Genomic DNA, 57,671 nt, shown 5'->3' with positions numbered 1-57,671 from the left:
TTCCGGTATCAATCAGTTCATATTCCGGTTCTTCACGACTTCTTATTGCATTTTGTTTTATTAAATCTTCATACGGAAAAGCATTTTGAGGATATTTGTACAGCATTTTCATGTAAGAATGAGTTGGTGTGGAATCCAGATAATAAAAATATTCTTTCACATCTTCTCCATGATTTCCTTGTCCATTTGTTAAACCAAAAAATCGTTCTTTCACCATTTTATCCTTTTTATTCCAAAAGCCTACGGAAAAAACCAATCTTTGCATATCATCACATATTCCACAAATTCCTTCTTCTCCCCATCTGTATGTTTTGGCTTCGGCTGAATCATGAGTGATATAATTCCATGCATCACCATTTGCACTATAATCTTCACGTACAAGTCCCCATTCACGATTACTGACATAAGACCCCCATTTTTTCCATGAAATGTCCGGAAGTCTTTCTTTCTCTGCTGACATAATTTTTTTATTTTGAATGTAACATATCCTCCAAAAATTATCCCCCTGTCGAAAAACTCTCAAATGTAGTCATTGCTCCATCAATAAAAATACTTGCTCCTGTAATATAATCTGATGCATCACTTGCAAGAAAAACAGCAAGATTTCCAATATCCTGAGGTTGCCCAATTCTGTTATATGGAATCAATGTAAGAAGTGAATTCAAAGCTTCGGGTGTGTTCCATGCATTCTGATTAATTGGAGTCTGAATCGCTCCCGGACAAATAGAATTTACACGAATTTTATCAATACCATATTCCTGAGCAAGGGTTTGCATCAGCATTCGGATTGCGCCTTTACTTGCAGTATAATTGGCATGTCTAGCCCAAGGAATAATTTCGTGAACAGAACTTATATGAATAATTTTTCCGCAAGCGATAGAACGGGAAGTATCAATTCCTCTTCGTAAAAACTCTTTAATAGCTTCCCTTGCACAAAGAAACTGACCGGTAAGATTCACTCCAATTACAGCATTCCATTGATCGAGTGTCATTTCTGTAAATTTTGCATCTTTCTGGATTCCTGCATTATTTACCAAAATATCTACTGTTCCGAATTGTGAAACCACATCCTGAAACATTTTCACCACCTGATCTTCTTTGGAAACATCACATTGATAAACAATTCCCTTTCCTCCGGAATCTGTAATTTCCTTCAAAACAGCATTTGCCTGTTCCAAAGCTCCTTCAAAAGGATAATTAATAACCACTATTGCTCCGGAAGCTGCCATAGATTTTGCAATTCCTGCCCCAATTCCACTGGAAGCACCTGTAATAATGGCAACCTGATTATTTAATGATATCTCCATATTTTAATTTTAAATCAAATTTAAAAGAAGAGAATGGAGAATGATTAAAAAAAGAATTAAAATTTTCTTAAATTTTCATGGAAAGCAAGTGTTGAAAGCCATCTCTCCATTTCCGCGTTTTGCCATGATCTTCATATCCTGCTTTCAGATAAATATGATAGGCAAAAATATTTTTATCGTTTACAGCAAGTACAATTTCTTCAGTTTCAGGAAAATTATTTTGGCTTAGAAATTCCGGAATTTGCTTCATCGAAAGAGTTCCGATTCCTTTTCCCTGAAATTTTGGATTAATGGAAAGCGAACGAACCAAAACACTTTTCTCGTTTTCAGTAAGCTCCAATTTATCATTTCCAAAATCCAACACAAAAAAACCGACGGGTTTTTCATCTTCAAAAATTGTAATCGGAAAAGCCTGAAAATCTCCTAAATCATTTCTTTCCTTGATTTTTTCAAGAGCCAAAGCTGCGGAAGAAGTAAATTGCGCCTGAACTTCATCAAGCTGATAATTCAGTTCTTCCAAATCGGTTGGTTTATACAATTGCAGGCTAATCATTTTTTAGTATATTTTTTTTCGTTTCATTCGTTAAACCAAATCAAAACTGGGTATTCATTTTACGAAATTTTTATCCGATACACATCTGTAGAATTTCGCTTTATATCCTTTACAAAAAAACCACCCTCTTCCGGAATCACTTCTTTCAAATCAAATTTTTTGCACTCTTTTGGAAGACCCGAAAATACAAGCGTAAACCAATAATCTTTCATTGGTGAAACTTCCGTCCAATACGGAAATAAAGAAATGTTTTCTGCATGGATCAACTGACTTTTATGTCCCAAACTTTCATCAATAAGATAAGTGGATGCCCAAATTCTAATCAGACTTCCAAAAAAAGGAGAAGCCGGAAAACAGCAATGCACAATTACCTGTTTTTCTTCAAGAGTTTCAGGTTGTAGCATTTCCAGTACTTCTTCCGCAATTTTAGGCTTTACTATTGTAGTCATCTTTTCTTTTTGAAGATAAAACGATTTCAGAAATTATAGATATTGATTATTAATTCAGTATTCAAGTTCCAATTTTTCTTTCGTATAATTTCTGATTTCTTTTACAAGCTGGGGATTATTTGCCAGTTTTTGTCTATAAGTGGGAAGCATTTCTTTCAACTTATTTTTCCATTCGTTTTCCATCTTTTCAGGAAAACACTTTTCCAAAACTTCAAGCATTGCAGAAACGGCAGTAGAAGCTCCCGGAGAAGCTCCAAGCAAAGAAGCTAATGTACCTGAACGATTCACCACTACTTCTGTTCCGAATTCTAATTTTCCGCCTTCTTTTGGATCTTTTTTAATGATCTGAACACGCTGTCCCGCTACTTTCAGCTCCCAGTCTTCTTCTTTAGCATCTTTTATAAATTCCCGCAAAGCTCCCATTCTTTGAGATTTATTCATCGTAACCTGCTGAATGAGATATTTTGTTAATGGTAAATTATGCCACCAAGCTCCGAAAAGTGAACGTATATTTTTGAAATTAACACTTTCTGGTAAATCAAGGTAGCTTCCTTCTTTCAAAAATTTGGTAGAAAAACCGGCAAACGGCCCGAAAAGAAGCGCTTTTTTACCATCAATAATCCTTAAATCCAAATGCGGAACCGACATTGGTGGTGCATCTATAGATGCTTGTGTATACACTTTTGCATGATGTTTTTCTACTATTTCCTGATTAGTGGAAACCAGCCATTCTCCGGAAACAGGGAAACCTCCATAACCTTCACATTCGGAAATATCGGAACTTTCCAATAAGGGAAGTGCATAACCTCCAGCTCCGATAAATAAAAATCCGGCTTTTACTTGTTGTTTATGATTATTGATACGGTCTTTAATTTCAATTTTCCATTTTCCTTCTCCGTTGCTTTCAATATCTTTCGCTTCATGGTATAGAAAAACTTCCACATTGGAGTCTTCCGCAAGAAAACGCCCCATTTTGCGGGTAAGTGTCCCAAAATTCACATCCGTTCCCAAATCCATTTTTGTGGCTGCCATTACTTCATTTTCCTTTCTTTTGCTCATCACCAAAGGAATCCATTCTTTTAGTTTCTCATGGTTGGTAGAAAATTCCATTCCTTCAAAAAGTGTGGATTTAGTGAGAGCTTCATATCTTCTTTTTAGATAGTCTGCATCTTTTTCACCAAAAACCAAACTCATGTGTGGACAAGAATTCACAAAATCTTTCGGCTGATTAATATATCCTTTGTCAATAAGATATGCCCAGAATTGTTTTGAAATCTCGAATTGTTCAGCAATTTTTTCAGCTTTGCAAATATCAATACTTCCGTTTTGTTTTTCAGGGGTATAATTAAGCTCACAAAATGCTGAATGTCCCGTTCCTGCATTGTTCCAAGCTGCCGAACTTTCTTTGGCAAATCTTCCGAGTCTTTCAAAAATTGCAATTTCCAGTTTAGGCTCCAGCTCATGAAGCAAAGTAGCCAATGTAGTACTCATGATTCCTCCTCCAATCAAAACTACATCATAATAGGGTTTTGGTGTTCTATCCGTTAAAAATTTAGGCATGAATAATAAATTTACCTGACAAATTTCGGGAATGCAAATGGAAAAGTCTAATGATATGAGTTAATTTTTGCTGTTTAAATTCTTAAAAATTTTAAAATTTTTAAAACAAAAAGTTATGCATCAAAAAATCAAGGATTTACATATAAATAAATCGACAAAAAATGACAAACAGAACCTAAAAGAACAAAAAAGTGAAATATGGAATGATTGAGTTTTAGTTTGTTTATGCTATAAAAAACAGCTCCGACAGTATAAGCAATTCCTCCAGAAATAAGCCATACTAATCCCTCGAAATTCAAATTTTGAATAAGACTTCGAAAACTGAATATGATGATCCAGCCCATCAAAACATATAAAATGGTAGAAATAATATTAAATTTTCCTGTAAAAAATATTTTGAAAATAATACCAATCACAGCAATGCTCCAGACTATTGAAAAAATAGTCCAACCTTCCATTCCCTTCAAAGTAACCAAAACAAAAGGAGTGTAACTTCCCGCTATAAAAAGATAAATGGAAGCATGATCGAAAATATTGAGCCAATACCGTATTCTCGGTTTTTTGGAACTATGATATAATGTGGATGCAAGATATAAAACAAGCATACTGATTCCATAAACAGGGAAACTTACATAAATCCAAAAATCATCAATTTCAAACGCTTTCAGCAATAACAAAACCAAAGCAATCACACTAAAAATGATCCCTGCAAAATGAGACCAAATATTCAATTGCTCCTCAAGAAAAGAATAGGTATGAATTTGATATTTTTCCGGTTTCTCCATTTCGTTAAATTAAATAATAAACGTAGGAAACCTTCTGAAAATTATATCAAAAATTGAATTTTGCTATGCATTCAATTTAATCTTTTCAATATGCATCCAATTTAATCTTTTCAAATTCAATATTGCACAATTAATTGAGAATGGCAGTAAGTTTTTGAAATTGTTTCTCAGCATTTTTCCCTTCATAAAGAATACGATAAATGGTATCAATAATCGGGGTATTCATATTTTTTTCTTTAGAAGTATTATAGATAGAATCTGCTGCATAATAACCTTCTGCAACCATATTCATAGACTGAATAGCTGATTTTACAGTATATCCTTTTCCAATTAAATTTCCTAAACTTCTGTTTCTTGAAAACAACGAATAAGCTGTAACCAGCAAATCTCCTAAATATGCGCTTGCATTCACATCTCGCGGAGCTTTATAAATACCATCAAGGAAAGTTTCCATTTCCCGAATTGCATTACTTACAAAAACAGCGGTAAAATTATCTCCATATCCTAATCCGCTTGCAATTCCGGCTCCTATCGCATAAATATTTTTTAGGATCGCTCCATATTCATTTCCAAGAATATCCATACTACAATGTACATTGATAAAATCGGAATTGAGCAAATCCTTCATAATTTTAGAAATATTTTCTTCTCCAGCAGCGACTGTGAGGTATGAAAGACGCTCCATTGCTACTTCTTCCGCATGACAAGGACCTGCAATCACAGCCTGATTTTTAAACCCTATTTTAAATTCATCCCGTAAATAATGAGCAACCACATCGTTCACTTTCGGAACAATCCCTTTAATAGCCGAAACGAAAATTTTACCTGTATAATCGCACGTCATCTTTTCCAAAGCATCGGATAAATATATGGACGGCGTAGCTAAAACAATAACATCACACTCGGAAACCAACTCATTGATATCCGTTGTAATTTTTAATTTTTTCAGGTTAAAATGAACAGCTGTAAGATAGGTTGGATTATGGCCACGAAGTTCAATAGCTCCCTTTACAAACTCATTACGGACGCACCAATGGACGAGTTTATTATTTTCCATGAGCATTTTCACGATTGCTGTTGCAAAACTTCCGCTTCCAACAACTCCCACAGAAACAGATGGTTTTATATTCTTTTCATCCGATTTTGAAACTTTTGTTTCTGATTTTGTTTTCTTTTTGGCCATAGTTAAGGAATATTTACAAATATATTAAACAGCAAGGAAATAAGAATCCTGTTTCATTGATTGCTAAAAAATTATGAAAAGTTTAACAAAAAATTATGACAAAATACCAGGTTATAGCCGTTTTAAGAATCCATAATTAATTCTTTTTAATAAATTTGCAAACTCTTTTGAAAAAAAATATTTAAAAAATGAAGAAGTTTTTGAATAACCGAAAGAACACAACTACTTTACTTGGTGTTTTATTATTTTTAGTTGCAGGACAAGCAGTAATAATCGCCAAACTTTATGCTGAAAAAGATGAAAAAAATTACGAGGTAAATCTGGTGAAAATCAACACTCAAAAAGACAGTATTGATTATCTAAAAATGAAAAATGATCTGAACCTTGTGGATCATACAGTGAGAGACCTGAATAATTTCCTTGTTTCAAAAAACATTGTAGATGAGCATCTTCATTTTCTGGATCAGGATAGTCTTTCTGATGCTGTCTATTTAGCAAAACAAAGCAATCGTTACAGTCAGTATCTTGTAGATTTAGAAAAAAAACTTCAGCAAGTTCCTTTAGGTTTACCAACTGATGGTTATATTTCCTCCAATTTCGGTACTCGTAAAAATCCGATTCCTTTCCGAACTGTACTTATGGCTTCTTCAAAACCTTTAAAACCTGAAGCGGCAAAAGTAGACAGTTTAGGAAATCCTATTGCTGAAAAAAAAGTTGTAAAAGAGGAAAACAAAGCACCAGCCGAACAAGATCAGATGCAATTTCATAAAGGTTTGGATATTGCGGTAGCTTATGGTTCCGATGTTCGTGCAGCAGCTGCAGGAACGGTACTATTTTCCGGCGTGAAAGGTGGCTACGGAAATTGTGTAATTGTTTCTCACGGAAATGGATTAGCCACTCTCTACGGACATCTTTCTCAGCTTCTTGTAAAAGCAAATGAATCGGTAAAAGTTGGACAAGTAATTGCAAAATCCGGAAACACAGGTCGTTCAACGGGACCACATCTCCATTACGAAGTTCACAAAAATAATACTCCTGTGAATCCTAAATTATTCATGGATATTTAAAACTTTAATTACTGAAATATTATTATTGCTCATAATCAACTACCGAATTATGAGCAATTTTTTTATCAAGTTCTATTTGGTTTAATCACAATTGCATTTGCTTCTCCTTCTTCTCGCTAAATCATCATCCCAGAAAGGATAAATTTTCAAAGCAATATAGAAATCAGCTGCATGCAATTTTTTTTGCTTAAACAGCAACGGAAAGAGGTTTTCGCTACCTAAAACCAAAGGCCCAACTCTCAGATATCCACCAAATTGCAAATCTTTATACTCATACAAAGAAGTGGAAACTCCATAACCGATTCCTCTTTTCTGAACAGAATAAGATACATTGGCAATGTTGGAACGTTTTAAGCTATTCTCAAAAATGGGAGTTCTTTGTACCATATCGAAGTTAATAAACCGATTCTCCCCTACTTTTTTACTCAATCCGAAATGAAGACTTGTAGGAAGCCCTATTTTAAAACGATCTCCTACTAATGAAGCATTGGGATTTCCATAAATCTCTTGGCTGATGATTTGAAAAAAATGTTTCGGATCTTTAATTTTGCTATTCTCAATACTATTGTAATCAAAGGTTTTTCCATTCAAAAGATGTTTTTCACCATTAAAATTAATATATCCAATATCAAGAATATTAAACGTCATTTTAAAATTATAAACATCTTCTTTTGAATTTTTATCTACAAAAGCAAGTCCCAAATCAACTCCAAATCCTTTTCCTTTAGGATCCGGGCTGTATTTTCTTTTATTAAAATCATAAGAAGTAGCATAAGACGCTTCTATATTATAATTGGAAATCAGATATTTTTCGGAAGCGCCATCAATACCAGGTATTCTAAGGATTTTAGCAGCATCTATATTATTTACATTTACCGCATCAAAACCGAGTTCATATTTTAGATTAGCCCCTAAAACCCAATGATAATCAGAATTTGGAAATAATTCTGTAGCCAAATTAATACCAACTTCTCCCCAATTCATAAAATTGGTTTTAAAAGGCTTTAAACGATATAAGTCAGGAGCTATAACCCCCTGATTAGTATATTTAAAATAATTATCTAGTTTTACAACAGAACCTTGAGTTCTCAATCTTGTAAATACTCCGAAAGTGTATTTTTTTTTCCTGATATTCATAGACCACGAAACGGATGGCCCTAAAACATCAGAACTTAAATGATACGTTCCATAATCATTGTTATAAAAATCAAGAACATTAGGTGTATTGGTTCCTAAAACTCCCTCTTTAATACTGGCTGTTTGTATGTCTGCATTTTGCAATCCCAAAACACTTTGTTGCGAGATATAGGCATAGTCATTCTGTACAAAAATATCTTCTGCAAAAATATTAGCATCCCACGGATTTTCATTAAAAAAAGGCTGCGTTGGAGAAAAACCAACTCCACTTATTCCGCTAAATCGATCATTACTGAATGTAACCGGATCTTGCGCAAATAAAACACATGAAATTAATAAAAAAACAAACCGTAAATTCACCTTACAATTAACTCTTCATAGTTATACATTTTTATAACTCTTTTACACCATATTTATTGCAATAAAACAGCATATTATTACTTTTACTAAAAATAATTTATAAATAAAAAAACATTGCCTCAATATCCAAAAATATCTTTAAGCTCTATCTCCTGAAATTGCCCCATTTTTTCTACAGCTTTTTGATCGAGATTTTCCTTCTTCCCAATAATTGCAGTATTGAACGACAAAGGTTTTATTTTAGAATCATAAAACTCTGCAAGTTTTTCAAACGAAAGTCCTTTAATTTCTTCATACATATCTTTTCGTATATCGTGATGTACATTCAATTTTTTCAGATTTTGGTAATTAAAAAAAACATTAGTTCTTTTTATTCTTCCGGAAGCTATTTGCTTTAAAGCTGCATTTTTTGAATTTTCAAATTGAATTTCAACTCGTGGAAGTTCAGACATTAGTTCAGACATTGTATCTACAGCAATCATTAATTTATCCGGCTGAGTTCCTATGTAAGCCGATACATAATCCGGATGTCCGAACTTTGAATTTGCCTCATACGAAACATAAGCAGAATATGCCAAACTCTTACTTTCCCGAATTTCCTGAAAAACTATGGATGACAATCCTCTTCCAAAATATTCATTAAAAACATTTATTTTCCCGAAATCATTTACATCCACACTTTGGCTTTTTGCAACCTTGTTCATCTCCATTTGCACCATATCATAATTGATAAAATACACTTTTCCCTCCATTTCAGGTTCAGGATAGAGAGTAGATTCCGGAATTTTGAAAATTTCAGGTTTTATAAATGGTTCAGCTCCTTTCTTAAAAGCATCAAAATATCTTCCGTAAAAGAAAATTTCATAAGGATGATTAAAAATTTTGCTGATCTTATCTGTAAGTTCCAGACATTGAATTTCTTTTAGTCTTTCTTTGGAAATGACATCTGTGGTTCTGGAAAACGCTCCGAATTTGGCATAATTCACCAAAGCGTTCATTATTTTTGTTTTGTCTTTTTTTGCCGCTTCCCTACTTTCGAGAACCGTTTCTACATATTGCTCGTAGATATCCTGATCCGGTTTTGCATGATCCATCCAATGTTGCAAAAGTTCTATTCCCTTTACAATATTTTCTTCCAATCCGGAAAGAGAAATAGTAAGAGAATCCGGAGTGGTTTTAAAATCATTGGAAATTCCGATTTTATAAAATTCTTCCTTCAACTCTTCAGAAGAAAAGCGATCCGTTCCCAAATACTGAAGAACCATTGTAGAAAATGCAAGTTCCTTATCATGATCACTTCCGAAAGGAAAAATATAATGCACCTGTGCAATATCGTTGTATTGATTTTTTACGAAACTTATTTTTTTACCCGAACTGTCATCCGTTTTAATTTCACTTTGATAATTAATAAATTCCGGTAATATTTCATCGGATTTTTCAGAAATAATTTCTTTCATAAAATCCGATTGCATCTCACGATTAATCTTAATTGGTGTAATTCCAGGATTTTCTACACGGATGAGTTTATCATTTATTCCTTTTTCTTTATAGACAACAACATAATTTTCTTTGAAAAAATTCTGTGCAAAATTCACAATTTCATCTTTGGTAATTTCTTCATATTGAGGCATTTCATTAAGCTCATTTTCCCAACTTCTGCCTTTGATGTATGAATCGTAAAGTGTGGTAGCAAGACCATCTGCAGTTTCCCAACTTTTCAAACGTTGAAGTTTAAAATCATTAATAATGGCAGGAATCAGCCAGTCCGGAAATTCTCCTTTTTTGATACGATCAATTTCTTCCAGAACCATTTCAATTCCTTCATCTAAAGTCTGATTTTCTTTCGGAACGGCAACTGCCGAAATGTATCCGTAATTTTTGAAACCTACGGAAAATGCTTGCGCCCAAAGCAATTTTTGTTTTTGATTAATGTTCAAATCCAAAAGTCCGGCTTCGCCTTTGTTGCTTAAAATATTGGCAATAACATCCGCAAACATGGCTTCCTTAGTTCCGTAGCTGTCAGTTCTCCAAGCAATTTGCGCTCTTGGAATGGTTGGACTTTTTACGGTTTTTGTAATAATTTTTGAAATAGGCTTTTCTACGATTGGTGTTTTCTTTGGAAGGTCTTTATACGCAAAAGTTCCAAAATATTTGTCCACCAACTGAATGGTTTCATCAAACTGAAGATCTCCCACCAAAACCATTGCGTAATTATTCGGAACATAATATTCATCAAAATATTTGTGAATAGCAACCATTGAAGGATTTTTAAGATGTTCGGCTTTTCCGAGCGTAGTTTGCTGTCCGTTTTGATGCGTCGGAAACAAAAGTTCCATCAAGGCATAATTTGCCAAACGTGCATCATTATCCTGAGCTCTGTTGAATTCTTCATAAACCGATTCCAATTCGGTGTGAAATAACCTCAAAACCAATTCTGAAAAACGCTCTTTTTCAATTCTCAGCCATTTTTCCAACTCATTGCTCGGAATATTATTTTTATAAACGGTTTCGTCCAGCCAAGTGTGTGCATTGGTTCCTGTTGCTCCAAGAGAAGAAATCACCTTATCATATTCATTTGCAATAGCAAACTGACTGGCTTCCTGAGAAATTTCATCAATTTTTTTATAAATTTCTTTTTTCTTTTCAGGATCTTGTTCCGCCTTATGAAATTCATAAAGGTCAGAAATTTTATCCAAAAGAACTTTTTCTTTTTCCCAATCAGAAGATCCGATTTTAGAAGTTCCTTTAAACATCATGTGTTCCAAATAATGAGCTAATCCGGTGTTATCAGAAGGATCATTGTTACTTCCTGTTTTTACGGGAATATAGGTTTGGATTTTCGGTGCATCAAAGTTTTGAGCCAGAAAAACTTTCAATCCGTTTTTTAAAGTATAGGTACGAACATTATTTTCATCACTGGAAACAGTGGTGAATTCATAACCGTTCTTATCCGTATGCTGAATTGTATAATATTTGGATTTTGTTTCGTTTAAGTTATCTGAAATCATTGTCTTTCAAAATTGAAATTTCTAAGCAAATTAACATAAAAAAAAGTCCGTACCCAAAATTAATTTCGGATACGGATTTTAATTTTTTTCGGATATTATTTAGTCGGATATTTCTGAATAAGTGCCTGTAAAATAGACCATGTTTCCGCATCCAATACTCCATCATATTTTGTAGGTCGAAAATGATACTGGAACGCTTCAATCGTTTTCTTTGTCGTATCATCCAAAGTTCCGGAAGGTATTACTCCGTAACCGAATTTTTTTAAATCTGTTTGAAGTTTATAAATAAATTGAGGTTGCTGCATTTGCGCTACAAAATCCATTGTGGCAGCCTGAGTATCAAAATTTTGTTTTGATGCTTCATCATACCACATTCCGATCTGATATTCATCATACAATTTTTTCCAAGGAAATTGTGGACCCGGATCTTGTTTTCTTGTAGGAGCAATATCGGAATGCCCTAAAACATTAGTAGGCGGAATATTATAACGAGTTATAAGATCTTTCACCAAAGCTGCTACTTTTCTGACCTGATTTTCAGGATAAGAAGGGAAAGTTTTTACTCCTAAAGAATCCGCTGAATATCCCATATTTACAATTTCAATACCTATAGAAGTATCATTAATCTGAGAATCATTTCTCCATTGGCTGATTCCTGCATGATATGCTCGTTTATCTTCATCCACAAGCTGATATATTTCTTTATCATCTGTATCATTCACAAGATAATGCGCACTTACACCTTGTTGGGTAAGCACTTGTACAGATTTGTCATTATTCAATGCTGTATAATGCAAAATTACATATCGCTGTCTAAAATTTTGAGCCAATGATGGAAAATATGTTTTCACCACTTTAAATCCGGAAGGTTTTGCAGAAACAATGGAACCATAACTAATAGTATTGTTGTTTTTTGTAATATCTGCTATATTGGTACGAAAATAATCTTCATTATTTTCATGTTGAACAGAAGCTGTTGTATCTTTTTCCGGAGTTGGTTTTGGATCTGGTTTTGGCTGGATTTTATTTTTAGAAGCATTTGTGTTTATAGTTTTTTGGGAACTACACGAAACCAAAATCGCGCTTAACCCTATGATAAATAATTGTTTATGTAGAAACTTCATATTTTAGAGAAAAATTTTGTCAAAAATACAAATAATTTTTAGAGATTTTTTTTGGTAAATAGGGAAAACTATTATATATTTGCACTCGCAATTACAGAAAAGAAGTTCTTAAAAAAATTGCAAGGAGGGTTGCCGGAGTGGTTAACGGAGCAGTTTGCTAAACTGTCGGCCTATGGTCGCATGAGTTCGAATCTCATACCCTCCGCCAACTGGAATTTTCGGGGTGTAGCGTAGTCCGGTCATCGCGCCTGGTTTGGGACCAGGAGGTCGCAGGTTCGAATCCTGCCACCCCGACTTTTTTTAAAATTCCTTCGGGAATTTTTTAGTTTACAAATATTAGGGTGCGTAGCTCAGCTGGATAGAGCATCTGCCTTCTAAGCAGACGGTCACAGGTTCGAATCCTGTCGCGCTCACAATATTATCAAAGAGGCTGTCCAAAAGTTTGGACAGCCTCTTTTAAGTGATTTAATGACTTCAATTCAAGACTTCATTTTGATAATCAAAACATTAAAATCAAGAAATACATCTTTATATCGTTTTAACTGCTTTATCTGCTACCAATCAATACTTTTTTCAGGTCGCCTTTTTCTTTATAAAGCAAATATATAAGATAAGGTGCAAAAACAATAATCCCAATAATGGCAGCTGTAATTCCTAAAAAAATGGATGCAGTTGAAAATTTATTTCGCCACATGATCCATATTCCGGAAAGTGTAAGATAGCTCATAAAGTCGAGGTTAAACTGCCCATTCCAACCCAATGAAAGAATGTTGCTAAAAAAAATGCTAAACAAATCTGTACCTTCTTTTTGAAAAGCCAAAAAGGTATACACTAATACCAAAGCACTTTGAACAATTAATAATAATTTTAGTAAAGTTTGATTTTTCATGCGATAAAAATTAAGATTTTGCCGGCTTCCAAAGTGAATTTACAACCAAAATTTCTGCAAAAATAAGAAACCGTTTATTCCAATTTTAGACGCTTCCGTACAATATTTATTCAAAGTTTTTTGCAATTCTTGCAAGATTTTCAAAATAAGTAGAAAGCCATTCTGCTGTGAGATTTTCCTGATTGATCTGTAGGAAAAAATTTTCCAAAGCCAATTCAAAAAGGCCTTCCATTTGTTTATGGTTTAGAGCTAGATTAAGATCTTTTGCCCAAATTTTCACAAAATCGTTACCTATTATTTGATTGGATTTTTCCAGAATGTTTTTATAATTTTCCAAATGTTGGTTGAAACGCAACTGCCTGTTGAACAGGAGATCATCTTTATGTTCCACTAAAATATGTATCAATTCCGGATTGATATTTTTTACATTTTTCTCTTTATCTGCAATGATCTTGCACTGTTGAAGATGGAACAGAAAAAGCTGCTCTAAAAACAGCTCAGAATCTGCAAAATGATGATAAAATGACGATTTGCTGATTCCTGTTTTTTTGGCAAGATTTTCTACCTTTAATCCGTTTTCGCCCAACAAAGAAAAACTTTCATAGCCTGCAAGAATCCAAACGAGCTTTCCAGAGTTGGTATTGATATTTTTAGCGGTATCTTGTGTTGGCATTTAGTTTTTCTTTAGTAAAAATTCTAGAGGAATATGAAGTCTTTTATTCCATGCCTTTTCGCTGTGATCTTCACCAGGGAAATAGAATGTTTTCCAATGTTTTTTTGAAAATTTTGCCTGCTCCATAATATTGTCTGCCTTTTCTTGAATCGGCGGATAAAGAGCATCCAATGTTTGATCTCCACAATCAAAATAGATTTTATTATTCTTAAGATGAGCTGTTTTTTCGCTCAAATAATTTAGAATAGATTGTGGAAAAGGATTATTATCCGCAGTAAATGTTCCCGTCCAATGCGTTGATAAGCAAGCTGCTCCTCCAAAAATTTCAGGATATTCGCAAACTGCATACAGCGAAATAAGCCCTCCCATACTGCTTCCTGCTACAAAAGTGTGAGCATTATCTTTATACACGGAATATATTTTATCAATATAAGGTTTGAGTTCGGTTACCAAAAATTTTAAATAATTGTCCGAATTGGGAGAGAAATCATTATCTGATCTACCTGATTTTTTCAGTTGCAAACGTATGGTGTCTTTCTCTATTTCGGAAAGGTTTTCAAAAGGCTTTTGAGGAAAATAATCAGTGTGTCTTGTTTTTTCGCCATTCCAAACACCTACAAGAATGGTATTTTGTATTTTTTTGCTTTTTATTAAACCCGAAAGAACATCATCTACATTCCAAGCCTGCTTATTCCATGTCATGTCAGGATCATAGAGCATTTGTCCATCATGCATATAAAGCACAGAATATTTTTTGTTTTTAGAATATCCGTCCGGAATCCAGATGTCTATATTTCTGGAGGTTACGTATTTTGAATTGAAATTGGAAATACGTTCTATTTTACCACCCACAGCTTTAGGAATTTGGGAGTTATATTGAGTGGTAAAAAGCAGGGTAATAATTAGCAATAGTCTATACATTATTGTAAATTTTTTTTTTACAAATATAGCTTTCGCCAAAAAATATTCAATATTATTTTTTTATGTTATTTTATGTTTATTGTAGATTTTGAGGCTTTGTAATATTGAAATAATTCTAAGTACTTGATTTTCATTTATTTTTCTTGCTCAAATCAATGTTCATATTCAGGTTCATTATAAATCCATGATTATTTTGGAAAACATTTTGCCCGTTTATTTGTCTTCCAAACTGAACAATCTGGTTCAAATATCCTGCTTCCGCCCTCAGATTTTTGTTAAATCGATAGCCTAACAATACGCCAATCCTGTTTTGATCAAATATATTAGCATTCACATTATTACCAAAACCTATAAAAATTTCGTCGTATAATGCAGCATAGGGTGTTTTGTCTTTTATTTCGTTACCTTTCAAAGGAACTTGCAAACGGAACATATACCTCATCCTGTGAAGCAGGGGAAAATCATCTTCTGAAGTAACACTTGCTGAAGTGTACCTGCCTACAAAACGCTGTTCCAGCATAAATCGATGAGAAAAATCTACAAGTCCTTCTTTATGTGAAAGTTGTACCATTTCATAAATTCTGTGTTCAGTAAAGTCTCTTCCCAAAGAATTAATGGGAATTTCACCATAAGGAAAAGTCTCTATCCACGCATAACCGATGCGGAATAAAACTCTTGGATTGAGATGATAATTCAATCCTACTCTCAATAGATTTTGTTGCGGATTGTTTATGATATTGTCTCTTCGCCATTGGTATTCTGTATGCAGACTGTATTTTTCATTCAGCTTAAAAGTTCCGAAAAAATTGTACCACCCAATATTTTCCGAAGTATTGATTCTGTTGTTTTGTGCATAAAAACAAGTGAACAGACAAAATGTAGATATAAGTAGCGTTATTTTAGAATAGCTATTTTTCATTCTTTATGTTTTTCATTTCTCAAAATCTCAAAATTGTACCGTATTCATTACTTAGTCTATCAATATCGGTGGGTATAAAAAGATTGTTTTTCAGGTAAATATTTTTCATCCCATTAATCTTATTTTTAGGAATACTAAATTCTTGTAACTTATTATCATTAAGATAAAGTGTTTCCAAATGATTGAGTTTCCAAAAATTACCGGGAAGTTCTTTAAGATTATCATTTTCTATATGTAGTATTTTCAGGCCTTTCATTTTGCTTATAATTTCTATATTTTCTGAAAGATCAATATATTTTTCATTATTTAAATAAAGTTCTTCCAAATTTTTCAGTTTGGTGAAATTTTTAGGCAGAATTTTGAAATCATTTCCACTGATGTCTAATATCTTTAGATTTGAAAGAGAACTTATATCACTCGGAATTATTTTTAAATGCAAATCTTTTAAACTTAAATATTCAAGATTTTTAAATTTTCCCCAATCAATATTTTGTAGGTTTTCGGTCTCTTTATCAAGATTCAACCTTAGTACCTTTTCAGGATTTTCATTGGCTTCCTTTATATTGTTGAATTCCGTTTTTTCCTGAGCTTTTATCAATATGCCAATAAAAAGCATACTTACGAATATTTTTCTAAAAAGTCCCATAATTATATTTTTAATTGTTTTCTAAACTAAAATCAACAATACTATTATCCTTTATAGCTACAATTATTGATTCGAGATATTTTTTAGTTAATGATTTAAGTATTTCATTTAGCAATCTATAGAATAATCCTTTTAATTTTTGTAGAATAAAATGCAGGCTGTAATATAATAACTAACATGATATGAAAAAAAACAAAACTGATATGAAAAAACAAAATTGATATGAGAAAATACAGCCTGCAATATGATTATTATTTTATAAATTCTAACGTTCCGTCGGTAAGTCTATAAAAGGCACCTACGATTTTTATTTCGCCTTTATCTTCCATTTCCTTTAGAATTGGACTTTTTTCACGAATTTGCTTTAGGGCAAGTTTTACATTGTTTTCAGAAACATGTTTTACAAATTCATCATTTTTTGAAGTTTTTTCCCCCGAAAAGTCCTGACTCAGAGCAACTGCAGGTTTTATTTTGGCGAGCATAGTGGTGATATTGCCTAATTTTACATCGTCAATAGCACCTTTTACAGCACCACAATGTTGATGTCCCATTACCAGAATTAGTTTTGCTCCTGCTACTTTGCAGGCAAACTCCATACTTCCGAGTAAATCTTCGTTTACAAAATTTCCTGCAACCCTGCCTACAAAAACATCTCCAAGACCCTGATCAAAAACATCTTCCACTGGAACACGACTATCTAAACAACTTATAACAACTGCCTTTGGATATTGTCCTGGTACAGCTTGCCTTATTTGCTCGGTATGATTTCGTATCGTTATATATCCGTTATGGAATCTCTTGTTTCCTTCTATAAAATCCTGCAAAACTTTATCAGGAGTTAGCGCTTTCTGTTGTTCTTTTGTTATAACATGAGAAGTCACTTGTATAGAATCTGCTTTTTTCTCAGTGGTTTTTGAGTCTTCTGCTTTTTTGCAAGAGATCATCAATGTACTACTAATAATTCCCGTCAAGATAAATTTAATTGCATTCATAGTGGTAGATATTTTTATATCACAAACAAAACAAAAACTATACCAAAAGATAGTATTACTATTATAAAAAATATTAAAATGTTTTTTGGCTTGGTATTTGCTTTCATTTTCGATAGTCGTAAATTTGCAAAAAATTCAAAAATGGAATTTCAGTTAAAATTTAAAGTAAACGAACATTTATATTTAAGAGATCCGGAAAGCAGTGAAATAGGCAAATCTATAGTAAGAAACGCTATAGAACTGATATACGAGACCGGATTTGAACATTTTACCTTCAAAAAACTTGCTCAGAAAATCAATTCCACAGAAGCTACTGTGTACAGATATTTTTCCTCTAAACATAAACTGCTTGTGTATATACTGAACTGGTATTGGTATTATCTTGAATTTATGGCAAAACTGAGGCTTTCGGAAATAAAAGAGCCTACGAATAAACTAGATAAAATTTTGGAAATTATCACCCATCATAACGATGCTGATGAGAAGATAGAAGATTATAACCTTACAAAACTTCACAGCATAGTCATATCTGAAAGCAGTAAATCGTATCTGGTAAAAGAAGTAGACGAAATAAACAAAGAAATGGTATTCAGTCCACTGAAAAGTCTTTGTGCTTTCATTGCTGAAGTGATTTCTGATGTGAAACCGGATTTTCCATACCCGAGATCTCTTGCAAGTACTCTTCTTGAGACCGCTCATGATCAACAGTTTTTCAGTGAACATCTGCCAAAACTTACGGATAACAATACTATGGAAGAACATAAAAACTATGTAATCAATTACTTGAAACATATAACATTTAATCTTATTAAATAAGTAAAGAATGGCAGCAGCATCAACTAAAGAACAAGGCTACAAACTTCTCCGTTACATTACCAAAGAAAAAAAGGATGTAACCAATATTTATTTTTATGCTATCTTAAATGGTTTGGTACAGCTTAGTGTACCTTTAGGAATACAGTCCATTATAAGTTTTGTAATGGGTGCTACAATGGCGACATCCATTTATATCCTAATATTTTTTGTTGTTATCGGAACTTGGCTAGTAGGATACTTTCGCCTGAAGGTAATGCAGATCATAGAAAAAGTTCAGCAAAAAATCTTTGTGGAATTTTCTATTGCATTTGCAGAAAAACTCCCTAAAATAAGTCTTTCACATACGAGAAAATATTATCTTCCCGAACTTGTCAATCGTTTTTTTGATACCCAGAATCTCCAAAAAGGTATTTCAAAAATCCTTCTTGAAATTCCGGCTGCATTAATTCAAATAGTATTTGGTATTTTGCTTCTTTCCTTTTATCATCCTTGGTTTTTAGCTTTCGGTGCATTGGTCATTATCAGTGTGATTCTCATATTCAGATTTACGATGGAAAGCGGCATAAAATCTAGTATAGAAGAAAGCAACAAAAAATATGAAACCGCATCTTGGATAGAAGATATTGCAGATTCTATAAAAACTTTCAAAATGCATTCTGAAACCGGGATTCATTTAATAGGAGCCGATGAAAGGGTTACGCAATATCTCAGCCACAGAACTTCTCACTTTCGCATTTTGGTATTACAATATAAAACAATTATTGCCTTTAAGGTAATCATTACTTTGGCTATGTTGGTAATCGGGACTTATCTTTTAATCAACCAAAAACTAAATGTCGGAGCCTTTATCGCAACGGAAATTGTGGTACTAAGCATCATGTCGGCAGTAGAAAAACTCATTAAAAGTTTGGAAAGTTATTATGACGTAATCACTTCTTTAGCAAAACTCACAAAAATAACGGAGCTTGAAGAAGAAGAAAGTGGCGAAATCATACTTACCAAAAAAGATAGCGGGATGGAAATAGAATTTAAAGATGTATATTTTGCTTTTAACGACAGCACGCCTATACTGCAAGATATCAACTTTAAAATAGCAGAAAACAGCATCAATGTTATTTCTGGAAAGTTGGGTGCAGGAAAATCTCTGCTGATTAATATGATGGCCGGTTTTTATGAGCCTACTACCGGAAATATCCTTTTAGATAAAATTCCTTTTAAAAATATCAACAAAACTTCCTTGAGAACGCAAATAGGTGTTTATCTGGAAGATATGAAAATAATAAAAGGAACAGTAAAAGATAATATTCTGGTAGGCAACAAAGAAGTAAGCACCGAAAGTATTATTGAACTCTCTGAAAAAATAGGAATCGAAAATATATCAAGTCTTTTCAGCAATGGATTTTTTACGGAAATCAGCGAAACCGATCCGGAAATTTCATTCAGTTCAAAGAAAAAAATCTTGCTTCTGAGAGCTCTTTTAGGAGATAAAAGACTTCTTTTGATGGAAGATCCTCTGGATGGTTTGAATGATGATTTTAAAACTAAAATGATTAGCTATCTCACGCAGAAAAAACAGAATACTACCATTGTTATTGTTTCGCAAAATAAAGAACTTTTGCACTATGCAGACCAACATTTATGTATGGAAAATTGTAGTTTGAAAATAATGTAATCCGGATTTTAAAAAATAATAAAATGGAACTTCAGTCATATAACAATATATATTATATTCATAAAAATTCAAAAGTCAAAAGATGGTTCTTCTTCATATTAATAGCAGGAATCATTGCCCTTTTTCTTCCATGGACGCAAAATGTGAAGGTGAAAGGTAATGTTTCTACGCTTTATCAGGAGCAAAGACCTCAACAGCTTAATTCTCCCATTCCGGGGAAAATTATAAAATGGTATGTGAAAAACGGAGATTACGTAAAAAAAGGAGACACAATACTTCAGATTTCGGAAATTAAAGAAGATTATTTAGATCCGCTTTTAGTACAAAGAACCGAAGAACAGGTAGATGCAAAAAAAGGAGTTCGGGATTATTATGCCGCAAAAGTAGGAACTGCAGGCAGCCAATTGCAGGCACTCAATTCTTCCAGAGATCTTAAACTAAACCAGCTAAAAATAAAAATAAGTCAGCTTAACAATAAATTAACTGGCGAAGAGGCAGAACTTGCTGCTGCAAGCAATGAACTTAGGTTGGTAGAAGACCAGTTTTCCCGTCAAAAAAAAATGTACGACGAAGGTTTGGTGTCTCTTACCCAGTTCCAACAAAGAAGTGTAGCCTATCAAAATGCTGTTGCCAAAAAAACTTCTGCTGAAAACAAAGTAGCGCAAACACGTCAGGAAATTCTGAATATTGGTATAGAACAAAATGCCACTATACAAGATTACACCGAAAAATTGAGCAAAATAGAAGGCGACCGTTTCCAAAGTATGGGACAAATAGAAGGAAGCAGTGGAGAAATTTCCAAACTGCAAAACCAGGTGGCCAATTACAAAGCAAGACAAGGACTTTATTTTATTATCGCTTCCCAAAACGGACAAGTGGTACAGCTGAACAAAGCCGGAATAGGAGAAATATTGAAAGACGGAGAAAATATAGGAACGATAGTGCCTGATACCGTAGATTATGCTGTGGAAATTTACATAAAACCTGTCGATCTTCCTTTAATAAAAGAAGGACAAAGAGTAATGTGTGTTTTTGATGGTTTCCCTGCCATTGTTTTTTCCGGATGGCCCAACTCAAGCTACGGAACGTTTGCAGGAAAAGTAATTGCCATAGAAAATAACATTAATGCAAATGGGATGTTTAAAGCATTGGTGGTGGAAGATAAAAAACTAAAACCTTGGCCTCCAAAAATGAAGATAGGAACCGGAGTTCAGGGAATTGCCATTCTGAATGATGTTCCTATTTGGTACGAACTGTGGCGGAATATCAATGGTTTTCCACCGGATTATTACGAAGTGAAAAACGAAAAAACAGTAAAAGATGAAAAAGGAAAATAGAATTATAATATTTCTGCTGCTTTTCTTTTCACAGTTTCCCCTTGCGCAAGATTCTTTGAAAATTTCTTCGGAAGAATTTGTTTCCATTGTTAAAAATTATCATCCGTTGGCATTCAGATACAAATTACAAAATCAGATTGCTAAAGAGGAAATTACAAAAGCAAGGGGAAATTTTGATCCAGTATTTGCAGGAAAATTGGGCGAAAAAAATATAGACGGTACAGAATATTATCGGCAACGCAATATAGAACTCGGAATTCCTACTTGGTACGGAATAGAACTGAATGCAGGATACAATTATTTAGATGGTAGTAGAATAAATACCGAAGAAACCAAAGGTGGACTTTATCAGTGGGGAATTACCGTTCCTCTTGCCAAAAATCTGTTGTATGATAAGAGAAGAGCAATACTGGAACAGGCAAAATATGCCCTTAAAATGACGGAAGCAGAACAAAATGTGCTGACCAATGAATTACTTTTGGAAGCAGAAAACACATATTGGGAATGGGTGAAAAATTTTGAAATTTACAAGCTGCAAAGAGATGCTGTGAATATCAATAGAGAAAGATTGAAACTTACCAAAAAATCTTTTGAATACGGTGAGAGACCAGCAATAGACACAGTGGAAGTAGCATCACAGCTTCAAAGTTTTGAAATTCAGGAGAAGGAAGCGTTTCTTAATTTTGTAAAAAGCACTCAGGAATTGCAGCTATTTTTATGGAAAGAAGATGGTCAGATTTATGAAATCACACAGGCAATTTATCCCGAAAACACAACAACAGAACACGAAAGCTATAGTAATTTTGAATTTTTGGTTCAGGAAGTGCGTTCAAAACAGATAGAAAACCATGCTTCGCTTCAATACTATTTTCAAAAGCAAAATATTCTGGAAAGTGAGAAAAGACTGAAGTGGCAGAGTTTTTTACCGAAATTGGATTTCACCTATAATTTTTTCAGCAAAGAAAATTACAAAACAGATCTTGTTCCTTTGTTTAACAACAATTTTCAGTACGGGCTAAAACTTGAAATACCTATTTTCCAAAGAGAAGCAAGGGCAAATTATGAAATTGCTAAACTTAAAATATCCCAAAACAAACAGGATTTGCAGCTAAAAACACAGGAAATAAACGTAAAAATTGAAACCTATAAAAACGAAATTCAGAATTATAACTCCCAGATTGATATTGCCGAAAAAAACCTCATCAATTATCAAAAACTTCTTCGTGCAGAAGAATTAAGATACACCAATGGCGAAAGTTCTTTATTTCTTATCAACTCTAGGGAAAACAAAATGATTGAAGCGAAAGAAAAAGCCATAAATCTAAAGGCTAAATTTATCAAAAGCTATAATAAACTGAAATGGCTGAATGAAAATTTTGCTAGATAAAAAAAGCATTGACAATTACTATCAATGCATTTTTTCTACTTTTCCAAATATGCCCAGGTGAAATTGGGATGATGTCCATCTCTTCTTACCATTTTTACCCAAAGAAGCGTCATATGTTCTAAGTGTAACGCCTGATCTAGCGCACCTGTGTCTAAGGTTTCAAAACCCATATCAGTATTGATAGCGGCAACAGTAGCTTTTGCATCCTTATCATTTCCGGCAATCATCATTACAGGTTTTACGCTGTAGTTGGGAAAGCTGCTGTCTTTAAAATTTTCAAAACCATAAATGGTGTATGCTTTTACCACTTTAGCATCCGGAGCCCATTCCTGCACTTTTTCACTACCCGAAATTTCGCTTTTCAAACCGTGAGAGATTCCCATTCCGACAGGATTAGTACAATCTACCAAAGTTTTTCCGTTGAATTTTATATCCTTTAAAGCTGCTTCATTAGCATTAAAAGGTGTTGCCAAAAAAATCACTTCTGCATCATCTACCGCTTGCTGAACAGGCTTCACAGAAAGCGCAGGGTTTGCTTCCATTGCTTTTTTCACACTTTCCGATGCGGCATTATCGTTGGCAATTACCACTTCGTGTCCTTTCTTTTGTAGGTTGTTGGCTATGGCAAAGCCTACATTCCCGATTCCTATAAAAGCTAATTTCATTATTATTTTTTTTAAAATTAAATCGAATTACATTAAAACAAAGAATGCAAAATTTTATGATTTGCATTCTTTGTTAAAAAACTAATTGTACAATATTTTTAGTTCAATAAATTTCCCATTCCGAAAGCGGATAAAAATCCGTCGTACTGTTCTTTCACGGCTTTATTTGCAGTTTCGGTAAAAGTTCCTGTTAAAGGATCTACAACCGTTCTTAACGGACGTTTTCCTTTTTCGGTTTCAATTAATTTTACCACAGCATCTGCAACCAATTGAGGTTTTGGAGCGTGTTCGCTAGAGAATAATCCGTGAAGGCTTTCTCCAATCTGCTGCGGAATATTAGCAATTTCTCCGTAAGATTCCAGAACGGAAGCATCCGAACCAAATTTGGTTTTTCCGGCTAATTCAGTTGGAAAAGCTCCCGGCTGAACCAAAACTACATCAACTCCCAAAGGACGAACTTCATAATACAATCCTTCGATTAATCCTTCCAATCCAAATTTTGCCGAATTATAAATCGTCATAAACGGAGCAGAAAAACGTCCCAATCCGCTGGAAATATTTACCACCAAACCTTCGCCTTGTTTACGAAGTTGTGGTAAAGCGGCACGTAAAACTCTCCAAGGTCCTTTTAAGTTTACATCCAAAATAGCATCAAAATCTTCTTCGGTAAAAGTTTCGGCAACACCTGATGTAAAAACACCTGCATTGTTTACCACTACATCTATTTTTCCTTCAGCATCGATTACTTTTTGTACACCTGCATTTACAGACGCTGGATCGTTTACATCAATATCCAAAACGGTAACTCCATCCCAAGACTCGATTTCCTGCGCAGATTCTGCATTTTTGGAAGTGGTATTTCGCATTGCTGCGTATATTTTGTATCCTTTTTCAGATAAAGATTTGGTGGTTAATTTACCAAATCCGCTATTAGTTCCTGTTATTAAAACTACTTTGCTCATTATTTTCTAGTTTAAAGTATAGTTTACTGTAATTTTTGTGTTGAACAATTTAGAGATCGGGCAGTTTGCTTCTGCGTCTTTCACTAATTCGTCAAATTTTGCAGCATCTATACCGTCAACTTTTGCAGAAAGCGTAAGGTTAGATTGGGAGATTCCGCCATCTTCCAATACAATTTCGCATTCGGTTTTTAATTCATCTGCTGCAAAACCTGCAGCTTGTAAATTGAACGCCAATTTCATACTGAAACATCCTGCGTGCGCAGCCGCAATCAGCTCTTCCGGATTAGTACCGATTCCGTCTGCAAAACGGGAGTTGAAACCGTATTGCGTTTCATTCAGCACAGTGCTTTGTGTCGTTAAACTTCCTTTTCCTTCTTTACCTGTTCCGTTCCATACGGCAGTAGATTTTCTTTTGATTTGCATAATTTTATTTTTTTTGAATAAATTTAATTAAGAATTTAAGTCGTATATTTTCATAATGTTTTCAAGGATTTTCGGAAAATCAATTTTTAAATCTATAATTTTCCCGGAATGAATATCAAAAACCCATCCGTGAACCTGAATTCCCCTTTCCTTGTATGCTTTCTGTACAGCAGCCGTTTTGATAAGATTTATGCATTGCTCTTGTACATTTAGTTCTATTAGACGGTTATATTGTGTCTGTTTGTCATCTATACTTTCTAATTCTTCCTGATGCAGACGATAAACGTCTCTTATATTTCTGAGCCAAGGATTAAGAATTCCCATATCTGCTGGAGTCATTGCTGCTTTTACGCCTCCACATTCATAATGTCCGCAAACCACAATATGATCTACTTTTAGATGATTGACAGCATAATTGAGAACAGACATTACATTTAAATCAATAGAAACCACCATATTGGCGATATTTCTGTGAACAAAAATTTCTCCGGGATTTGCTCCTATTAGATCTTCTGCTGTAACTCTACTGTCACTGCACCCAATGTATAAAATCTCCGGACTTTGCCCTTTAGATAAGTTGTTGAAGTAATCCGGATCCAAAGCAAGTTTTTCCTGAATCCATTTTTCGTTATTTTGAAATAATTTACTGAAATCCATTTTTTATATTTTTTATAGATTAAATTGCAACCCCGTTTTGCAAGGCTACAGGTTTTACATTATGCTTTACATCAAGCATTTCGAGCATATCTATTTCAATTCCTTTTGCGATTGTAGTAATAGGTACGTCGTTTGCACTTCCTTCAAAAGGATTTTCTGAAGTTTCGCCAATACGCTCCATTGTCGTAAAAATCCAACCAGAAAGCGTTGCAAAAGGAATAGTAAGCCAAACATATTCTGAGCCAATTTTTTCAAATTCCTGAAGCATACCGAAAGGAATAAGAAATACAAAAATCTTGATAAACCAAAGGTTAAGACTTGCAAACTGTCTAGGATAAGGAAAGTTTTTAATTCTTTCACTGGCACCCTGCTGGTTATAAAATTCCATTAAAATTCTTTCCAATTCCATGTGTCTAAAATCTTCGATAAGACCTTGTGCTAAAAGCTCTCTCAATCTAGTCGATTGTAATGCTAAAATTTGTGCAGCAACATTGGTTTTGGAAATTACGTTTTGATATTCTTTTTCAGAAAGGTAAGGTTTTATGGCATCAACAAGAGAATGATCATGTTCATCTACCCGAAACACTTTGTCTCTGTATTCTTTATTATGCTTCAAATGTATTGATTCCCAATCTTTATTTAATCTAAGCTGGTATCTTAGAGCAGTAAGCCAAGCAAAATGCCTGTTGTAGAGTTCCATGTGAATTTCATGAAGTTTTTCTTCAGAAACCGGATTTTTTGCGTGCTGATTGGTAACATAATCTTTAGTCATAATAGCCCAAGTTCTACTAAAATTAACGATAGAACCCCATATTCTTCTGGCTTCCCAAAGACGATCGTAAGAAGCATTGTTCTTAAAACCCACTACAAAAGCTACCGCAGTACCTATCAATGCAATTGGTAACCAAGGCAGCGTCATCCATTCCCAATGAGTATATTGATAAATAACTGTAGGAATTACTGCTATACAAAGCAATAAGAAAATGTCTCTACGTGTCCATAATAAAACTTCTTTGAAAGTATAGCTTCTTTTTGTTTGCATAGTTTATCCTTTGAAATTAATTTTAACATGAGAACCATCACAAAAAGGTTTGTTTTGCGAAACTCCGCATCTGCAAAACGCAGTAACTTTTGATTTTTTTTCTTCTTCTCCATCAGATTTTTTGATGGTGATATTTCCGTAAACTAATAATGGACCATCTTTAGCAGCTTCTATTATTGTTTCTACATCTACTTTTGCATCTTCTCCAGCTTCATTATTTTTAAAATAGCTTAATGCTCCACTTGGGCATTCATCTATTTTTTTCATGATTGTTTCACTATCTGCACCGTCTAAAGTAATCCAAGGTTTTTTTCTCGGATCAAAAACCTGCGAAAGTCCTTTTTCTCCTCTCCAACAGATAGTAGAATGAATACATAAATGAGGTTGCCAAACTACTGTTATTTCTTTATTGGAATACTGTTTTTTTATATTTTTTTCCATTTTAATTTTTTTCCAAATTTAATTTTTTTCTGCTTCAAAGGAAAATCAATAAACAGTTTGCAGGAATTAGATTTCAGGCATTAACTTTAAAATCAAATACATTTAAATTTGAATTTAAAATAATCCATTCATTTTGAATAATTTGGAAAAGAATTAATAAATAATCTCTCCTTCAAATTCTCCTTCTTTCTGATTGTACAGCTTCCAGTACTGCTCTGCAATGGCTTTCGGACTGTATTTTTCATCTTCCGGATTTACAAAACCACAAACGGTAACTTGCGCCACGTGTACATTAGTTCCTTGTACTTTTTTCTGAAATGCCTGTACCAGATTTCTTAGTGCAGCTTTTCCAACACTTAAAGAAGTCCACTGATCGTCTCCGCCCAAGGCAAAACCGCCGTTGGTTACAAATAATTTTCCTTTGTTTTCTTTGATGCAAAAAGGCAATACCATTTTCATTAAATTGAAATATCCGCCTACAGTAATATCCATTTGAGATTTTATGGTTTCCCATTTTTGCTCTAAAATATCCATTATAGAAACGGCAGCAGCATTGTAAATGATAGCTTCTGCGTGACCTTTTTTTTCTTTAATTTGATATAAAGCGCTTTTCAGGCTTTCTTCATTTCCAACATCGGCAACAGCATAGGTAGCATCAATTCCTTTTTTTGCTAAATCCATTACCTGCTGTTGAAGTTTTTCTTCAGTTCTTGCAACTAAAGCAATTTTAAAGTTTTCTTTCCCGAATTTTTCTGCAATTCCCTGACTTATGCCGGGTCCTGCTCCTATAATTATAATTAGTTTACTCATTTTTTTATTCTTGTTTATTATTATTTCGAAGCAAACCTCGAAATGATGATTCCTACAACTGCCACCATATAAAACTGTCCTACCATCCCGAAAAATGCTACTACCAGCCTGCTCATATCGGTAATGGGATAAATATCTCCAAAACCAATACTGGTAAGGGTTATAAAGCTAAAGTAAGACAGCTCATTGTACACTGCGGATATATCATTTTGATTAATGCCGTGAAATGAACCTCGAAAATTTAATTCTATAAAAAGGTAGGAAAACAACGCCACCAAACTCAGCAACATATATCCACAAAACGAACCGATGATTACATTCAGTCGAATTTCTTTTGCTTTGGTAATCTGCCGCATTATTTCTATAAATATGAACGTATAGTACACAGCAAAGAAAACGGTGAGAAATTCTATAAACCATAATTTACGGTTCAGAAACATGAAACCTACCGGCATTAAAACACTAATGATACCAAAAAGGTTTCTGAGAATATTGATGTTTTTGCTTTTTTCTTTAAAAATACCGAAACAAGCTACCGCAATAAACACCATGTTGAAGGGCCAAACGTATCGTAAGAAAAAAACATTATTCGGAAAAAACACTTTATCGAACAACAAAAAAAGCAACGCCACTAACAAAAACTCAAACCGGTAATCGCTTAACTTCTGATGTACTATTTTTTCGTTACGTTTCTCCATTATTTTTTATAGAATACAAAAATCTAAAAATTAATTTTATTGTACATAAAGTATCTATTAATTTTTATACTTAAAATTTCTTTACCAAATACACACCGGCTATCATTAGCAACACACCTGCAAAACGTTGCCAGTTGATGGCGTGTATCGGAGTTTGTAGCAATCCAAAATGGTCTATAATCATTGCCGAAATAATTTGCCCCAACAGAACCAGTACGGTTACATTGCCAATACCAAGTTTGGGAGCGCAAATTACAATGAGCAAGATATAAGCTCCGCCCAATATTCCGCCTAAATAACTCCACCAGCTTGCACCGCTGTATTGCGTTAATGAAGGAACGGTTTGTCTGCTAACAAAAATATACAGCAACAAGCCCAAAGCCGCAACCACAAAAACTGTGAGTGCCGAAAAATAAGGACTTTGTAAATTTTTCCCCAAATTGGCGTTCATAGCGCTTTGAAAGGGAATCATCATTCCTGCTACTAAAGACAGAATGAGGAAAAAGAGATTAACTTTCATTGTCATTTTTATAGATTTTAGAAGAAAATTTATTCTTTGCTTAATTTGATTTCAACGATTTTGGCTTTTTCTATTCCGGATGCAGGAGGTAAAAACATTCCCCCGTTTGTTGTTACAAAAGCACGTTTCTTTTCTTTTAACAGGATTAAAGCTGTAGATCCTGTAACACCTTCTTTTTCTTGTGCAATGATGGCAACCTGTTTTTCTGGTGTAATTTTAATTACACTATTATAGACATGTGTGGTGGCATAAATGTCTCCATTTTCGGCTATGTCAAAATCATCCAGGTTTACTTTATCAATAAAAATTTCAGGCTTGCCAGCTTTTTTATTGATAACAGGTATGGTAAGAAGAGTCTGTTTATCGGTATTACTCACATATACTTTGTTTTTGTAAATTTTGATACCGTTTGCAGCAGGGAAAGTATGGGTAGCATCTACACGTGCCAGTTTTTCATCAGCCAGCCATACAGTTGTTTTTTTAGTGGAGGGTTTAAATTCCCAGATTACGCCTTTGTAAGAATCACAGATAAGATATTGATCCTTGCCAAATTTTACGATACCATTCAAAAATTCAGCTCCCTCCGGTTCCGCCACAGAAGTAATTTTACCGCTTTTATCCATTAAAAAAATGCTTGGATTGCCCGTGTTATTCCATCCTGTAAGATAAAAGGTATTTTTGCCTGCATGTGCAATTCCTGCCAGTTTGCCTTGCATTTTTGCAAAGACAGAACTTTTATATTGAGGCGAAATTTTATATACTAATCCTTCTTCTAAAGAGGTTACATATAAATTCCCATTTTCGTCTTTCGCAATATTTTCTAAAAATGTATTTATGGGATAGGAAGCAACTGTTTTGGAAGGTTGTAAAACCGTTGGTGTATTTTCAAAAATGGGAGGAAGCGTTTGAGAAAAACCTTTATGTGATAAGGCGATAAAAACGCCTGCTAATAGATAATTATAATATTTCATTTTATTCTTTTGATTTTATGTTATAGCTTATACCAAACGTCAAAATATTATCCGTTGTTTTTGTATTTAGCGGTACTACATTTTCATGTGTGTAAGTGTACATCGCATTCAGCGCAAGTCCCTTCCAGATGGGAAAATCTATACCGGCATCCCATTGTGTTCGGTAATTATCTGCTTTATTAAATGCAGGTTGCCAATACGCATCATAATAGAGTCTTAGATGATTATCCAACAGCCAGTTCCAACCGGATATAAAAGCAGATGCACGCCAAAGTTTTATTTTATCTGAACCGTTGTAAAAACTGTTATTAAAATTATTGGCAGCAAAATGAGACTGCTCATAGATAATATTGGCGGATAATTTCAAAATATTTTTTCTGCTTTGTAAAAGCTGATAAGTAACACCTCCACCTGCAAAATACCGCATATCTACTTTTCGGCGATAGTTGGTACTGATGTAAGCAATGGCATAAGGATATATTTTTTGCTGAGGTTTATAATAAAGATAGTTTCTGCTGAAGATGTCATTATCCGCTTCTTTACCATAAAACTCCTGATACAGATTGCTGTTCTGCGATTTTACCACAAAATCGTCCGATAGCTTAAAAGCCGCATCCAGCCTGCCTTTTAGAGTAAGAACCTGTACATTTCCGTTTTGATAATTTCCGGAAAGTGAAGTTCTTAACTGAAATTTTAAAGTATCGCTTTCGTTGAGCTGGGCAAATGTTTTACCCAAACTCAACAAAAGAATAATAAGTATAAAACCAATTTTTTTCATGAATTACAAAGTCTGTACTTAATCATTTAAAAAAGCATTGGCTAAATCTGTTAATACCGTTTGTGGATGTGCATCAATTATTTTTACGGCGGGATTTATTTCTAAAAATATTTTACGAAAATAATCTCTGCTTTCAGCATCCACACCACCACCAATTATAACTGCATCTATTGTATTCGATTTAAAAGTAGCAACCGCTTGTTCGTTAGATTGCTCTCCTAATGCTTTGTAGCCGTTATTGGTTAATAAATGGGTTACTTTCTCCATTATACTGGCGTGTCTGCCAATAACTAAAACGGTTTTTTGTAGCGGCTCCATTCTTGGTTTATTTAATGGATGTTATGATTTGCACAAATTCTTGTGGCTTTACTACAAAAGGAAGATGTGAAGTTTCTAATTCAAATACTTTTTTTACCGTACCGTTTTCTTTCACCATTTTTTGTTGCAACGCATAAGGAATGGCACCGTCGTTTTTGGTACTGATATAATATTTTGGAACTTTATTAAAATTAACTCCCAATTTCAATTTGTCGTTGAAGCCTTTTGTAGGTTCTGGTCTGTGGTATTTTACCAAAACATCTTTCATATAATCCGGGCAATCTGCACACACCACAGTTGGGATAGCTTCTTTCTTTACCGAAACCAATGAATAATCTTGGTTGAATTCAAAAATTTCTATCGGTTTATTTCCAAAAAATCCTGTGTTAATTGATTGAATGCTTTCGCCATTTTTAGGAAGATAAGCAGCAACATAAATCAGCTTATCTATTTTATTAGGAACGTTTTCTGCTACCTGCGAAATAATTGCTCCTGCCATAGAATGCCCCACCAAAATAACTTTTCCGTTTGTTTTGTTAATAGCATCAGTAACGGTTTTTACATAATCATTCAATCCAATTCCTGCTCCGTAAGTATTGTCTGCACCATGCGCAGGAAGGTTTACCACCGTTACATTTCCTTTAACGGCTAATTGGTTTCTTACCATTCCCCAAGCGCTTTCGTCTGCCCAAGCTCCGTGTACCAATACATAAGTAGGATAACGTTTTTTATCTTCTTCCAATGCTTTTAGCACCAATTCTGCTGCTTTTGCCCCGGAGTTTTGTTGTTGTCCTGTTATTAAATTTCCATCACGCAAAGCAAATGCATCAAACATGTGTGCTACTTCAAATCTTGAATTAGGCATTTTCCTTGCTTCGTCTTCAATGCGGAAAGGTTGGATTTTTTTACCTACATAAGCGTCCGCATAATTTTCTTCGCTGTTAGCAAAACCTGTCCATTTTTTACCTTCTACTATATATTTTCCGTTGGGTAATTTTGCATCCAACAATACGCAAGTACCATGACAAATAGCTGCTGTTGGTTTACCTGTTTGATAAAAATCGGATACGAATTTGGAAATTTCTGCATTCTTGTACATGGTGTACATTGGACCTTGTCCGCCGCAAATAAAAATAGCTTTGTAATCATTAGGATTTACAGATGACAGCTTCAGCGTATTTTTAGTAAGCGCCATTTTGCTTTCATCTTTTTTAAAACCTAAAGAAATATAATCGAAGGCCGCATATTTGCTGGCATCTTCAGGATCACTAAAACCATCGAATTTTATTTCACCACCATCTAAACTGGCAATATCTACGGTGTAACCAGCTTCGTTAAAAACCCAATACGGATGTGTAAGTTCTGCATACCAAACACCAATAGGCCAACCTGTGGTTTTGGAAACCGAAGGATTACTGGCAATCATTAAAATTTTACCATTGTTTCCGGCATTGTGCTGCGCAAAAACATTAATGGAATAAATGAATAGTAAAGCTGCTAAAAATATTTTTTTCATTGTCTTGATTGTTTTTAAATTATTCTCCCAGTGCTGCGATAATCAATTTTGCTGTTTCTGCACCGCTGAAATTTTGTTGTCCCGTAACCAAATTGCCGTCTCTTACCGCAAAACCTTTCCACAAACCAGCCTGAATGTAATTGGCACCGATGGCTTTCATTTCGTCTTCAATTCTCCAAGGCATAATGTGTTGATCTCTTGGCAACAGATTGTAGTTCCACACCGCATTGTCGGCAAAGTCTTCTTCTACATTGGCAAAACCTGTAACGGTTTTTCCTTTAGCCAACAACTCACCGTTGCTTAGTTTGGCATATTTTAAAATAGCTACGCCATGACACAATGCAGCCGCAATTTTTCCTGCTTCATAAAATTCTACAAATTTTTGGTGCAAATCGGTAGCCTCCGCAAAATTGAACATAGGCGCTTGTCCACCTGCAACAACAATCGCATCAAATTCAGACACATTGATTTCGGCCACTTTTTTCGTATTTTCTAACAAAGAATGTAGTGCAGGTGTACAAATAAACCCCTGACTGATAAGATCTGTAGCAGAGTATCCACTTACATCATTAGGATCGCTCATGGCATCAGCTTCGCACTTGCCTCCGTTTGGTGAAAAAATTTCTACCTGATAGCCTTTTTCTACAAATTCGTAATAAGGGTGAGTCAATTCGCTCCACCAAAAACCAACCGGCCATTGTGTGGTGGTAGAGATTGTTGGGTTTGCAATAACGATAGCTATTTTTTTAGGGTTCTGAGGACGAACCGCATTTGGATTTTTTAAGCTCATAAGTTTTAAAATTTTATGTTGCAAAATTAATTTTTCAATGAACAAGAGTCAATATTTGGTCATCTTTGTAAGTAACTAACATTGGTGTAAGTATATAAATTTTTAAGGTAATATGTTAAGGATAATAATTTTTCTGAATACATTTTTAAAAATAGAACCTTAGATCGTTCGTATCTGAGACCGATTAAAAACTTTAATGGAAATAATTCTTCTATGTCCGGTTTTTATCTGAACACACAATGAAAATTGTGTACATTATATTTCATCTTCGTGAATACGAATTGGATTTAATGAAAGATTTTGGTATAGAAGGAAAGCAGATGATATTAAATCAAATATTTTTTTGGCAAGTCTCCAGAACTATTTTTTTCTTTTTGAAGTTTTTCAAGTAAAACATTAGCAACCATTGTTCCCATTTTTAACCCGTCATTAGTTTCATATTCATAGCTTTCGCTAATATATTTTGGTAAAATCCCTTCACTTATAGCAACTACTTTTCTATATGTATTATTAAGGTTTTTATTAATTAGAGCAATGTTTAATCCGGCAAGTGTTTCGTCACTCATTGCAAAAAAACCGTCAAATTCTTCATAGTCGAGTATTGTTTCTGTTTTATCTTTTACCATATCTGCAGAATCGCAGAAAATAGTTTTGCAATATACATCTGAATGTTCTTGCATATATTTTAGGAAGCTATTTCTCCTCATTTGGGTAATTTCCAGTTTTTCATTTCCAAAAATGGCTAATATTTTCTTACACCCTGCATTTATTAATTTTTCTGCACACATTGTAGCACTCTTTTCATTATCAAAAACTACCTCATTGTATTTATTTTGCGGAAGGCTTTTGTCGAAAATAACAATAGGGATTTCCAAATCATCAATTTGTGCCAGATGATCCAATGTTTTTGTCTCTTGCGTCAAAGATATCAAAATACCGTCAACCCTTGAATTGATGCAGGTTTTAATGTTTTCCTGTTCCATATCAAAAGATTCTTCGGAAGATAAAATGAAAAATTGATATCCTTCTTTAGTAAGAACAGTAGATATACCTTTAATAATTGAAGGAACAAAAAACATGGATATTTTAGGAACAATAAGCCCAATTACTTTGGTAGATTTTTGTCTAAAATTTATTGCAAAATGATTCGGAACATAGTTCAACGTTTGAGCAAGATCTTTCACACGAGCTTTTACATTCTCACTAATATCAGGATGATTTTTTAAAGCCCTTGAAACACTAGAAGGACTTATTTGTAATAATTTAGCAATATCTTTTATTGTTGTTCTTTTCATATAGTGTCAAAATCCTTTTGAGTTTTTAAACTCTAGTGAATATGTTAATTTAAAGTTAAAAAACCATATAAATATATTAATTATAAATTAAACTTTCATTTTTTTATCAACAGCAAACGATTGCGTAATAATTTGCATTAAAAATAATCTGTAATATAGACCCCAATTTAATTTTTAAAACAACTAAAAAATAGATTTGCATAATTTTTTTTATGCAAATAATTATCAACGAAAAATCTTATGAAAAAACAACTATTCTTTGGGGCATTATTTTCAGCCTCGTTATTTTCTGCCCAAACCTATTTAAATGATGACCTTTCCACTTACACTGCTGGTACACAACTAAATGGACAAGGAAGCTGGACCAATAATTCTAGTACATACGGTGGCGGTGGTTGTGCCGGTTTTGGGTGCACCAATACACAAGTAGTAGCTTCAGCTATATCGTATAACAATTATGGTTCTTCTGCTAATTCTGCATCTGTAGTCCCTAATCAAGATTCTGTAGGTAGAAATTTGTCTACTGCCGCAGCTATGCCTTCTGGTACTAATGTATTTTATTTTTCATTTATAATAAATCCAAGTAGTGCACCTGCATCCAGTCCAACAGATTTTATGCGTGTTCTGAGTGGTGGATCTTTTAATACTGCATTTAGATTATTTTTACAAAATGCAACCGGAGGTTTTAAAATTGGAGGCTATAAAGGTTCAGCGGGTACAACAGTCTATACCTCTTCTGCCTATCCTTTGAATACCAATCATCTTGTAGTAATAAAATATGTCTGCAATAGTGCAACAACTTCGGATGATACTATATCCATATTTGTAGATCCATCTTCTTCAGCAGAGCCTACTACTCCAGATGCTTTAATAACAGCAGGTAATGATTATGCAGCAACTCTTAATATTGACCGTTTTTATATAAGAGCCAACTCTTCCACAGGTCTGCCTACAGCAAAACTCGGAATTTTCAAAGCCGGCAAAAGCTATAGTGAACTTTTTACCTCTTCATTAGCTGTAAATGAGAATATAAATCAGGAAAAAGTATTAGTAGAAAATCCGGTTAAAAATTCTTTAAAATTAAATATGCCTAAAAGCTACAACAAAAATCAGTCTAAAATAAGCATTATTGATAATACCGGAAGATTGATTTTAGATACTGCATATTCTGATAATATTGATGTTTCTTGGTTGGAAAAAGGAGTTTATACTCTTACAGTTTTAGATGGTACAAAGAGATCTTCAACAAAGATTATTAAGAATTAATATACTTTTTTCATAGCCTCTCATTGATAATAAATAGAGAGTTTAGGGTAATACTTCGAAACGATTGATGGATATAGATATCCTCAATCGTTTTTTTTATGCAAAATAACTCATATAATTTTTTAGCCATTCTTATTTTGGAAATCACATTGGTTTTTGGTGAAAATTTGCAGATAAAAAACTATGCATTATATAGTAAAATTGAGCTTTTAAAGATGCTAATCAACAAAAACTTACCAACATCAAACGTTTGCGCAAACGTTTGTTAATATTGTACTATAAAAAGACAATATGATATAATTTTTTATATACAAAAAAAAAATATATTTGAGACATACTGTTTTTATAATAATAGTAAAGATAATTTACACAGTAAAATGTAAAGAGTAAAACAATTTATTAAAATTATAAATACGTAATAATAAATTTTAATTCTTTCTACTTTTTTAAAATTTGATAACACAAAAATATAACCTGAAAATGAAAATTTTCCATAACCTAAGAATAATTTCGTCTTTATGCATTGCACCAGTGCTATTTGCTCAAACCCATATTTCCGATGGATGGCATCTTACTGCCAATTCCAGAGACAAATACAACGGAGTTTCTATGGCAAATGGTCAATTCGGTATTGTAACAGATGATACTCCTTTACGTCATAAAGAAGTTATTTTGGGTGGTGTATATGAGGCTAGTCCGGAAAATGGCATAAGCAGAATTGTAAGAGGTATAGAATTTCTAAATCTGAGGCTAAAAATCAACAACCAAGAAATATCCGGACAAAATATCAGCAATTGGCAACAAACTATTGATATGAAAGACGGCATTTCAACTACATCTTTCAGCTTTCAAGATTTGGCAACGATAGATTACAGCATTCTTGCGAACAGAGCCAATCCTTTTGCAGCAATGGCAATTGTGGAAATTACCCCGAAAAAGGACATCGAAATTTCGGCATTCAACTATATGGTAGTTCCGGATGAATTGAAGAATGCGAAAAAAAATTACCGCGTCCTAAAAGATAATGAATATTTGATGCCGGTTTTCGGCACTGTTGCCAATACCTTAAACGGAAAATACAAAGTTGCCGCTTCTACTACCTTTTTGTTTGATGAAGGAAAGGAAGAACTAAAATATATAAATGAAGAGGTAGGTTTTACCAAAAAATTAGAAAAAGGAAAAAAATATCGTTTTGCTATTGCGGGAGGAATCTGCACTTCAAAAGATGTAACCGACCCTCTGAACGAATCTGAAAGACAACCAATTTTTGCTTTACAAGAAGGTATTGACAAAATGCTAAACCGACATAAAAATGCTTGGGCAGAACTTTGGAATTCCGGAGATATAGAAATAGAAGGCGATTTGGATGCTCAACAAAGAGTACGTTTTGCGCTTTATAATTTGTATTCTTTTATACGTCCCAATTCCAGACAAAGCATCGCTCCAATGGGACTTTCTTCACAAGGATATAACGGACATATTTTTTGGGATGCAGAGCTATGGATGTATCCTATATTTTTGGCTCTTCAGCCGGAAATGGCAAAATCTTGCTTGGATTATCGAGCAGATCGTTTGGAAAAAGCCAAACAAAAAGCGATGATCTATGGATATAAAGGTGCTATGTATCCTTGGGAATCGGATGATATCGGAGAAGAAGCAACACCAACTTGGGCTTTGACGGGAATTTTCGAGCAACATATTACATCAGATGTAGCCATAGCTTTCTGGAATTATTACACTGTAACACAAGACAAAAATTGGCTAAAAGAAAATTATAAAGTTTTAAAAGAAACGGCTGACTTTTGGGTAAGTAGGGTTCATAAAAATGATGACGGAAGTTACTCTATAAAAAATGTAGTAGGCGCAGATGAATATGCACAACATATAGATGATAACGCTTTTACCAACGGTGCCGCAATAGAAACCTTGCGCAATACTATAAAAGCAGCCACAATCTTAGGAGAAAAAACCAATCCAATGTGGCAGGAAGTAGCCGATAAAATAGTAATTCATAAAGAAAACGGAATTACACAAAATTATAAAGGCTACAAAGGACAAATGATAAAACAAGCCGATGTAAATCTATTGGCATATCCTTTACACATTATTACAGACAAAAATCAGATAGAAAAAGACCTGAACTATTATTCTGAAAAAATGGATAAAAATGATGGTCCTGCAATGGGAGCCGGAGTAATGACGGTAATGTTCGCAAGAATGGGAAATGCAGAAAAAGCTTATGAATATTTCGTGAAATCGTATCTTCCAAATTCAAGACCTCCTTTCGGAGTATTTTCAGAATCTGCAAAAAGTAATAACCCCTATTTTGCTACAGGAGCAGGAGCTATGCTGCAAGGTATTATTTATGGTTTCGGAGGAGTAGAACTTACCGATAAAGGGATACAGTACAATAAAGGAATCCTTCCTAAAAAATGGAAATCAATAAAAATAAAAGGAATTGGACTCGATGAAAAAACGATAGAAATAAAACAATAATCGTTTTAATATCCCTTTGTTGAATATCAATTACACTTGTAAAAAACAATTTTTAATTAATATATACTATATGAAAAAATTAAAACTCCCTTTGCTTCTCGTAGGCTTAATGGTAAACGGAATTGCCATGGCACAAGAACAAGAAGACCAAACAAAAGAGAAAAAAATTGAAGAGGTAGTTCTTATTGGGTATGGAAGTACCAAGAAAAAAGATGCGACAGGTGCACTTACGTCTGTAAAAGCAGATGATTTCAACAAAGGAGTCAATACCTCCCCAGATCAACTATTACAAGGTAAGGCAGCTGGCGTACAGATTACTTCTTCCAGTGGAGATCCAAATGGTAAATCCTCTGTTACTATTAGAGGTTTTAGCTCTGTAAGAGCTGGTGCAGATCCCTTATATGTAATAGATGGAGTTCCACTATCTTCAGGAGACAGTAGCTCCGGAAGAGCAGATTTAGGTTTTGGAGCTGGTGCAGCATCAAATCCAATGAATTTCATAAATCCTAGTGATATCGAAAGTATTGATGTTTTGAAGGATGCCTCTGCAACAGCTATTTACGGATCGAGAGGAGCAAACGGTGTAATCTTAATCACTACTAAAAAAGGCAAAAAAGGTATAGGCCAATTATCTTTTTCTAGTACAGCAGGTTTTAGCAACATTTCAAAAAAATATGACTTGCTTTCAGCTTCTGAATTTGCAGCAGCTAGACCATCAAATAATAAAGGAGCTTCCATCGATCCTTTGAAATCTGTTTTAAGAACAGGGTCTAATCAACAATATGATTTATCATATGGTGGAGGTTCAGAAAATGGTAGTTACAGAATATCTTTGGGGTATCTCGACCAAAAAGGTATTCTAAAAAACTCGGGACAAAATAAGACAAACATATCATATTTTATTAATCAAAAGTTTTTTGATAAAAAATTGAATTTAGAATCCAGTCTATCTGCAAGTTTTATAAAAGCATATTCCCCACCTTTAGCAGAATCAGCCGGTGCAGAGGGTGATATAGTTATCAGTGCACTTCGATGGAATCCTACATTAAATCTTTATGATCCTAATGAGGTTTCGGGTTATACCAAAATTTCTGATAATCCAAGAAATCCACTCAACCTACTCCACTATTATACAGATATTACTAAAACCTTTAGAACTGTTGGTAATATTGCTGCTACTCTTACTGTAATGAAAGGACTTGATTTCAAAACTAGCTTTGGAGTAGATTATTCAAACTCACAAAGAGGAGTTGCTGCATCTAATTATATTAATGTAAATCAAATTGCATCTGCAGATGGAGTTGCCGGACTAGCTAACATTAGAAAATACAACTATTTAGTAGAAAATACATTAAATTATAACACAAACTTAACGGAAGAATTAAAATTAAATGCCTTAGCAGGTTATTCATTCCAACAGTTTGATAATTACGGTGAAACAATAGTGGTTACCGGATTTGGAAATTCACATGATCAAAATGATTATCTTGACAATATTTACATTGGAACCAAAGTAAATACTTCTGGAACTGGTCAGTTTGTAAATACTGCTTATAATGATCCTACTGTAAAATTGCAATCTTTTTTTGGTAGAGCTATATTTACATATAAAGATAAATATACTTTGAATGCAATTGTAAGAAGAGACGGCTCTTCAAAATTTGGTCAAAATAATAAATATGGAACATTTCCAGCAATTTCAGCAGCTTGGAATATTGACCGAGAAGAATTTGCTCCTAAAATCTTTAATTCATTAAAGCTAAGAGGTGGATGGGGAATTACAGGTAATCAAGATTTTCCTGCTGGTGCATCAAGAACTATTTTAAGACCTGTAAATGGTGTATGGAGAACTGTAAATTATGGTAACCCTGATCTTAAATGGGAACAAACCACTCAATATAATGCAGGTATTGATTTTGCATTAATAAATAATAAAATCTCAGGTACTTTAGATGTTTATAAAAAAACAAGTACTGATATTTTATGGTATACAACAGAAATTCAAAGACCTACGGATCTTCCGTTTAGTTGGAGAAACTTAAAAAATACAGAACTGACCTCTAAAGGAATCGAATTTTCTCTAAATTACAAGGTTATAAAATCTGAAAATTTCAATTTAGACTTTGGAGGAAACATTTCATATAATACCACCAAAACTACTGGAATAAAAGCAGATGGATTTACAGGTATTGAAGGAATCAGGACAGGGACACTTAACGGTCAAGGTTTAACAGATGAATTTGCACAAGGGCACTTTGAAGGAACAGAACTTTATACATTTAATTTACTACAATTTGTAGGCTTTGATGCTAATGGTTTATCTTTATACAAAACAGCAGATGGTGGTACGACAAGTGATATAAGTAAGGCTGTAAAAATGCATTCTGGTTCTGCCCTTCCAAATTATAATGTTGGCTTATATGTAAAAGGAAATTATAAACAATGGGATTTTGCAGTAAACGGATACGGACAATATGGAGGGCTTGTTTATGATAATACTGCAAATGCTTTATTCTATTCTGCGGCTTTGTCGCAAGGCACTAATGTAACCAGAGATATTGTAAATAATGGTGAAGCTCTAACTGGAAATGCAAACGCTGCTTCTACTCGTTTTTTACACTCCTCTGATTTCTTTAGATTAGCTAACATGAGTATTGGCTATACTTTAAAAGGTCAAGGAGGAGTCTTTGATGTAATAAAATCCATTAGGTTTAATGTTACAGGGCAAAATTTATTTATAATAACCGGATATGATGGATTCGATCCTGAGGTAAATACAAATAAAGCAATCAATGGTGTTCCATCTTATGGTATTGATTACGCTTCATACCCAAAAGCTAGAGTATTCTCAGCAGGAATTAATGTTAATTTTTAAAAAATTTAAAATCATGAAAAAAAGAAATACAACCATATTTGCGGTAAGTGCATTATTTTTCAGTTTGGTAAGTTGTAATATAGATGAAAGGCTAAACGATGCAATAGCAGAAAACGACCCAAAGGCAGAAACTTTATTAACAGCAAGCCAAACTTTAGCATACACTTATACTCTTTTAGAAGGCCCTGGAAGTCCTTGGTCTATATGGACACTCAATGAAGATTCTTCAGATGAAGAGGCAAAGCCAACTCGAGGCTCTGACTGGTATGATGGTGGAAAATGGCAACAAATGCATTTACATACTTGGACTCCTTCTAATCCTCAAGTTGTCAATAGTTTTAATGATATTAATAAAGGTATTGCTTATGCTACGCAAGTTTTAGGATTTGCTAATGCTACCACTCAAGAAAAAGCAGAAGCAACCTTCTTACAAACCTATTTTTTATGGTTGTTAACCGACCACTTTGGACAAACGATATTGAGAGAGCCTAAAGAAGCATCATCTGTTCCATCAATATATTGGACGAGAGCGGAAGCTATTGATAAAGAAATCGCAAAATTAGAGGCTGTAGTAAATAACTTACCAGCTTATTCGCCATCTACTGCATATAAAGCCAGTAAAAATGCAGGATATGCATTATTAGCAAAAATGTACCTCAATAGAGCTGTTTACAAGGCTACTGATGCAGACGGAAAACCACAAGAAGTAACTTCAGATATGTTTCAGTCTACAGATATGGACAAAGTTATTCAATATGCAGATTTAGCAATGGCTGGTACTAGTTTCACCAATATTGCAGGAAATACAGCAGGACAAAATTATTTTCAAAATTTCGCTCCTGATAATGGCGAAAAATCTACTGAAATCATTTTTTCAAAGCAAAATACTAACAGTATTGGTTCTGCTATGTTTCAGTTTTCATTTATGACTACTCATTATAAGCAAATTCCAGACGGCTATAACGGCCCCGTAACTACTACTGATTTATATAATAAATTCATTAATACTGACCCTAATGATCCTAGACTTTCTACTTCACTTCCATACCTTACAACCAATAGTGGAATTAAAGCTGGTTTATTGTTAGGGCAACAATACGATTATAATGGAGTTGCATTAAAAACCAGACAAGGTGCACCTCTAATATTTACAACTGATTTTGATCTTTTTTCATCTAATGAAGCTCAAGGAATGAGAGTTATTAAATACCTTCCTGATTTTTCAGCTGTAGGCAAAGTTAATTCTAATGCTAATAACGACTTTGTTTTTTTGAGTTTATCTGATTGCTTATTAATGAAAGCTGAAGCACATGCTCGGAAAAATGAGTTTGCTATTGCTAATACTTTAGTAGGCCAACTAAGAACCGCTAGAGGAGCATCTACTATTACAATTAGTAATTTACAGGATATATTAGATGAAAGAGCGAGAGAACTATATTGGCAAGGACATAGAAGAACCGATCAAATTCGTTTTGGTACTTTTCTTCAGCCATGCCAAGGTAGAACTAATACTTCTGACAGACATGTGATGGTATTTCCAATTCCTGCTGCTGCACTTACAGCTGCACCAACTATGCATCAAAACCCAGGATACTAACAATTTTTCTTCATAACATTTTAATTTTGTACTTTAATGTGGAACATAGCTTTTTATGTTCCACATTTTTAAAATTTTCAAGACTATTTACTAAATTTTTGCCTTCAATGAAAACCAAACTCCCCCAACTCAGCTTTTGGCAAATCTGGAATATGAATGTAGGTTTCTTCGGAATCCAATACAGTTTTGGATTGCAGCAGACTGCTGTAAATCCGTTATATTCTTTTCTGGGAGCTCATGCAGAACAGTTGCCCATTCTCAATTTGGCAGGTCCCGTTACAGGACTTCTCATCCAACCGCTAATTGGTGCAATGAGTGATAAAACATGGTCGCCAAAATGGGGACGGAGAAAGCCCTTCTTTTTAATTGGTGCCTTACTTTGCAGCATAGCCTTATTTATTTTTCCGTTTAGTTCATCTATTTGGATGGCAGCCGGATTATTGTGGATTTTAGATGCCGCCAACAATACAGCTATGGAACCTTACAGAGCTTTTATTGGAGATAAACTGCCGGAAAATCAGCAAACTTTTGGATTTCAGATGCAAAGTTTATTTGTAGGTGCCGGAATTACACTGGCAAACCTTTCCCTATTTGTTTTCCAAAAATATTTTGGAGGAAATTCTTCAACCGGAATTCCAGCTTGGGTATATTATTCATTTTTTTTGGGCTCAGTATGTTCTATTGCTTCAGTAGGATGGTCTGTGTATAAAACTCCGGAAATTCCACCAAGTGAAGAAGAATTGCAAAAATTAAGAGAAGAAAATAAAAACAGGAATTTCTTTAGTCCTTTTATTGAAATTTTTGAAGCTATTAAAGAAATGCCTAAAATTCTTTGGCAATTGGCATTAGTCTATTTATTTCAGTGGTATGCATTGTTTATTTATTGGCAATTCGCAACTCCACTCATAAAAAAGACCATTTATCATGTTTCAGAATCTGATGAGCAAAAGGCCTCTAAAATTTTAGAATTGGTAAAATCGGGTGCTAAAGTAGGTTCCACAGACATAGACTGGGCAAACAAAATTTCTCATTACGTAGAAGTTGCGGTAGGACAAACCGGACTCATGAATGGTACTTATAACATCGTTACGATGATTACCGCACTCTTATTGGTTCCGCTTGCTGTAAAATATTCAACCAAAAAAGTACACGTTGCTGCATTATTAGGAACTGCGGTATCTTTATTAATTTTACCTTTCATTACCAACGAATACCTTATTTTACTTCCCATGATATTATTCGGGATAGGTTGGGCTTCCATGATGGGACTTCCCTATTCTATGGTTTCACCCGATATCCCTTCGGAAAAACGAGGCGTTTATATGGGAATTATTAATATGATGATCGTAATCCCAATGCTTATACAAACCATTTCCTTTGGATGGATTTTTAAAAATGCATTAGGAAACAACCCTGTCAATGCCATTCTTATGGCAGGAGTCTTATTTATTTTAGCCAGTATTTCGGTACTTTTTATGAGAGTAAGACAAAGCAATTAGAAAAAAACAATAATTTATTAATTATCATTTATCATAAACATGAAAACACTCTTCTGTATCGGAGAACTTCTCATCGATTGGATTTCCACAGATATCGACTCTTCTCTTGTAGAATCTGTCAATTTCATTAAAAAAGCAGGTGGTGCTCCTGCTAATGCAGCAATAGCCTGTTCCAGACTTGGAGGAAAAGCTGCCTTTGCCGGGAAAGTAGGAAACGATGCTTTTGGTTTGTTTTTGAAAGAAATATTGGTGAAAGACAACATCAATACAGAAAACTTGATTTTAACCAAAGAATCTACCACATTTGCCTATGTAAGCATTAAAAAAGGAGGTGACAGAGACTTTATCTTTATGCGCGGAGCAGATGAATTACTAACTTTTGAAGAAATGAAGTTACCAAAAGAAGAAGCAGTTTTTCATTTCGGATCAGCTACCGGATTTTTGGGTGGAAAATTAACAGAAACTTATTTCAAGACATTAGAGTATGCTTTAGAAAATAATTTTTTCATCAGCTTCGATCCAAATTTCCGTGATGCGTTATGGAATGACAATACTTCAGATTTTATTAAATTTTCTAACGATTTTATTCAAAAATCAGATTTTATAAAACTCTCAGACGAAGAAGCAAAACTCATTTCAGGAAAAGAAGATTTACAAGACGCTATTAAATCTTTTGATGTAAAAGAAAATGCCATCGTTTGCATTACTCTTGGCAAACAAGGAACGCTGCTTTATTTCAATGAAAATTTTGAAATTATCCCAAGTATTTCTGTAGAAGCTGTTGATACTACTGGTGCAGGTGATGCTTTTGTAGGAGCGATGCTGAAGCAGATTTGTGATAAAAATCCTGAAAATTTTGAAGAAATAAAAAACTATGTACGTTTTGCTAATAAAGTAGCGGCCATTTCCACAACGGAATTTGGTGCAATAGAAGCATTACCTACTTTAGAACAATTAAAAAAAGTTAATACATAATTTCAAAACCATAAAAAACAGAAAAACAGTGATATCAATTGAGATAACGGAACTTTAAATAAAGACTTAGTAAAGCACTTTCTTATTTAAAAGATTCAACAAAATATTTTTTTGGGCAGCTTTACCGCCCTCCGTTCCCGCTTCCCGAAGCCAAACCAAAAACCCATTGCATTTCGGGAGAGCTCCACTCAGGTCGGGCTGCAACAAAGCAACCGCTAAAGTACAAGGAGCAGCTTTATGATCACAAAATTGTAAAAACAATTTCTTTTTCGGCTCTTTTATGGTAAAAACTAAACAAAATGCAACAAGCCTATAAACTTTCCCAATTATACGCTTTTATCAACGGCAACGAAATTTCAGATCCCGATTTCCATTTGAGATTAGGAGCAAATTTCCCTATTATTTCAGATTTATTTGAAAAACTATATCAACATCACCCGAATAAAGAACAGTCTTTCAAAGGTTTAATCAAAATTTTAGTTGAAAAATTCAAAGAACGTTCTTTAGCATTAAAAAAATTAGATGTAGAGCGCTATAAAACTCCCAACTGGTATTCTTCCGAAAAAATCGTGGGAATGATGCTTTACACGGAAAGATTCAACAAAAACTTTAAAGGATTGCAGGAAAAAATTCCCTATTTCAAAAAACTGGGAATCAATACACTGCATTTAATGCCTTTTTTAGACGTTCCGGAACCTGAAAATGATGGAGGTTATGCGGTGAAAAACTATCGCGAAACCAATCCGAAACTGGGAACAATGCAAGATTTTGAAAACTTATCCCGAGAACTTCACGCCAATGATATGAATGTCATTATGGATTTTGTACTCAATCATTGTGCAGATTCTCATGAATGGGCAATAAAAGCAAAAAATGGGGATCAGAAGTATAAAGATTATTTTTATTTTTTTAAAGACAGAACGTTACCCGATGAGTATGAAAAAACCATGCTCGAAATTTTTCCGGACACTGCTCCCGGAAATTTCACATGGCTGGAAAATACCCAAGAATGGGTGATGACGCTTTTTCATAATTATCAATGGGATCTCAATTACCACAATCCTGAAGTTTTGGTGGAAATGATAGACGCAATGCTTTTTTTGGCGAACAAAGGTGTCGATATTTTCCGTTTGGATGCGGTTGCTTATATGTGGAAAGACATCGGCAGGTTCAATCAGAATTTGCCGGAAGTACATACCGTTTTACAAATTTTTAAACTTTGTGGGCAGATTGTAGCTCCGGGAATTGCTTACATTGCGGAAGCAATTGTAGCTCCTCAGGAAATTATAAAATATTTCGGGGAAGGAATTGCACAAGGAGATGAATGCGATATTGCTTATAATGCAACATTTATGGCATTGAGCTGGGAAGCGATTGCCTCCCAAAATACAGATTTACTCAGAAAATCCATTCATGCCATTCCGAAAAAACCAAAGAATACGACTTGGATTAATTATGCCCGTTGTCATGATGATATTGGACTTGGCTTTGAAGATCATCTTATTACAGAATTGGGAAAAAATCCGCTCCAACATAGATTGTATATGTTAGAATATTATTGTGACGAAGGGCGAAATTTTGGTAGAGGAAAACGTTTTATGCAAGAACCTAACGGAAATGCCAGATTAAGCGGTGCAATGGCAAGTCTTTGTGGTCTGGAAAGAGCGATGGAAGTTAATGATGATTTTCAGATTAATTTGGCTTTGAGGAGAATTACTCTTCAACATGCAATTATTTTGTCATTAGGGGGAATCCCTATGATTTACAGCGGAGACGAAATTGCTTCTACTAACTTTTATGATTATCTGAAAGAAGAAGATAAGAAGAATGACAATCGCTGGCTTCATCGTCCGATGATGAACTGGGAAGTTGCCGAAAATTTAGAAAAGTATCCTATTCAAAAGTCAGTTTTTGAAAATTTGCAAAAAATGATTTCTTTAAGGAAAGAAATTCCTGCTTTTGCAGATAATAACGATATTGAATTGATAGACAGCGGAAACTCTCATCTTTTAGTGTTCAAAAAAACAGACCATTCAGGAAAGAGCATTTGGGTAATTGCTAATTTTTCCCCTTATGAAACGGTTTTTCAAAGCTGGTTTATTGGTCTTAACAAAAAAGTGAAAAATTTATTGAAAGACAGCGAAAAATTTACGCTTCAACATGAAAACTTTATAGGAAGCTATAGCGTTTTGTGGTTGGCTGTGGCAGAATAAAATATTAATTTGCTTTTATAGTTTCCTCAGTCAAAAGAAGAAGCCGTCTCATTTTTACGAGATGGCTTCTTATAAAATATGAATAATTGTTTTTATTTTTATAATCTTGAGATTAATACCCAAGCCGAACCATTACTTTGAACCACAAATCCCATATTGGATGAAGGTGTTGTGCCTAAACCAAGATTTGCAAAATTGGCACCATTTGCCCTGAAAGTTCCTGAAACGGTAACACTTCCCGCGGTATCATTTATTAAATAATATATCCTCCCGGTATTGCTGGCAGAAGCTAAAGGCATTGCACATGCACCTTGAACCAATACAGTATGTGCAGTATCTGGGATTGCTCCTGAAGCAACTGTTGCAATATTGGTAGCTAAAGAACCCGCTACCTGCAATGTAGAATTTGGGGACGCGGTTGTACCAATAGCAGTAGCACCTGCTAAATTATTTATATCATTTGTTCCTGTCTGATAAACGCCATGCTGTGAAGTGCTTCCGGCTACATCTTCTATATACAAACCATAACCATTTACTATACTAGAAGCCGCTACATTGGAACGCAAACCATAAACAGAAGTATTGGCTGCAAAAGAAGCGCTGCCTGTACTTGGAATGTTGGCATCCACACCTATTAAAGCAGCACCGGTAGTATTATTAAATGTACCTTTGGTAATACTTCCTTGTGCACCAAACGTTTGCCCGTTAAATATATTACTAGATGATAATAAACCTTGTATTCCTGCAATAGTACCATTGAACGTTCCGTTTCCTGAAACAACACCACCTAGCACAGCCGCAGCCGCATTGTTAACAGTTCCAGAGTTTGAATAATTACCAAAAACTCCAGCAGAACCAAAGTTTGTACTTCCAGTCAAGGTAGAACCAAGTTGTATGGACATTAAACCAATAGATCCCGCTGTCTGTGCATTTGCAACTGATACATTAAGGGTGCTTGAATCAGTTAAACGGATTTGGTTAAAACTGCCCACCATTGGTCCTGTATAACTATTGGCACGCAGGTTTACATAATTCATGTCACCAAAAAACTGGATACTTCCTGGATTATTTATATATGCTGCTGAGCGGGTATTGTTTATAAAAAATCCTGTGTTAAGATCGTTTGTTGTAAAATTGTTTTGCACGGCAAAATTAGCAGGAGCGTTTGTAAATGTTCCATTAAATAATACATCTGGGTCTGCAATATTAGCCGCAGCCGATATGTCTCGCCAATTACCAAATTGCACATGCCCCTTGGCATTTTTTACCCGCATAATATTATTATAAACAGGGTCTGTTCCTACTTTTATCTGAAAATCTTTTGCATCTGTGGTACCTAAAAAATCGCCATCAGTAACAGCTCCCCCTGCTGGGTTTGTTCCTGCATTGCCTTTTAAATTCCAGTTATCTATTGAAGTGTGAAGTTTTATCCATTTGCTTTCCGCCGCACTCCAATAATAGTAGCCGTCCACCATGGTATTGAAAGGGTTGTTTGCTAAATCCGTAACCTGAAATACAGTTAAACCATTAGCGGGATTCGGGACGGTAGTTGTATCGGTAAGAGATTGCAAATCTACACGAGGGAATAATATACCCTTATCTGTACTTGTAACATCGAACATTGCAGAATTGTCAGGCTGATCAATTCCAACTCCGATTTGTGAAAACATCATTGAAGACACTCCTAACATTAGGAGCAGAGATAATTGATTTTTTTTCATCATTCTTATTTTTTTCTTTAATTTAATTTACGCTTACAAATACATATAAATTATGCTTTGCATATTTTTTTAACAACAAAAAGCAATCATTAATAATTATGAGTAAAGATCTTCCTTAGAAACTTATAAAAATAAAAACCATTATTTTTCCGCTAAACAATTTCGGGGAACAATTTTTTCCACTTAGCTATAGTATTCCTACTCAATTTGAAATGCATAGACAATTGATTATTACTGAGATTATTTTTTCTTTGGTAATCCAAAATTACCTGTATAGAGTTTACATCATAAGTACGGAGTTGCCGGTTTCTGATTTCTGTTAATTGTTTCACACCAAAAATCATATTATTAATATCCAATACATCCATGGTATTGCGAATATTTTCAATTTTGATCTTAATGGCTGAATCCTTCATTTTCTCAGGATATTTTTCGATAATAATATCTGTATAAAGCTGTTGATAATTTGGTTTCATGTAATCTCTGGATTTATATGAATACTTTCAATAGCTAACATTGTTCCTTTTCAGCCACTTATAAAGGGTGGTTTTCGGGATGTTGTATTTTTTAATTACCTCGCTAATGGTCATTTGTTTGGTACTTATTTTTTCCAGAACAAAATCAATAATCTCACGCGTATAAATATTCTTACGGAAATTTGGCAGTTTATTTTTTGAAATATTTGCAGCCTGTTTCGGGGATTCGGCAGAAGGTGGCGAATACAAAATCAGATGACCAGTATAAACCCTGAAAAAATCATATTTCAAAAGTTTGCTCCATCGAAGAAGAACATAGGTGTCTATGCTTGCCGATTGGTACATTTTCTCAATTTCCTCCTCCTCATAATTCAGGAATTTGCTGATCCGATGAACAGGAATATCCAGTTCTTCTGCCTTTTGTTTTATGAGTTTTCCTATATGTATTTCTTTCAGATTCATAATGATTCTAATTTAATTTCCTGTATCACACAATTAAAAGCCGGCAAATAAGGCAAATTGCCGGCCTTGTATTATATCATATTACCTCCAGTAATTCCACTTCACGCCATCAAAAACAGCAAGGGATTTGCTGGTGGTGTCATAACAGATCATTCCCGAAACCGGGCTTTTCACATTTAAGTGAGGATCGGCCACTTTAGGTAAAATCAAAGCTTTATTGGCAGATTCCAACACCAAAACCCCCGTTGCAGAAGAAGAAGGCGCTCCCATAATCACGCCGTTATTGGTTGCTTCAGCACCGGAAATGGTAGGAACACTTCCCGTATCTGCCAGATTTTGCCAGCTCCCGTTAGAATACATTTTTATGGTATTATCAGCAGAACTTGCCAATAAAGTACCGTTGGAAGGAGAAGCAGGAAGTGTGGACACTGAAGGAAGGATAATCCCATTAGTCGTTCCAGAAGGAAAATCCAGAATTCCGGAACTGTTTATGGTAGTTGTTATGATCCCGACCTGGGCATTTATTATTCCTAAATTTATTAAAATCAGGCTCAATAAAATTATTTTCTGATATGTAGATTTCATGTGTATTAAATTTTAAGATTAATTATTACAGCTTTTGGTGATACAGTTCCATGTAGTACCGTTATAAAGCTTGATACAGTTGCTGCCCGTATCATAAATCAGCATTCCTTCAATAGGATTTGTAATGGAAGCCGAAGTGGTTCTTGTAAGCACAAAACCTTTGTTAGTAGAAGCCAACGCAAGGAATCCGTTCGGTACATTTCCCGGCCATCCTGGTACAGGAAGACTGGTAAAGGTATTGATCCCTACTTTGGTGTAACCGTTTGGCGTACCCGTGGTGAATGGCTGTGTACAGACGCATACTTTTATAGTAACCGTCACAGCACCTGTAGTAGGGCTGTAACATCCGCCCGTAGTGTCATAAAAGGCAGCATAATAAGTGCCTGCCCCTACAGCTGTAGGTGTGGCAACTTTATTACCATCATTTGCAGGAGTTCCTGTATGCCATGTGATCGGTAAAGATCCCGCATTTACCAAAGTAGTTAAATCTACAGTAGTAGCAGGACAAACATTAGTAACAGTGGTACAAGCACCAATGATTACGGTGACAGGTGTAGTTCCTGTGCTGTAACATCCACCAACAGGGTCATAAAAAGCTGCGTAATACGTACCTCCTTGTGTTACATTGGTTGGTGTAGCAACTTTATTGGCATCAGAAGGTGTACTTCCTGTATGCCAAGTTAAGGTAACATCGCTATTTTGGTTGGTTGCCGTAATAGTGGTTAAATCCACGGTTTTGCTTGGGCAGGTATTGGTGATGGTGGTTGCGCTTAACACAGGGCTAGGATCATCAGATGCCAAACAAGGTGCGGTAATAGCCGTAGGGCAGCTTAACACAGCCGGTGTACCTACACCCCCATCATTGCCAAGACCACCAGGGGAAGGCTGATTGTTAAAGCTGTTACCACTACCAAATGTATAGCCCCCTGCTTGTAAAGAGCCAGTATAGGTGGCTGCACTTACCAATTGCATTACACTGTTTGAGATATTAAACCCAGGGTTTACGGCTGCATTTCCCAAAGTATTGACATCACTACCCCCAGCTCCAGCCGAACCTGGACGGTTGGTTTGATTGGTTGCTCCTACATAATTATTATAGAAAAGACATCCATTTAGAGTTACGGTGTATAGAGGTTGGCTGCCGTTTTTTGTGTGCAAACCTATGGCACCTCCTTTAAAAAAGGCATCCGTTACACCATTACTTACAAACTTGCTATTGGTAATGCTGATACCCGCTGCAGAAGATCCGCTTGCTAAAATCCCAATGGCACCGCCACCCGGTAGTAATGCGTTGGAGCCACCAATACTTCCCTGTCCGAATGTAACTCTATTGGCATAAAATACACAATTATCAACACTGCTGGCTGCATCAAAGGCTTGCACACTGATGGCACCACCATACCCGCCAGCAAGGTTTCTGTAAAAATAGGAGTTCTTAATATTAAAATTACCAGCAGTTACCTGGATTGCGCCACCTGCACCGCCAGCGTTGATGCCCACTGCATCAACTGTATTACTCTCAAAAGTACAACCATCAACGGTTAGCGTACCTCCAAGTGAATTAATGGCAGCTGCTTTAGAAGCGGCTTGATTGGTTCTATTAAAACAGAAAGTAGTATTATAAAAGAAAGAAGAATTATTAGTAAATACCGCAGCACCCGGGAATGCAATAGCACCACCCCAACTACCAACATTGCCAGAAAAAGCACTGTTTTTAACCGTCAAAATTACCCCCGCTCCGGTATGTACTCCGGCAATATCGTTAGATGTATTATCTTTAAACAGGCAGTTTGTAACTGTAGCGGTATTGCTGCCACTCGTATAAGACGTCAAGTTGATGCCGCCTCTGCCAATTTTAATATCGTGTATATATAAATCCGTAAAAAACAAATTATTAGGTCCTGTTGTCGATCTACTGAAAAAAGCCGATTGGTTGGCAGCATTATCATTCGTGGTAAACTCAAGCCCTTTGATAGTTGAACCGGTGGTGGTCGTGGCGCCGTTAGTACCAAATGCCCATGCCCCTGTTCCTGAAAGTTTAATAATTGTAGGGTTAGCTACCGGGTTATAACCCGATATGTCGGTTCCTGAAGCCGAAGCAGGAAAACCACCTTGCACCAATACATTGTTATTATTAATGCCTATTGGATTACCACTACCGGTAAAAGTATAGGTACCTGCTTTGATATATATTTTGGTGCCTGCTGCCAAGGTTGTACCTGCCAGCGTAGTTAAATAAGTAGGTCCTTTTGGTGAAGCCCAACTAAGACCATTGTTGGCATTATTACCACCATCGGCAGTAGTTGCCATATAGATTTGCGCATTGACCACTACACTGCACAAAAACAGCAAAGCCATCAGGCAAAGTCGGGTTATACTTTTTTGTAAAAAGCCCCCTGTGTTATTTATGTTGTTTATATATTTCATTTCTTTGTATTATCTGTTTAATAAGGAGGGGTGTTATTTAAGTATAGGTGCTAAATTACCTACATTACACAATGCACTCGGGCAGGTATAGGTGGGCGTACCCACTCCGCCGTCGCCAGTATTGGCAAAAGTTGTACCTGTAAAAGTGTAAGGATTGGTACCAGCATTACTTATGCCATAGTAGTTCGCAGCACTGGCCAATTGCATTTTGGTAGTGGCATTGGCGGTAATTTTGTTAATAGAAGAACCGCTGAGCGCTGCTACATCAGCACCATCATTCGTGGTACTTGGTGATACACTGGCTACAATGCTTCCTCCCACGTTCTGATAAAAGAGGACGTTCGATAAATCCATACCGCCGCCGCCATTCAGATTATTATTATAATTGATGGCTCCACCTATAATACGAAAAGTATTGGCAGCTGTACCACTGATAAAGTTGCCTACAAATTTTGAGTTTGTTAAAGTGAGTTTATTGGCCGTATTGCTCCAAAAAATAGCACCGCCGCCACTATAATCTAAGCTGGTACCGTTTGAGCAACGCATTTCATTTTTATAAAACACGCAATTGTCCATGGTGCTTGGGGCAGAACCTGTGAAACAAAAAATAGCGCCCCCGCCAAATCCATTTTGCGAAACATTTTCGTAAAAGTTGCAGTTGGTAAGCACAAACTTACCATTTTGAATATACAATGCGCCTCCGTTTCCACGGGTAGCAAAGTTTTTGGAGAAATTGCAGTTGGTTAAAGTGAAGGTTACGATTTCGCCAGTAGGGTATTGAAAAATGGCTCCGCCATAATCCAGTGCTGTATTGCTGCACCAGTTGCTGTTGGTGGCTGTAATGCTTGAACGTGTAGTAATAGCACCACCTGTTCCACTTCCCGAAGCTGCTGATACAGTATTTCCAATAAAACTGCAATTTTCAATAGTTAAAGGATGCTCATCAGAATCGTTATTTATAGTAGCAAAAGCAGTACCCGTATTATTTTTAAATACACAATTTTTTAAAAGAATCGTTCCGCCACCATCGCCATCTCTATGGTTAATTATCCCCTGGTTACTGCTTGGGAAATCATGCACATAGAGGTCTTCAAAAACATAACGGCCCGAAGTGCCTCCACTAAGTCCAAAAGTAGTAAACAATGAACCGCCCTGTGTGGCAGTACCAGTAACTTCAAAGCCTTTTATGATATAGTCGTTGGTAGCAGCACTAGTGTCCATACTTGCCAGCCAGCCACCCTGGTTTGTAGAACTGCTTGGAGCTGTATAGCTAATGATGACTTTGGTTACATTGGTTACGGGGTTGTAACCGCTGATATCCGTACCACTAGCAGAAGCAGGAAAACCGCCTTGTATCAAGATATTGTCGTTTACCAAATACACACCAGAAGACTGAAATACAGAAACTGTATAGGTACCTTCCTCTACATATATATTGGTGTTGGCAGGTATGGCGTTTGCGTTTAGTGTTTGGCCATAATAAGCTGAAAAGTAGGCGTTAAAGTCTTTGGCATTTTCCCAGTTGGCGCCAGATTGTGTGCCGCTGCCGCCACTGTTGAGGAATACCTTGGTTTGTGCAAAAGCCATTTGGCTTTGTAGAAGCATTACAATACACATCAGCAGAAAGCGATGTATGTACGATAATCTTGTAATTTTTTTTTTCATCTTTTATTTAAATTATAATTATGTAATGTTCAAGAATCATATTCTAAAATATTTTAGAACAGAGTGATTTGTTATCTTTAAAGGAGGTTTTTAGTTCCTATTTGAGCGAAACAATTGCTTCAATAAGAATTATAAAGAATTTGAATAGTGGCAATTTTTTCCATAATTTGTGTTTTTAGAATGTATGCAATAGGTAGGATTTCAGTATTTGGTAATGATATTTCATTTTACTAAAAAACCAGTGCGCGAATGTAAGCCTATTTTGCTAAAAACAAGGGTTTTCAAAGGGTTTTCATTTGTTTAAATAGTTGATAATCAATATTTTGTATTCTATAATTTTTGATAATAAAAAACATTGATTATTATTTTTGGTAGGCTATTATACCAAAATGAGGAAAAATAAATGACTTAAAAGGATGAAGTTTTGTGTTTTATTTACTTTTTGGCATTATGCAATTGCTCATATACCGCCATCTTAATTTTTAGCTCTGCCAGTTCTTTTTCTTTTTCTATGAGTTGGTCTTTCAATTTTTTTTCGGTTTGTGTTTCGTAAGGAATCTGTAAAAACTCACTCATTTTTGCCAAAAAATTATAATTCAAGGCCTTGCTTATTTTCCAGATAATGCCAAATTGTAAAGAGTCTTGCTTGAAATATTTTGTAAGAGTTGCAGGTAAAATGCCTAAATCTTTTGCCAATTGAGCTTTACTAATATGATTGCTCACCATATAATAATTAATCATATTACCATTCTTAGGGTAATGCTCATCTGTAATGTTTTTATATTTTTTTACACCAACTTCCATCCTATTATTTTTATTGAAATCTAAATTACAAATATTATTTAACATTTAGCTATCCTTAAAGGATAACTTTATTATTATTTATAAATAATTATCTTATTATTTATAGATAAGTATACTATTAATTACAAATAATGAAATTATTAATTACAAATAATGAAATTATTAATTACAAATAACTAAATTATTAATTATAGATAACTATAATATTATTTATAGATAACTACATTATTATTTATAGCTAATTATTATTGGTATACGGAGATGCTTTCAGCATGACAAACAATACGGTAAAAACGCTACGTTTGTCATTCCGTAGGAATCTCTACAATATGATTTAGATGCTTTCAGCATGACAAACAATATGGTAAAAACGCTACGTTTGTCATTCCGTAGGAATCTCTACACTATGATTTAGATGCTTTCAGCATGACAAAGACTCTGCAAAAAAACCTAATAAGGGAATTCAAAGATGCTTTCAGCATGACAAACAATATGGTAAAACGCTACGCTTGTTATTCCGTAGGAATCTCTACACTATGATTTAGATGCTTTCAGCATGACAAACAATATGGTAAAAACGCTACGTTTGTCATTCCGAAGGAATCTCTACACTATTATTTAGATGCTTGCAGCAAGACAAACACCCTGCAAAAATAGCACCCAAGAATTAATAATTAAGAACTATAAAGTTTTTCAGTATGACAAACTATTTACTAAAAAAATCAAAAAAAGCCTTACCAAGACGGCAAAGCTTTTATTTTATAATTATGAAATTTATTGTTCTGTAGAGGGTGGCGCCGGTGGAATTTGGTTGTTAGGAATTGTTTTGCCTGTACCACCTTGACCTGCGAAACGTTGTTTTAATTGTGCTACAATGGCATCTGCACCCGGTACACCTGCATCTGCTGCCGAACCAAATAATTTGTACAGCGCCAATGCAGAAGTATAGGCTTCGCTTCCTGCTAATAGCTGGGTATCTTCTAGTTTTTCTTGTAATTGTTTTACCAGTACAATAATTTCATCTAACTGGTTGAAAAGCGTAAGGTCATTTTGCATATTGGCTACAGACAGGTAAGAGGGCATCAATGTAGGGTTGTTTGCCGCCGCATTAATGGCATCTTCGGTAAAGGTTTTATTGCTGATGTCTATTGCAGGTAAAGCAATGCGCTCATCTGTGGTAAGCCCGATTAAAAAAGGGAGATTGGTGGTGATGGTTTGCAATGCATTTTTCACAGCAGTAATTTGTGTCGCGGTTGCCGTAATGTTCAGGCGATTGTTCGTTAAATTTGCCATATTAATTGATTTTTTAAAAAAATTAAGTAGCAAAACTAAAAAAGAAAGAACTATTGAAAAAGGGGGAAATCACCCTTTGTTACAGGGAAAAATAACCTGGTTCTTCGCCAAAAACTGTGGAATTGAATTTCAATGTTTTTCATGATCTTCAATTCTATGTTCTTTTGTCTTGAAACAAATCTTCGACTCCGCTCAGATTGACCAAAAGTTCAAGACTTGAAAACTCGGCTAAAATTTTGAAGAATTTCCTAAAATCTCCAAAACTCGGGCGGAAGCAAGGATTTTGTCTTTCATAAAAAGAGTAGTGACGCCACTCAAACAGTGGAGATTTTTTAACGGAAATTCTTCAAAATTTTTTAACGCCTCCGTTTCCTATGTCGAGATAAATCCAATGGACAATAATTTAATTTCCATACTTTTTGGCGAAGAGCTAATAACCTTTTTTATTATAAATGTAAAGCCAAATCATTTGATACATTTTTTTTGACGAACAAATTTCTAAAAATGTATAAAGGGTTTAGAGCCGGTTTAAATTTTATTGAGGTCATAGTTTAATTACACACTATTATATATTTACAATTTTGATTTTTTATAAATTACAAAAATATGCACGAAATTTGTCATGCTGAAAGCATCTCTACAAAGA

52 protein-coding genes and 3 tRNA genes (1 of these 55 running past the window's edge) are annotated in these 57,671 nt (G+C 34.6%); 15 read left to right on the top strand and 40 right to left on the bottom strand.

Annotated elements, in window-relative coordinates; translation table 11 throughout:
- The 7 genes from AC2A1C_RS09910 to AC2A1C_RS09880 all read right to left on the bottom strand — a co-directional run.
- Positions 1-460, bottom strand: partial view of an MGH1-like glycoside hydrolase domain-containing protein gene (locus tag AC2A1C_RS09910; RefSeq protein ID WP_484025550.1) — the start only. It extends 2,171 nt beyond the left edge of the window; the window shows 460 of its 2,631 coding nt (coding positions 1-460); it begins with the start codon at positions 458-460; the stop codon falls past the left edge of the window.
- 37 nt (positions 461-497) lie between these two features.
- Positions 498-1,307 carry a glucose 1-dehydrogenase gene (locus AC2A1C_RS09905; protein WP_484025549.1) on the bottom strand — a complete coding sequence of 270 codons (810 nt, stop codon included), beginning with the start codon at positions 1,305-1,307 and terminating at the stop codon, positions 498-500.
- A 67-nt stretch (positions 1,308-1,374) separates the two neighbouring features.
- The gene (locus tag AC2A1C_RS09900) at positions 1,375-1,860 is read right to left on the bottom strand and encodes a GNAT family N-acetyltransferase (protein ID WP_484025548.1); all 486 of its coding nucleotides are present in this window, start codon (positions 1,858-1,860) and stop codon (positions 1,375-1,377) included.
- A gap of 59 nt (positions 1,861-1,919) precedes the next feature.
- Complete coding sequence (locus AC2A1C_RS09895; RefSeq protein WP_484025547.1) at positions 1,920-2,309, bottom strand: hypothetical protein; 390 nt, start codon at positions 2,307-2,309, stop codon at positions 1,920-1,922.
- A gap of 54 nt (positions 2,310-2,363) precedes the next feature.
- Positions 2,364-3,869, bottom strand: a complete 1,506-nt coding sequence (gene mqo, locus AC2A1C_RS09890) for a malate dehydrogenase (quinone) (RefSeq protein WP_484025546.1) — start codon at positions 3,867-3,869, stop codon at positions 2,364-2,366.
- Positions 3,870-3,997: 128 nt separating this feature from the next.
- A complete protein-coding gene (gene trhA / locus AC2A1C_RS09885; protein WP_484025545.1) occupies positions 3,998-4,654 on the bottom strand; it encodes a PAQR family membrane homeostasis protein TrhA in 657 nt (218 codons plus the stop codon).
- Between the two features lie 130 nt (positions 4,655-4,784).
- The gene (locus AC2A1C_RS09880; RefSeq protein ID WP_484025561.1) at positions 4,785-5,717 is read right to left on the bottom strand and encodes an NAD(P)H-dependent glycerol-3-phosphate dehydrogenase; all 933 of its coding nucleotides are present in this window, start codon (positions 5,715-5,717) and stop codon (positions 4,785-4,787) included.
- A gap of 308 nt (positions 5,718-6,025) precedes the next feature.
- Here AC2A1C_RS09880 and AC2A1C_RS09875 point away from each other — a divergent pair, with 308 nt between their 5' ends.
- A complete protein-coding gene (locus AC2A1C_RS09875) occupies positions 6,026-6,904 on the top strand; it encodes a M23 family metallopeptidase (protein WP_484025544.1) in 879 nt (292 codons plus the stop codon).
- An 81-nt stretch (positions 6,905-6,985) separates the two neighbouring features.
- On the opposite strand, the gene AC2A1C_RS09870 is transcribed toward AC2A1C_RS09875, so the two are convergent.
- The 3 genes from AC2A1C_RS09870 to AC2A1C_RS09860 form a co-directional block, all read right to left on the bottom strand.
- Positions 6,986-8,401: a hypothetical protein gene (locus tag AC2A1C_RS09870; RefSeq protein ID WP_484025543.1), complete on the bottom strand. Its 1,416-nt coding sequence runs from the start codon at positions 8,399-8,401 to the stop codon at positions 6,986-6,988.
- Between the two features lie 119 nt (positions 8,402-8,520).
- Complete coding sequence (locus AC2A1C_RS09865; protein ID WP_484025542.1) at positions 8,521-11,409, bottom strand: M16 family metallopeptidase; 2,889 nt, start codon at positions 11,407-11,409, stop codon at positions 8,521-8,523.
- Between the two features lie 95 nt (positions 11,410-11,504).
- Positions 11,505-12,533 carry an N-acetylmuramoyl-L-alanine amidase gene (locus tag AC2A1C_RS09860; RefSeq protein WP_484025541.1) on the bottom strand — a complete coding sequence of 343 codons (1,029 nt, stop codon included), beginning with the start codon at positions 12,531-12,533 and terminating at the stop codon, positions 11,505-11,507.
- Positions 12,534-12,656: 123 nt separating this feature from the next.
- On the opposite strand from AC2A1C_RS09860, the gene AC2A1C_RS09855 reads away from it, so the two are divergent.
- The 3 genes from AC2A1C_RS09855 to AC2A1C_RS09845 all read left to right on the top strand — a co-directional run bounded on the left by AC2A1C_RS09855 (position 12,657) and on the right by AC2A1C_RS09845 (position 12,946).
- Positions 12,657-12,741: transfer RNA gene (locus tag AC2A1C_RS09855), tRNA-Ser, on the top strand.
- Between the two features lie 11 nt (positions 12,742-12,752).
- A tRNA-Pro gene (locus AC2A1C_RS09850) sits at positions 12,753-12,827 on the top strand.
- Positions 12,828-12,872: 45 nt separating this feature from the next.
- Positions 12,873-12,946, top strand: a tRNA-Arg gene (locus AC2A1C_RS09845).
- Between the two features lie 134 nt (positions 12,947-13,080).
- On the opposite strand, the gene AC2A1C_RS09840 is transcribed toward AC2A1C_RS09845, so the two are convergent.
- From AC2A1C_RS09840 to AC2A1C_RS09815, 6 genes are all read right to left on the bottom strand, one after another.
- Positions 13,081-13,422 (bottom strand): hypothetical protein, encoded by a 342-nt coding sequence (locus AC2A1C_RS09840; protein WP_484025540.1) that lies wholly within the window; start codon positions 13,420-13,422, stop codon positions 13,081-13,083.
- 106 nt (positions 13,423-13,528) lie between these two features.
- Complete coding sequence (locus AC2A1C_RS09835) at positions 13,529-14,095, bottom strand: TetR/AcrR family transcriptional regulator (protein ID WP_484025539.1); 567 nt, start codon at positions 14,093-14,095, stop codon at positions 13,529-13,531.
- Positions 14,096-15,016, bottom strand: a complete 921-nt coding sequence (locus tag AC2A1C_RS09830; protein ID WP_484025538.1) for an alpha/beta hydrolase — start codon at positions 15,014-15,016, stop codon at positions 14,096-14,098.
- A gap of 130 nt (positions 15,017-15,146) precedes the next feature.
- Positions 15,147-15,935: a DUF2490 domain-containing protein gene (locus tag AC2A1C_RS09825; protein ID WP_484025537.1), complete on the bottom strand. Its 789-nt coding sequence runs from the start codon at positions 15,933-15,935 to the stop codon at positions 15,147-15,149.
- 19 nt (positions 15,936-15,954) lie between these two features.
- Positions 15,955-16,581 carry a leucine-rich repeat domain-containing protein gene (locus AC2A1C_RS09820; RefSeq protein WP_484025536.1) on the bottom strand — a complete coding sequence of 209 codons (627 nt, stop codon included), beginning with the start codon at positions 16,579-16,581 and terminating at the stop codon, positions 15,955-15,957.
- A gap of 251 nt (positions 16,582-16,832) precedes the next feature.
- The gene (locus AC2A1C_RS09815) at positions 16,833-17,573 is read right to left on the bottom strand and encodes a carbonic anhydrase family protein (protein ID WP_484025535.1); all 741 of its coding nucleotides are present in this window, start codon (positions 17,571-17,573) and stop codon (positions 16,833-16,835) included.
- A 141-nt stretch (positions 17,574-17,714) separates the two neighbouring features.
- On the opposite strand from AC2A1C_RS09815, the gene AC2A1C_RS09810 reads away from it, so the two are divergent.
- From AC2A1C_RS09810 to AC2A1C_RS09795, 4 genes are read left to right on the top strand one after another with little or no spacing between them, the layout of a single operon-like run.
- Entirely contained in the window at positions 17,715-18,389 is a 675-nt protein-coding gene (locus tag AC2A1C_RS09810; protein ID WP_484025534.1) for a TetR/AcrR family transcriptional regulator, read from the top strand.
- A 7-nt stretch (positions 18,390-18,396) separates the two neighbouring features.
- The gene (locus AC2A1C_RS09805; RefSeq protein ID WP_484025533.1) at positions 18,397-20,061 is read left to right on the top strand and encodes a peptidase domain-containing ABC transporter; all 1,665 of its coding nucleotides are present in this window, start codon (positions 18,397-18,399) and stop codon (positions 20,059-20,061) included.
- Between the two features lie 23 nt (positions 20,062-20,084).
- Positions 20,085-21,398 (top strand): HlyD family secretion protein, encoded by a 1,314-nt coding sequence (locus AC2A1C_RS09800; protein ID WP_484025532.1) that lies wholly within the window; start codon positions 20,085-20,087, stop codon positions 21,396-21,398.
- Positions 21,382-22,785, top strand: a complete 1,404-nt coding sequence (locus tag AC2A1C_RS09795) for a TolC family protein (RefSeq protein WP_484025531.1) — start codon at positions 21,382-21,384, stop codon at positions 22,783-22,785. Before AC2A1C_RS09800 ends, AC2A1C_RS09795 begins: the two co-directional genes overlap by 17 nt.
- A 35-nt stretch (positions 22,786-22,820) precedes the next feature.
- Here the strand turns inward: AC2A1C_RS09795 and AC2A1C_RS09790 are convergent, their stop codons facing one another.
- The 15 genes from AC2A1C_RS09790 to AC2A1C_RS09720 form a co-directional block, all read right to left on the bottom strand.
- Entirely contained in the window at positions 22,821-23,450 is a 630-nt protein-coding gene (locus tag AC2A1C_RS09790) for an NADPH-dependent F420 reductase (RefSeq protein WP_484025530.1), read from the bottom strand.
- Positions 23,451-23,548: 98 nt separating this feature from the next.
- Positions 23,549-24,412: an SDR family oxidoreductase gene (locus tag AC2A1C_RS09785; protein ID WP_484025529.1), complete on the bottom strand. Its 864-nt coding sequence runs from the start codon at positions 24,410-24,412 to the stop codon at positions 23,549-23,551.
- 6 nt (positions 24,413-24,418) lie between these two features.
- Positions 24,419-24,829 (bottom strand): OsmC family protein, encoded by a 411-nt coding sequence (locus AC2A1C_RS09780; protein WP_484025560.1) that lies wholly within the window; start codon positions 24,827-24,829, stop codon positions 24,419-24,421.
- A 33-nt stretch (positions 24,830-24,862) separates the two neighbouring features.
- Positions 24,863-25,492: a carbonic anhydrase gene (locus tag AC2A1C_RS09775; RefSeq protein ID WP_484025528.1), complete on the bottom strand. Its 630-nt coding sequence runs from the start codon at positions 25,490-25,492 to the stop codon at positions 24,863-24,865.
- A gap of 19 nt (positions 25,493-25,511) precedes the next feature.
- Positions 25,512-26,534 (bottom strand): bestrophin family protein, encoded by a 1,023-nt coding sequence (locus AC2A1C_RS09770; protein ID WP_484025527.1) that lies wholly within the window; start codon positions 26,532-26,534, stop codon positions 25,512-25,514.
- Positions 26,535-26,537: 3 nt separating this feature from the next.
- Positions 26,538-26,975, bottom strand: coding sequence for a (4Fe-4S)-binding protein (locus tag AC2A1C_RS09765; RefSeq protein ID WP_484025526.1), 438 nt, complete (start codon positions 26,973-26,975; stop codon positions 26,538-26,540).
- A gap of 153 nt (positions 26,976-27,128) precedes the next feature.
- A complete protein-coding gene (locus AC2A1C_RS09760) occupies positions 27,129-27,785 on the bottom strand; it encodes an SDR family NAD(P)-dependent oxidoreductase (protein ID WP_484025525.1) in 657 nt (218 codons plus the stop codon).
- A 20-nt stretch (positions 27,786-27,805) separates the two neighbouring features.
- Positions 27,806-28,483: a potassium channel family protein gene (locus AC2A1C_RS09755; RefSeq protein WP_484025524.1), complete on the bottom strand. Its 678-nt coding sequence runs from the start codon at positions 28,481-28,483 to the stop codon at positions 27,806-27,808.
- A gap of 70 nt (positions 28,484-28,553) precedes the next feature.
- Positions 28,554-29,003, bottom strand: a complete 450-nt coding sequence (locus AC2A1C_RS09750) for a DMT family transporter (RefSeq protein ID WP_484025523.1) — start codon at positions 29,001-29,003, stop codon at positions 28,554-28,556.
- Positions 29,004-29,032: 29 nt separating this feature from the next.
- Positions 29,033-29,974, bottom strand: a complete 942-nt coding sequence (locus tag AC2A1C_RS09745) for an SMP-30/gluconolactonase/LRE family protein (RefSeq protein ID WP_484025522.1) — start codon at positions 29,972-29,974, stop codon at positions 29,033-29,035.
- Between the two features lies 1 nt (position 29,975).
- Entirely contained in the window at positions 29,976-30,752 is a 777-nt protein-coding gene (locus AC2A1C_RS09740) for a DUF481 domain-containing protein (protein WP_484025521.1), read from the bottom strand.
- A gap of 18 nt (positions 30,753-30,770) precedes the next feature.
- A complete protein-coding gene (locus tag AC2A1C_RS09735) occupies positions 30,771-31,070 on the bottom strand; it encodes a hypothetical protein (RefSeq protein ID WP_484025520.1) in 300 nt (99 codons plus the stop codon).
- A 7-nt stretch (positions 31,071-31,077) separates the two neighbouring features.
- Positions 31,078-32,586: an alpha/beta fold hydrolase gene (locus AC2A1C_RS09730; RefSeq protein ID WP_484025519.1), complete on the bottom strand. Its 1,509-nt coding sequence runs from the start codon at positions 32,584-32,586 to the stop codon at positions 31,078-31,080.
- 19 nt (positions 32,587-32,605) lie between these two features.
- The gene (locus AC2A1C_RS09725) at positions 32,606-33,376 is read right to left on the bottom strand and encodes a type 1 glutamine amidotransferase domain-containing protein (protein WP_484025518.1); all 771 of its coding nucleotides are present in this window, start codon (positions 33,374-33,376) and stop codon (positions 32,606-32,608) included.
- 326 nt (positions 33,377-33,702) lie between these two features.
- Positions 33,703-34,671: a LacI family DNA-binding transcriptional regulator gene (locus AC2A1C_RS09720; RefSeq protein WP_484025517.1), complete on the bottom strand. Its 969-nt coding sequence runs from the start codon at positions 34,669-34,671 to the stop codon at positions 33,703-33,705.
- Between the two features lie 240 nt (positions 34,672-34,911).
- Between AC2A1C_RS09720 and AC2A1C_RS09715 the strand changes: the two genes are divergently transcribed.
- The 6 genes from AC2A1C_RS09715 (at position 34,912) to AC2A1C_RS09690 (ending at position 45,379) form a co-directional block, all read left to right on the top strand.
- Positions 34,912-35,937, top strand: coding sequence for a T9SS type A sorting domain-containing protein (locus tag AC2A1C_RS09715; RefSeq protein ID WP_484025516.1), 1,026 nt, complete (start codon positions 34,912-34,914; stop codon positions 35,935-35,937).
- Between the two features lie 480 nt (positions 35,938-36,417).
- Complete coding sequence (locus tag AC2A1C_RS09710) at positions 36,418-38,433, top strand: kojibiose hydrolase (RefSeq protein WP_484025515.1); 2,016 nt, start codon at positions 36,418-36,420, stop codon at positions 38,431-38,433.
- A 70-nt stretch (positions 38,434-38,503) separates the two neighbouring features.
- On the top strand, positions 38,504-41,308 hold the full coding sequence (locus tag AC2A1C_RS09705; RefSeq protein ID WP_484025514.1) for a SusC/RagA family TonB-linked outer membrane protein: 2,805 nt from the start codon (positions 38,504-38,506) through the stop codon (positions 41,306-41,308).
- A gap of 13 nt (positions 41,309-41,321) precedes the next feature.
- Positions 41,322-42,905, top strand: coding sequence for a RagB/SusD family nutrient uptake outer membrane protein (locus AC2A1C_RS09700; protein WP_484025513.1), 1,584 nt, complete (start codon positions 41,322-41,324; stop codon positions 42,903-42,905).
- A 107-nt stretch (positions 42,906-43,012) separates the two neighbouring features.
- Positions 43,013-44,404, top strand: coding sequence for an MFS transporter (locus AC2A1C_RS09695; RefSeq protein WP_484025512.1), 1,392 nt, complete (start codon positions 43,013-43,015; stop codon positions 44,402-44,404).
- A gap of 39 nt (positions 44,405-44,443) precedes the next feature.
- Positions 44,444-45,379: a carbohydrate kinase family protein gene (locus tag AC2A1C_RS09690; RefSeq protein WP_484025511.1), complete on the top strand. Its 936-nt coding sequence runs from the start codon at positions 44,444-44,446 to the stop codon at positions 45,377-45,379.
- A 66-nt stretch (positions 45,380-45,445) separates the two neighbouring features.
- On the opposite strand, the gene AC2A1C_RS09685 is transcribed toward AC2A1C_RS09690, so the two are convergent.
- Positions 45,446-45,640, bottom strand: a complete 195-nt coding sequence (locus AC2A1C_RS09685; protein WP_484025510.1) for a hypothetical protein — start codon at positions 45,638-45,640, stop codon at positions 45,446-45,448.
- A gap of 38 nt (positions 45,641-45,678) precedes the next feature.
- Here AC2A1C_RS09685 and AC2A1C_RS09680 point away from each other — a divergent pair, with 38 nt between their 5' ends.
- On the top strand, positions 45,679-47,592 hold the full coding sequence (locus AC2A1C_RS09680; RefSeq protein ID WP_484025509.1) for an alpha-amylase family protein: 1,914 nt from the start codon (positions 45,679-45,681) through the stop codon (positions 47,590-47,592).
- 98 nt (positions 47,593-47,690) lie between these two features.
- Here the strand turns inward: AC2A1C_RS09680 and AC2A1C_RS09675 are convergent, their stop codons facing one another.
- The 8 genes from AC2A1C_RS09675 to AC2A1C_RS09640 all read right to left on the bottom strand — a co-directional run bounded on the left by AC2A1C_RS09675 (position 47,691) and on the right by AC2A1C_RS09640 (position 57,025).
- Entirely contained in the window at positions 47,691-49,313 is a 1,623-nt protein-coding gene (locus tag AC2A1C_RS09675) for a hypothetical protein (RefSeq protein WP_484025508.1), read from the bottom strand.
- Between the two features lie 152 nt (positions 49,314-49,465).
- Complete coding sequence (locus tag AC2A1C_RS09670; protein ID WP_484025507.1) at positions 49,466-49,789, bottom strand: helix-turn-helix domain-containing protein; 324 nt, start codon at positions 49,787-49,789, stop codon at positions 49,466-49,468.
- 27 nt (positions 49,790-49,816) lie between these two features.
- Positions 49,817-50,251 carry a helix-turn-helix domain-containing protein gene (locus AC2A1C_RS09665; RefSeq protein ID WP_484025506.1) on the bottom strand — a complete coding sequence of 145 codons (435 nt, stop codon included), beginning with the start codon at positions 50,249-50,251 and terminating at the stop codon, positions 49,817-49,819.
- An 81-nt stretch (positions 50,252-50,332) separates the two neighbouring features.
- A complete protein-coding gene (locus tag AC2A1C_RS09660; protein ID WP_484025505.1) occupies positions 50,333-50,836 on the bottom strand; it encodes a hypothetical protein in 504 nt (167 codons plus the stop codon).
- An 18-nt stretch (positions 50,837-50,854) separates the two neighbouring features.
- Positions 50,855-53,263 carry a hypothetical protein gene (locus AC2A1C_RS09655; protein WP_484025504.1) on the bottom strand — a complete coding sequence of 803 codons (2,409 nt, stop codon included), beginning with the start codon at positions 53,261-53,263 and terminating at the stop codon, positions 50,855-50,857.
- 33 nt (positions 53,264-53,296) lie between these two features.
- Entirely contained in the window at positions 53,297-54,928 is a 1,632-nt protein-coding gene (locus AC2A1C_RS09650) for a hypothetical protein (RefSeq protein WP_484025503.1), read from the bottom strand.
- A 435-nt stretch (positions 54,929-55,363) separates the two neighbouring features.
- Positions 55,364-55,777, bottom strand: coding sequence for a helix-turn-helix domain-containing protein (locus tag AC2A1C_RS09645; protein ID WP_484025502.1), 414 nt, complete (start codon positions 55,775-55,777; stop codon positions 55,364-55,366).
- A 729-nt stretch (positions 55,778-56,506) separates the two neighbouring features.
- Positions 56,507-57,025 (bottom strand): hypothetical protein, encoded by a 519-nt coding sequence (locus AC2A1C_RS09640; RefSeq protein WP_484025501.1) that lies wholly within the window; start codon positions 57,023-57,025, stop codon positions 56,507-56,509.
- Between the last annotated feature and the right edge of the window lie 646 nt (positions 57,026-57,671).

The sequence above is a fragment of the Chryseobacterium sp. HNCC26DJ241 genome (assembly GCF_057180505.1).
The sequence above is the reverse complement of the archived record's forward strand: the minus strand, read 5'-3'. Positions and strand labels throughout refer to the sequence as shown.

Bases quoted from the DNA above. Each gene is read 5' to 3' on its own strand.
- AC2A1C_RS09905 (WP_484025549.1), bottom strand. From the start codon at position 1,307: ATGGAGATATCATTAAATAATCAGGTTGCCATTATTACAGGTGCTTCC.
- AC2A1C_RS09900 (WP_484025548.1), bottom strand. From the start codon at position 1,860: ATGATTAGCCTGCAATTGTATAAACCAACCGATTTGGAAGAACTGAAT.
- AC2A1C_RS09895 (WP_484025547.1), bottom strand. From the start codon at position 2,309: ATGACTACAATAGTAAAGCCTAAAATTGCGGAAGAAGTACTGGAAATG.
- mqo (WP_484025546.1), bottom strand. From the start codon at position 3,869: ATGCCTAAATTTTTAACGGATAGAACACCAAAACCCTATTATGATGTA.
- trhA (WP_484025545.1), bottom strand. From the start codon at position 4,654: ATGGAGAAACCGGAAAAATATCAAATTCATACCTATTCTTTTCTTGAG.
- AC2A1C_RS09880 (WP_484025561.1), bottom strand. From the start codon at position 5,717: ATGCTCATGGAAAATAATAAACTCGTCCATTGGTGCGTCCGTAATGAG.
- AC2A1C_RS09875 (WP_484025544.1), top strand. From the start codon at position 6,026: ATGAAGAAGTTTTTGAATAACCGAAAGAACACAACTACTTTACTTGGT.
- AC2A1C_RS09865 (WP_484025542.1), bottom strand. From the start codon at position 11,409: ATGATTTCAGATAACTTAAACGAAACAAAATCCAAATATTATACAATT.
- AC2A1C_RS09860 (WP_484025541.1), bottom strand. From the start codon at position 12,533: ATGAAGTTTCTACATAAACAATTATTTATCATAGGGTTAAGCGCGATT.
- AC2A1C_RS09840 (WP_484025540.1), bottom strand. From the start codon at position 13,422: ATGAAAAATCAAACTTTACTAAAATTATTATTAATTGTTCAAAGTGCT.
- AC2A1C_RS09835 (WP_484025539.1), bottom strand. From the start codon at position 14,095: ATGCCAACACAAGATACCGCTAAAAATATCAATACCAACTCTGGAAAG.
- AC2A1C_RS09830 (WP_484025538.1), bottom strand. From the start codon at position 15,016: ATGTATAGACTATTGCTAATTATTACCCTGCTTTTTACCACTCAATAT.
- AC2A1C_RS09825 (WP_484025537.1), bottom strand. From the start codon at position 15,935: ATGAAAAATAGCTATTCTAAAATAACGCTACTTATATCTACATTTTGT.
- AC2A1C_RS09820 (WP_484025536.1), bottom strand. From the start codon at position 16,581: ATGGGACTTTTTAGAAAAATATTCGTAAGTATGCTTTTTATTGGCATA.
- AC2A1C_RS09815 (WP_484025535.1), bottom strand. From the start codon at position 17,573: ATGAATGCAATTAAATTTATCTTGACGGGAATTATTAGTAGTACATTG.
- AC2A1C_RS09810 (WP_484025534.1), top strand. From the start codon at position 17,715: ATGGAATTTCAGTTAAAATTTAAAGTAAACGAACATTTATATTTAAGA.
- AC2A1C_RS09805 (WP_484025533.1), top strand. From the start codon at position 18,397: ATGGCAGCAGCATCAACTAAAGAACAAGGCTACAAACTTCTCCGTTAC.
- AC2A1C_RS09800 (WP_484025532.1), top strand. From the start codon at position 20,085: ATGGAACTTCAGTCATATAACAATATATATTATATTCATAAAAATTCA.
- AC2A1C_RS09795 (WP_484025531.1), top strand. From the start codon at position 21,382: ATGAAAAAGGAAAATAGAATTATAATATTTCTGCTGCTTTTCTTTTCA.
- AC2A1C_RS09790 (WP_484025530.1), bottom strand. From the start codon at position 23,450: ATGAAATTAGCTTTTATAGGAATCGGGAATGTAGGCTTTGCCATAGCC.
- AC2A1C_RS09785 (WP_484025529.1), bottom strand. From the start codon at position 24,412: ATGAGCAAAGTAGTTTTAATAACAGGAACTAATAGCGGATTTGGTAAA.
- AC2A1C_RS09775 (WP_484025528.1), bottom strand. From the start codon at position 25,492: ATGGATTTCAGTAAATTATTTCAAAATAACGAAAAATGGATTCAGGAA.
- AC2A1C_RS09770 (WP_484025527.1), bottom strand. From the start codon at position 26,534: ATGCAAACAAAAAGAAGCTATACTTTCAAAGAAGTTTTATTATGGACA.
- AC2A1C_RS09765 (WP_484025526.1), bottom strand. From the start codon at position 26,975: ATGGAAAAAAATATAAAAAAACAGTATTCCAATAAAGAAATAACAGTA.
- AC2A1C_RS09760 (WP_484025525.1), bottom strand. From the start codon at position 27,785: ATGAGTAAACTAATTATAATTATAGGAGCAGGACCCGGCATAAGTCAG.
- AC2A1C_RS09755 (WP_484025524.1), bottom strand. From the start codon at position 28,483: ATGGAGAAACGTAACGAAAAAATAGTACATCAGAAGTTAAGCGATTAC.
- AC2A1C_RS09750 (WP_484025523.1), bottom strand. From the start codon at position 29,003: ATGAAAGTTAATCTCTTTTTCCTCATTCTGTCTTTAGTAGCAGGAATG.
- AC2A1C_RS09745 (WP_484025522.1), bottom strand. From the start codon at position 29,974: ATGAAATATTATAATTATCTATTAGCAGGCGTTTTTATCGCCTTATCA.
- AC2A1C_RS09740 (WP_484025521.1), bottom strand. From the start codon at position 30,752: ATGAAAAAAATTGGTTTTATACTTATTATTCTTTTGTTGAGTTTGGGT.
- AC2A1C_RS09735 (WP_484025520.1), bottom strand. From the start codon at position 31,070: ATGGAGCCGCTACAAAAAACCGTTTTAGTTATTGGCAGACACGCCAGT.
- AC2A1C_RS09730 (WP_484025519.1), bottom strand. From the start codon at position 32,586: ATGAAAAAAATATTTTTAGCAGCTTTACTATTCATTTATTCCATTAAT.
- AC2A1C_RS09725 (WP_484025518.1), bottom strand. From the start codon at position 33,376: ATGAGCTTAAAAAATCCAAATGCGGTTCGTCCTCAGAACCCTAAAAAA.
- AC2A1C_RS09720 (WP_484025517.1), bottom strand. From the start codon at position 34,671: ATGAAAAGAACAACAATAAAAGATATTGCTAAATTATTACAAATAAGT.
- AC2A1C_RS09715 (WP_484025516.1), top strand. From the start codon at position 34,912: ATGAAAAAACAACTATTCTTTGGGGCATTATTTTCAGCCTCGTTATTT.
- AC2A1C_RS09710 (WP_484025515.1), top strand. From the start codon at position 36,418: ATGAAAATTTTCCATAACCTAAGAATAATTTCGTCTTTATGCATTGCA.
- AC2A1C_RS09705 (WP_484025514.1), top strand. From the start codon at position 38,504: ATGAAAAAATTAAAACTCCCTTTGCTTCTCGTAGGCTTAATGGTAAAC.
- AC2A1C_RS09700 (WP_484025513.1), top strand. From the start codon at position 41,322: ATGAAAAAAAGAAATACAACCATATTTGCGGTAAGTGCATTATTTTTC.
- AC2A1C_RS09695 (WP_484025512.1), top strand. From the start codon at position 43,013: ATGAAAACCAAACTCCCCCAACTCAGCTTTTGGCAAATCTGGAATATG.
- AC2A1C_RS09690 (WP_484025511.1), top strand. From the start codon at position 44,444: ATGAAAACACTCTTCTGTATCGGAGAACTTCTCATCGATTGGATTTCC.
- AC2A1C_RS09680 (WP_484025509.1), top strand. From the start codon at position 45,679: ATGCAACAAGCCTATAAACTTTCCCAATTATACGCTTTTATCAACGGC.
- AC2A1C_RS09675 (WP_484025508.1), bottom strand. From the start codon at position 49,313: ATGAAAAAAAATCAATTATCTCTGCTCCTAATGTTAGGAGTGTCTTCA.
- AC2A1C_RS09670 (WP_484025507.1), bottom strand. From the start codon at position 49,789: ATGAAACCAAATTATCAACAGCTTTATACAGATATTATTATCGAAAAA.
- AC2A1C_RS09665 (WP_484025506.1), bottom strand. From the start codon at position 50,251: ATGAATCTGAAAGAAATACATATAGGAAAACTCATAAAACAAAAGGCA.
- AC2A1C_RS09660 (WP_484025505.1), bottom strand. From the start codon at position 50,836: ATGAAATCTACATATCAGAAAATAATTTTATTGAGCCTGATTTTAATA.
- AC2A1C_RS09655 (WP_484025504.1), bottom strand. From the start codon at position 53,263: ATGAAATATATAAACAACATAAATAACACAGGGGGCTTTTTACAAAAA.
- AC2A1C_RS09650 (WP_484025503.1), bottom strand. From the start codon at position 54,928: ATGAAAAAAAAAATTACAAGATTATCGTACATACATCGCTTTCTGCTG.
- AC2A1C_RS09645 (WP_484025502.1), bottom strand. From the start codon at position 55,777: ATGTTAAATAATATTTGTAATTTAGATTTCAATAAAAATAATAGGATG.
- AC2A1C_RS09640 (WP_484025501.1), bottom strand. From the start codon at position 57,025: ATGGCAAATTTAACGAACAATCGCCTGAACATTACGGCAACCGCGACA.